Here is a 53,304-nt window from a genome sequence, read left to right as displayed (position 1 = left end):
CCGCACTACGCCGCGGGGGGGGGGCCCCCCCGGCGATCCGCCGCCCCGGCCCGCCGGGGCCGTCCCGGAAGCCGCCGGTGCTATTCCGGAAGTTCGAAGCCCAGACCCCGCGCCGCCCGCTCCGGGGTCGGCTGGCCCCAGAGTTCCGCCGCCGCCCAGTTGGAGGACAGGCTGCGCGGTTCGGCGCGGTCCAGGTAGAGCGTGCCGTTCAGGTGGTCCGTCTCGTGCTGGACGATGCGGGCCGGCCAGCCGGTGAACAGCTCGTCGACCGGGTGCCCCTCCTCGTCCCAGCCCGTCAGCCGCACCTCCGCGTGCCGGGCCACCACGGCCTGGTAGCCCGGGACGCTCAGGCAGCCCTCGAAGAACGCGGCCCGGGCGGCGCCGACCCCCTCGTACGACGGATTCACCAGCACCCGGAACGGCTGCGGAACCCGTGCGCGGGCGACGCGGACCTCCTCGGAGACCGGGGCCGGGTCCTCGATGACGGCGAGCCGGAGCGGTACGCCGACCTGGGGGGCCGCGAGGCCCACGCCGGGTGCCGCGTGCATCGTGGCGCGCAGCGCGGCCACGAAGCGGGCGAGCAGGCCCGGGTCCAACTGCCCGTCGAACGGCTCGGCCGTCATCCGCAGCACGGGGTCGCCCGCCCCGAAGATCGGCAACGGGCCTTCGTGGTCGAGGAGTTCCTCGACCAGGTCGCTCAGGGGACGGAAGGAGCCGGGGGCAGGGTCACGTCCGGATGCCATCGTGCCAGGATGCCAAGCCGGCTCGGTTCGATCGAGCCGGCGCCGGGCGAGTCCCCCGACTTCTCGGCACGCGTGACGTCCCGGGGCGCACGCCGGAGGGCCGGTCAGCGATGTGACCGGCCCTCCGGGTGTGTCCGCCGAGGCGCGGACCGGGCGGGATCAGGCCTGCTGGAAGTCGCCCGCGAGGGCCGACGCGATCCGCAGGTGCGAGGCCGCCTCGGCGTGCCGCCCCTGCCGTTCCAGCGTGCGCCCCAGCATCAGGCGCGCATAGTGCTCGACTGGGTCGATCTCCACCAGTGCGCGCAACTCGGTCTCGGCGCGGCTCAGTTGGGCCGAGTGGTAGTACGAGCGGGCCAGCAGCAGCCGGGGTCCGACCTGCTCCGGCGTCTCCTCGACCAGCCCGGCCAGCACCCGCGCCGCCGCGGCGTAGTCCTTGGCGTCGAAGAACAGTCGCGCCCGCTCCCAGCGCTCCGCGGCCGTTCCGTGGTCGTAGTACGTCATCTCCACTGCTGACCTCCTTCACCGGGCCACAACCGCACTCATTGGTTGAATATTCCACTACCCCGCTGACAGGGGCGGTGGCCGGCGCCGGTCACGTGCCGGCCAGCTCCGCCTCCGCCCGCTCGGTGACGAGGGTCAGGACGCGGCCGGCCGCCGCGAGATCCTCGGCCGGGATTCCCGCGTACAGCCGCGCCGCGATCGCGTTGCCCGCGGTGCGGACCGACTCGAAGAGGTCGCGCCCGGCGCCGGTGAGGGAGATCCGCCCGGCGCCCGCCGCCTCCAGGAGCTCGCGCGCCGTCAGCTCCTCGACGGTCGCGCGCGCCACCGGCTCCTCGACCTTCAGCGCGCCGGTCAGCCGGTCCACGAGCCACGCGCGCTCGACGGTCCCGCCGTTGTCGGAGACGGCCCGCAGGGCCACGGACTGGTGGAAGGTGGTGCCGCCGCGGGCCAGCACCCGCTCCAGTACGGCACGGCTCGCGTAGTGCGCGAGGCCGATGACCTGGCCGTTCACGGGGAGGGCGGGGGGAGTGGACGGTGGGGGAGTGGACGGTACGGAGGTGCTCATGACTGCTCCTTCGATGAGGTCGCGTCCGGCAGCGCCTCGGCGCCGGCGCGCGGATCGAGCGGTACGTCGAGCAGGGTGGCCAGCTCGCGGCTGAACGCCCGGGTGCGGTCGCCCGAGAGACCGCCCAGTGGTGCGAGAAGCTGCTCCAGCAGGCCCTGGACCACGGTGATCGCGCGGCGGGTGATCTCGCGCCCCTCCTCGGTGAGGGACAACCGCACCGCGCGGGGGTCCGCCGGGTCGCGTTCGCGGTCGAGGAGCCCGGCGGCCTCCAGGGACCGGGCCAGCTTCGAGACGTAGAGCGGTTCGAGTCCAGTGTGGTCGGCGAGCCGTCGCTGACTGGGGCGCACACCGTCCCGGTGCATGCCGTACAACGACGCGACCAGCGAGTACTGCGCGTGCGTCAGGCCGAGGGGGCCCACCGCCCGGTCGACGGCCACCCGCCACTTCATCGACAGGCGCCAGACGAGGAACCCGGGCGTCGCGTTCTCGGAGACCGGCTTCGCTGAACTCATAAAATAAACAGTACATGGCTACTGTGTACATGGCTACTGTTTTCGAACGGCGTACGGAGCGAGGCCGCGCTCTTGGCCCGGCGCGCCTGTTCTGAGCCAAGTGCCCCTGGATGGGCGGTTCGACCGCCTGACGCGGAGTCCCGGACGGGTCTAGGTTGGCGCCATGAGCAATCTTGATCAGGAGGCCGTTCCCGCCCTCTGCGGCGGCCGCGGCTTCGTGGTGGCCGAACCGGTGCGTGAACTCCTCAGCCCTCGCCGGGTCAGGCTCGGCGAGTCCACCGAAGTCCGCCGGCTGCTGCCCAACCTGGGCCGGCGCATGGTCGGCGCCTGGTGCTTCGTCGACCACTACGGCCCCGACGACATCGCCGACGAGCCCGGCATGCAGGTCCCGCCCCACCCGCACATGGGCCTGCAGACCGTGAGCTGGCTGCACGAGGGCGAGGTGCTGCACCGCGACTCCACCGGCAGCCTCCAGACCATCCGCCCCCGCGAGCTGGGCCTGATGACCTCCGGCCGCGCCATCAGCCACTCCGAGGAGAGCCCCCGCCCGCACGCCCGCCTGCTGCACGGCGCGCAGCTCTGGGTCGCCCTGCCGGACGGCCACCGCCACACCGACCCGCACTTCGAGCACCACGGCGAGCTGCCCGTCGTCACCGCCCCCGGCCTGCGCGCCACGCTGCTGCTGGGCACGGTCGACGGCACCACCTCGCCCGGCACCACGTACACGCCGATCGTCGGCGCCGACCTGGCCCTCGCGAGCGGCGCGGACCTCAGCCTGCCGCTGGAGCCCGACTTCGAGTACGCCGTGCTCGCCATGTCGGGCGAGACCCACGTCGACGGCGTCCCCATGCTCCCCGGCTCCATGCTGTACCTCGGCTGCGGCCGGACCGAACTCCCGCTGCGCGCCGCCTCGGACGCGGGTCTGATGCTCCTGGGCGGTGAACCGTTCGAGGAGGAGCTGATCATGTGGTGGAACTTCATCGGGCGCACCCAGGAGGAGATCGAACAGGCCCGCCGCGACTGGGCGGAGGGCACCCGCTTCGGCGAGGTCAAGGGCTACGACGGGGCCCCGCTGCGCGCCCCCGACCTGCCGCCGGTGCCGCTGAAACCCCGTGGCCGGGTGCGCTGACCCGCTCCTTGGACTCAGGCCGACGACAACGGACCCCGTCCGCGCGTCCCACCCCGTCAGGACGGGATACGCAACCGCCTACGGTGGTCCGTTTCGGCCGACTGTGATCACGACGGCATGGCGCGCGGCCGTCGACCGATGCTCCATGGCACCCTCCGGTCCGACAGGATGACGTGTGACAGGAGGTGCGCCGCGCGTGGTGGCGAAGAGCAACCCCACCATCAGAAGGCGACGGCTGGGTGCCGAGCTTCGCCGGCTCCGGGTGGCCAGCGGGCTGAAGAGCACGGAAGTGGCCGAGCGGCTCATGGTCTCCCAGCCCAAGATCAGCCACATGGAGAACGGCAACCGCGCCATCAGCCCCCGCGATGTGCGCGACCTCTGCGCGATCTACGGGGTGACGGACCAGCGGACCGTCGACTCGCTGATGGAGATGGCCAAGGAGTCCGGCCAGCGCGACTGGTGGCACCCCTACGGCGACCTGTCCAACAGCGTCTACCTGGGTCTGGAGACGGACGCCGACGTCATCCACGTCTACGGGCCCACGCTGATCCCCGACCTGCTCCAGACCCCCGCCTACGCGTCCGCCGTGATGAGCGAAACGATCCCTCGGCTCACCGACGCGCAGATCGCCACCCGCCTCAAGCTCCTCCTCCGCAGACAGCACCGGATCTACGACCCCGCCCACCCGCTGACCCTGTGGGCCGTCCTGGACGAATCGGTACTGCACCGCGTGGTCGACAGCCCCGACGTGATGCGTGAACAACTGGAGCACCTGAACGCGCTCGGCGCGGAGCCGCACATCACCGTGCAGATCCTCCCCTACGCCGGAGGCGTCACCCCCGGCCTGTCGGGCCAGTTCTCGATCCTGGAGGTCGCCGACGGCTCCCCGGCGGGCGTGGTCTACCTCGAACGGTTCGTCAGCGATCTCCACCTGGACAAGCCGTCCGACGTACGGGAGTTCGGCGCGCTGTACGACCACCTTCAGGCCCGCGCCCTCGACCCCCTCGACAGCCGCGCCCTCGTCACCGACGTGACCAAGGCGCTCATCGACGCTCCGGCGAGCTGGTCCTGAGGGCAGCCGTGTCGGAGCCGTCCGGTGGGGTGGACCCGCGCGGCCCCTCCTTCCGCGCCCCCTGCTGAGGGCGGGGCTCCCCGGGGCCGCCCTGGGCGGGTACCGATCCGGCGGCCTGCCCCGTGCGCGAGGCCACCCAGCGTCGCGGGCCGGTCCGCCGGGCCGCGCGCCGGCACAGCGCGGGCAGGGCGGCGTAGCAGCGGTCGGGCAGGAACGCGGCGTCCGCGACGATCATCGCGCCGGAGAAGAGGGGCAGCCCCATCAGCAGGGCGATGCCGGTGTGCATGCCCAACAGCATGACGAGGACCGGGTACTTGAGCCTGCCGAAGAGCACGAAGGGGAAGGCCACTTGCAGCAGCACGGTCAGATAGCCGGCGATCGCGATCAGGACCGTGTGCTGGTCCACCAGGTGGGAGAGGCCCGGCCAGGGCTGGAAGAGCCGCAGGTTGAGAACGTAGTGCAGCGCGGTGCCGGCGCCCCAGGAAGCGCCCTGGACCTTGTACAGGCCCGCTGATCCGTAGAGGAAGCAGACCTGGGCCGCGATGACGAACATGCCGCAGTTGTGGATCACCGTGGTCAACGTGGTCCGGGCGGCCCGGAGCTGACGTGTGGAGTTCCGCTCCTGCCGGGGCCAGGGGACCGGATGGGCCGCACGCCGGCGGCGGGCTCGGCGGGCGTCCAGGGACCAGCGCCTGCCGCTCGCGGTGAGGACGAGGTAGAGGGACATCAGCAGGATCAGGTTGTCGCCGCCGTCCGTCATGAAGATCGCCCGGGCGTGGAACGAGGCCACCACGACGGCGAACAGCAGCGACAGGAAGCGGGTTCGCCAGCCCAGCATGAACAGCGCCGACGTGACGACGGCCAGCGCGTAGCAGAGTTCGAAGTAGGCGTGGCTGTCGGACAGGGTCAGGACGCTGTTCCAGCCGGTCTGGGCGAACAGGTCGTGGGCGAGGGCGGGCGTCCAGGGGGAGTCGGGGCCCCAGATTTCCGCGCGGTGCGGGAACTCCCGTACCAGGAAGATCAGATAGAGCAGGCCGTAGCCGGCGCGCAGCACCGCGGCGGCGTAGAGCGACACCGGACGGCCGGTGACCAACTCGCCCAGGGCGGCGGCCCGTTCGTGGAGCCGCTGTACGGCGGACGGGCGCGGGCCGTGCGGGCCGTTGGTGTCGTGTGGGCTGCGCGGGCCGTAGGGGTCGTGCGGGCCGCCCGACGGTTGCGGTACCGGCGCGGGGGCGGGGGAGTTGCGCTCAGTTCCCATGAGGGGTCACCTTCCACCAGGGGAGCAGCCGGGTCTCGGCGGGTGCCGGAGGGGCGTTGCCCGCGGCGGGCCCGGAGGCGGCGATGGGCCGTGTGACGACGCGGAGCTGGATGAAGTCGAACGAGCCGTCTCGGTGGGCGGCGACCCGTCGGACGGCGATGTTGGCCAGGTAGCGCCGCATCATCCGGGCGCGTTCCGTGCGCGCGGTGTCGTCCCCGCCGTGGGTGTCGACGTAGGAGGTCCAGGCGCGGCGCAGCATGTTCTGGGCGGTGTGGCTCGGGAACGGGTCGTGCTCGACGGCGGCGGCGTCCACCGCGGTCAGATCGAACCAGCCGCTCACCCGGGACGATCCGTCCGATCCGGTGCGTGCGGTGCGCACCAGGATCTGCCGGTTGGCGGAGTCGGGGTCGGGTGCGAAAAGCCGCCAGTTCTGCTCGAAGAAGGGGTACACCCAGGCGTTGACCAGGGGGCTGTACCGCTTGGAGAGCGTATTGGTGGGCGCCACGTGCAGGAAGACCAGGGCGACATGGACGAGGGCCGTCGCCACACACAGGGCGACCACACCGGTCAGGCCCGCTCTGCCGGCCCGGGAGAGCAACGACCCGCGGACCGGTCCGGGCGGCTCGGCGGCGCTTTCTTGTGGTTCCGGTGCGGGAATTCCGGCCGTGCGATCCCGCGATTTCGGTCCAGGAATACCGGTGGTGCGATCCGGTGATACCGGGCCGGTGACTTCGGTGGTGCGATCCCGTGTTGCCGGGCCGGTGATCTCGTCGGGGGAATTATGTGGTGGTGCCGATTCGGAATCGGAAAATCTGATGTCCCGCATGTGCCCCGGCCCCATTCCCCTCGACACCGCCCGAGCTGTCTTCTCCATGGCGGCTACTCGCGTCCGACATTGCTGTGAACCGTCACCGGCGGCACGCGGCGGACCCGGTCGGGATTCCGCCACGCGCCTTCGTCCGGCGAGCCGGTCTTCTGTGACGTGCCGCCTAGGGCGTGTCGTTTGGATCAGGTGGCGCCGGAGTGCGGCGCCTTGTCGGCTGGGCCGAGCGGGGCAGGGTGCGTGCAGCTGCAAGGCGGAGGAGGGCGACGACGCGGAGCGTCGGCAACCGACGACAACGCCGCAGATGTGCGTGCCCTGCCCCGCGACCCGCCACATGATCCAAACGACACGCCCTAGCTCTCGCGGCTCATGGAGCGGTCCTTGGACGGGTGCTGTCCGTACGGCGCGTCGGCGTAGCCGTAGTTGTCGTCGTGGTCCTTGCCGTGGTCCTTGCCGTGCTCGGGCTTGCCGTGCGTGTCGTGGTGGCCCTGGTCCGGCTTTCCGTGGTGGCCCGACCCTCCGGGCTTGCCGCCGTGACCCGGACCGCCGGGCTTGTGGTGGTGGCCGTGGCCCTCGGGCTTGCCGCCGTGCCCGCCGTTGCCGTTTCCGCCCACGGTGTTCCCGCCCACGGTGTTGCCGGCGGTGGCGTTCCCGGCCGTGTTGCCCGCGGTGTTGCCGGCCGTGTTGCCGACGGTGTTGCCCGCGGTGCCGCCGCTCGTCACGCTGATGATCGGGCCGCCCAGGAGGCCGCCGCTGACCAGGCCGCCACCGAGCAGCCCGCCGCTGGTGCCCGTCCCGGCGGTCGTGCCCGTGGTCGTCCCGGCGGTCGTGCCCGTGGTGGTTCCGGTCGTGGTTCCTCCGGTGGTGCCGGTCGCGCAGCTGTTGAGGAAGATCCTGTTGTCGTCGAGGGTCACCGAGCCGTTGCGGGCCAGCGCCCTGCCCTCGATGTTCGTGCCCGTGTTCGCGCTGATCGAGGTCAGCGCCATGATCGTGCCCACGAAGGTGGAGTTGGTGCCGAGGGTGGCCGAACTGCCCACCTGCCAGTACACGTTGCACGCCGAGGCGCCGTTGGTGAGCAGGACGCGGCTGTTGGACGCGGTCGTCAGCGCTTCGGGGATCTGGAACACCCAGACCGCGTTCGGGTTGCCGCCGGCGTCCAGGATCAGGTCGCCGGTGAGTCCGACGCCGGCCGTCGCGGTGTAGACGCCGGGGATCAGCGTGGTGCCCGTGGTGATCCCCGCCGGGAGGGCGAAGTCGGTGGCCTGGCCCGCCGCGTTGTTGTAGGCCGTCACCAGGTCGGCCTTGCCCTGCTGTGCCACGGCGTCCGCGGCGTGCACGGCGCCGAGGACCTGTCCCGGCGGGAAGCCGGAGACCGCCGGGTTCGGGCTCGTCCCGAGGTCGTGACTGATCACCGAGGGGCCGGTGTTGGTGACTCCCTGGCCGGAGAGGACGGAGAAACTCGCGGCCGTGGCCAGCGGCACGGGCGTGGCGATGGCCACGGCCTGCGCCTGTGTCAGTGCGACCATCGCGGCGGCCACCGTCCCGGCGAAGGCCGAGGCCAGTACGCCGGACCAGGTGCGGCCGTGAGGCGCTTGACGGATTTTCAGCTTCATCGAGGAGCCATTTCCTGTGAGAGCCGTGGCATGCCGGGCCTGCCGATCGCCCGGGAAGCCTTTTCACTGCTGCGGAATATTACGCAGGAAGATTCCGGCGAATGCGCCAGGCGGGACAGGGGAGATGGGATTCCCCATTTTGGCGGCGGAAACGGCCTCGATGATTCTCCTTTACGATCATCGGACGTCGCGGCGAACGGAATTGAGCGAATTCCGGGCAGCCGGTTAATTCCGGGCCGAACACCTCATACGGAGTGGGGGAGTTGACCGGCGGAAGGCAGCGGCCCGGCCCCGGAACCGGTCAGGTCCCGACCGCCGGCGCCTCCACGGCCGGAGTACGCGGCGCCGCCCGTGCCGTCAGCAGCGCGTCTCCCGGCGTCACCGCCGCCGTGACCGCGTCGCCGCCGAGCCGGACGCCGGGACCCTGGTCCGCACCGGGCCGCGGTGCCGGCGCGGGTGCGGGTGCGGGTGCGGGTGCGGGCCAGCGTGCACGGGACGGTCCCGGCGAGCGCGGCCCCGGTGCCGTGCCGCAGAGCCCGGCCGTCACCGCGAGGATCACGCCCTTCACGGCGACCGTGCCGAGGACCAGCCCCGAGGCCGCGCCGGCCGGCCCCCGGCCGCCGAACTCATCGGCTCGGCAAGTCGTCGCCCGTCCCGGCCCACCCCGTACGGGTCACCACAACGCGCGGACCACCGCCCGTACCGGGTGAAATGGACGCGTGACCGCGCCCCCGGACGACTGCCTCGCGCGCAACGAGTGGATCTGCGGCGAATACCTGAGCACGCGCCGCCACATCCTCCTCGACGCGACGGTCCAGCATCTCCAGCTCACGGCGGTCGCCGTCGCCATCGCGCTCGTCATCGCCGTGCCGCTCGCGGTCCTCGCCCGCCGCTGGCGCTGGGCGGCCGGACCCGTCCTCGGCGTGACGACGATCCTCTACACGGTCCCCTCGCTCGCGATGTTCTCGCTGCTGCTGCCCGTGTACGGCCTGTCGGCGTCGCTGGTCGCCGCCGGTCTCGTCCTGTACTCGCTGACCCTGCTCGTGCGGAACATCCTCGCGGGGCTGCGCGCGGTCCCCGAGGAGACCCGGCGGGCAGCGCGCGGCATGGGATACGGGCCGATCCGGCTGCTGCTCACCGTGGAACTCCCGCTCGCCGTACCCGCCGCGATGGCGGGCCTGCGGATCGCCACCGTGTCCGCCGTCTCGCTGGTCACGGTCGGCGCGATCGTCGGCTTCGGCGGACTCGGCAACCTCATCTACGCGGGCATGAACACCTACTTCAAGGCGCAGGTGCTCACCGCGTCCGTGTTGTGCGTCGTCATCGCCGTCGCCGCCGACCTGCTGCTGCTCGGCGTGCAGTGGCTCATCACCCCCTGGACCCGGGCGGCCCGCCGATGAACACCCTGACCGGAGCCTGGGACTGGCTCACCGACCCGGCGCACTGGTCCGGCGACGACGGTGTCTGGCACCGGCTCGCCCAGCATCTCGTGCTGACGGTCGTCTGCCTCGTCATCAGCTGCCTGATCGCGCTGCCCGTCGCGCTCGTCCTCGGCCACCTCGGCAAGGGCGGCGCGCTCGCCGTGAACATCTCCAACGTGGGCCGCGCGGTCCCCACGTTCGCCGTGCTGGTGATCCTGCTGCTCACCCCGGTCGGCCGCTGGGGCGAGGGCCCCACCGTCGTCGCGCTGGTCCTGTTCGCAGTGCCGCCGCTGCTCACCAACGCCTACGTCGGGATGCGCGAGGTCGACCGGGACGTGGTGCGGGCCGCGCGCGGGATGGGCATGACCGGACGGCAGATGCTCTTCGGTGTCGAGGTGCCCCTCGCCCTGCCGATGATCATGAACGGGGTGCGGATCGCCGCCGTGCAGCTCGTCGCGACCGCCACCATCGCGGCCCTCGCCGGCGGCGGCGGGCTCGGCCGCATCATCACCGCCGGCTTCAACCTGGCGAGCACCCCGCAGGTCGTCGCCGGGGCCGTCCTGGTGGCCGTGTTCGCCCTGATCGTCGAGGGCGTCTTCGAGATCGCCGAGCGGCTGTCCCCTCGGTGGGCGCGGGGCACCCGGTGAGGCGGCCCGGCACCGCCCTCGCGGGTCTCACCCTGGCCGCCGCGCTGGCCACCGGCTGCGGCACGGGCCCGTCGCTGGAGACCAAGGGCGACGTCACCGCGCCACCCGGCGACAGCAAGCACCTGACCATCGGCTCGGCCGGTTTCACCGAGAGTGACCTGCTCGCCCAGATGTACTCCCTGCTGCTGAAGCGGGCCGGCTACAAGACCTCGATGCTCACCGTCGCCAACCGCGAACTGTACGAACCGGCCCTCGAATCGGGCCAGATCGACGTGGTCGCGGAGTACGCCGCCACCTTCGCCGACTGGCTGAACGCCAAGACCCACGGCGCCGACGCACCGCCGGTCGGCTCACCCGACCTCGACGCCACGATGGCCGCCCTGCGCAAGCTGGCGACACCGCGCGGCCTCACCGTCCTCGCCCCCGGCAGGGCGGTCGACCAGAACGCCTTCGCGGTGACGCAGGCGTATGCCCGCGCACACCACCTCAAGACCCTCAGCGATCTCGGCGGCTCCGGCCTCAAGGTGCGCCTCGCCGCGGGCGACGAATGCGTGAAGCGGCCGTACTGCGAACCGGGCCTGAAGAAGACGTACGGGATCGACATCACCGGCGTCGACCCCAAGGGCGTCGGCACCACCCAGGCCAAGAAGGCCGTGCAGAACGGCCAGGACCAGATGGTGCTGACCACCACCACCGACGCCACCCTGGACGAGTTCGGCCTCGTCCTGCTCGCCGACGACAAGCACCTCCAGAACGCCGACTACCTCGTCCCTGTCGTCAACCGCTCCCGCGCCGGCGGCGAGGGCGTCGCCAAGGCGCTCGGCCGCCTCAACCCGGTCCTCACCACCGCCGACCTCGCCTCGATGAACCAACAGGTCGACAGCTGGCGCCGCCTCCCCGAGGACGTGGCCCGCACCTACCTGAAGGACAAGGGCCTGCTGAAGTGAGCGGGCGCGGACTCCCGCGCCCGGAATCGTCGGTCGCGCGCCCCTCAGGCGTCCGACACCGAGTCGAAGTCGACCTGGTCGCGGGGGACTCCCCGGGCGTCGGCGTCGACCGAGCGGCGCAGGGCCTCGTGGAGTTTGGCCGGGGTGAGGACGCCGAGGAAGCGGGCGCCGTCCAGGACGGCGACCCAGCCCGCGTCGTGCTGGAGCATCACGCCGAACGCCTGCTTCAGCGGGGCGCCCACCGGCACCCAGGAGTTCATCCGGTGCGCGTACGCGCCGACCCGGCCGCCCGCGCCGAGTTCGGCCACACCGACCCAGCCGTGCAGGTCGCCGTCGGCGTCGAGGACGACCGCCCAGCGGGCGCCGTCCGCGCGCAGCCGGGCCGCCGCGTCGGCCGCGCCCTCGTCGAGCCGCGCGACCGGCGGCTGCTCCAGGTCGTCGGCCTCGATCTCGGTGACCGACAGCCGCTTCAGCCCCCGGTCGGCACCCACGAACGAGGCGACGTACGGCGTGGCCGGCGTCCCCAGCACCGCCCCCGGGGTGTCGAACTGCTCGATGCGCCCCTGCCCGTACACCGCGATGCGGTCGCCGAGCCGGACGGCCTCCTCGATGTCGTGGGTGACGAGCAGGACCGTCTTGCGGACCGAGCGCTGCATGCTCAGGAACTCGTCCTGCAACTGCTCCCGCACCACCGGGTCCACGGCGCCGAACGGCTCGTCCATCAGCAGCACCGGCGGGTCGGCGGCCAGCGCCCGCGCCACCCCGACCCGCTGCCGCTGACCGCCGGACAACTGCTCCGGGTAGCGCGACCCGTAGGTGGCCGGGTCGAGGCCGACCAGGTCGAGGAGTTCGGCGGCCCGCGCCCGCGCCTTCGCCTTCTTCCAGCCGACCAGGGTCGGCACGGTCGCCGTGTTGTCGAGGATCGTCCGGTGCGGGAAGAGGCCGACCTGCTGGATGACGTAGCCGATCCGGCGCCGCAGCCGCACCGGGTCGATCGTGGCGATGTCCTCCCCGTTCACGAGGATCCGGCCCGACGTCGGCTCGATCAGCCGGTTCACCATCATCATGGTGGTCGTCTTGCCGCAGCCCGACGGGCCGACGAGGGTGACGAGTTCGCCCTCCTCCACCTCGAAGGAGAGGTCGTCCACCGCCTTCGTACCGTCCGGGTAGACCTTGCTGACCTGCTCGAACCGGATCATTCCCTCACGCTAGCCGCGCCGCCACCTCCCCGCTCCCCGGCCGCGTCCCCCTGTGCGAGGGGGCGGCCGGGCCCATGGGACGCGCTACGGGGTGTCGTCCACGAGCACGACCTCCAGCGTGCGCGGACCGTGCACCCCCTCGACCCGGTCCAGTTCGATGTCGCTGGTGGCGGACGGCCCCGAGATCCAGGTCAGCGGACGCGCCGGGTCCAGCCGTTCCAGGGCCTGCGGTACGGAGGAGACGACCTGGCTCGGGACCCGGACGACGCAGATGTGGTGGTCGGGGATCAGGGTGATCCGACGGCGCCCCTGGTCGGGGGACGCGTCCAGGACGATCGTGCCGGTCTCGGCGACGGCCACGGCACACGCGGTGACCACACTGGAGACGGCGTCCAGCTCCTGCGCGGTGGCCGTGATCCGGTCCGCGACCCGCGTCACGTCACTCTCCGCGAGCCAGGACACGTCCAGGCCCTCCGGTACGACGACCGTGTCCGATCCGCGGGCGGCCAGCAGGCCGGCGAGGGTCGCGGGCAGCGCGTCGGCCCCACAGCGGTGCACGATCGCCCGGTAGTCCGCCAGGTTCTCCGCGAGCAGGTCGACGGTCCGCGCCGCGGTCCGCTCACCGTGCTCGCGCAGATAACCCCGGTCCACGGCCGCCTCGTAGGGCGGGTCGTCGCCGCGGACGTCGGCGGTCGCCCGCCGCACCCGGCCGAGGATCAGGTCCCTGCCGCTCATGTCGTCACGTCCTTTCCGCCCCGCGTCCGCCGCCACCAGTCGCGGAACGGCTCCGCCGGGACCTCGGGCAGCTCCCGGGTCCCGCTCCACGCCCGGCCCGGGCCCGGCAGGGTGCGCGGGTGGAAACGCCGGGTCCGGGACGCCAGCCGCTGGCCGGTGCGCAGCGCGCCGGGATGGCTGAAGGCCCACCGCGCCGCCCGCATCGCCGCCCGCTCGGCCGCGTGCCCCTTGGCGGGCTTGAGGACGACCCGGTTGCCGTCGCGCGTGGCGGGCCCGCCCTCGGCGATCCGCTCACGCAGATGCACCAGCACCTCCGGGATGTCGATGGCGACCGGGCAGACCTCGTAACAGGCCCCGCACAGCGAGGAGGCGTACGGCAGGGAGGCGTCGATCTCGCTGCCGGTGCCCCGCAGCTGCGGGCTGAGGATGGCGCCGATCGGCCCCGGATAGACCGAGCCGTAGGCGTGGCCGCCCGCCCGCTCGTACACCGGGCAGACGTTGAGACAGGCCGAGCAGCGGATGCAGCGCAGGGCCTGGCGGCCGACCTCGTCGGCGAGGGTGTCGGTGCGGCCGTTGTCCAGCAGCACCAGATGGAAGGTTCCCGGCCCGTCCCCCTGCCCGGCCCCGCCGTCCCGGGTGCCGGTCCACATCGAGGTGTACGGGTTCATCCGCTCGGCGGTCGAGGAGCGCGGCAGGGTCTGGAGGAACACCTCCAGGTCCTGCCAGCGCGGCACGATCTTCTCGATGCCGACGACCGAGATCAGCGTCTCGGGAAGGGTCAGGCACATCCGGCCGTTGCCCTCGGACTCCACGACGACGAGCGTGCCGGTCTCGGCGACCATGAAGTTGGCGCCGGAGATGCCGACCTTGGCCCGCAGGAACTTCTCGCGCAGGTGCAGCCGGGCGGCCTCGGCCAGCTCGGCGGGTGTGTCGGTGAGGCCCTCGGGGGCCGGGCGCCCCCACGCGCCCATCTCGCGGGCGAAGATGTCGCGGATCTCGCCGCGGTTGCGGTGGATCGCGGGAACGAGGATGTGCGAGGGCCGGTCCTTGCCCAACTGCACGATCAGCTCGGCGAGATCGGTCTCGTAGGCGCGGATGCCCGCTTCCTCCAGGGCCTCGTTGAGCCCGATCTCCTGCGTGGCCATCGACTTGACCTTGACGACCTCGCTCTCGCCGGTCGCCCGCACCAGCTCGGTGACGATCCGGTTGGCCTCGTCCGCGTCGGCCGCCCAGTGCACGACACCGCCCGCCGCCGTCACCGACTCCTCCAACTGCACGAGATAGCGGTCGAGATGACGGAGTGTGTGGTCCTTGATCTGCTTGCCGGCCTCGCGCAGCGCCGCCCAGTCGGACACCTCGGCGACCGCCTTGGCCCGCTTGGCGCGGATGGTGTGGGTGGCGTGCCGCAGATTGCCCCGCAGGGTGCGGTTGCCGACGGCCTCGTGCGCGGCGACGGGGAAGGCCGGCATTCCGACGAACGTTCCGCTCACGCGCTCGGCCCCTCTCCCGCGCCCGGCACTTCCTCCACACCTGGCATACCTGGCTCTCCCGTGACCGGCTCCTCCTCCGTGCTCGCCAGGATCTCCGCGATGTGCACGGGCCGCATGCCCGACCTCAGGCGGCCCATCGTGCCGCCGATGTGCATCAGACACGAGTTGTCGGCCGCGCACAGCACCTCGGCGCCGGTCGACTCGGCGTTGCGCACCTTGTCGGCGCCCATCGCCGCGGACACGTCCGGGTTCTTCACGGCGAAGGTCCCGCCGAAGCCGCAGCACTCGTCGGCGCCGGGCAGCTCGCGCAGTTCGAGACCCTTGACGGACTGGAGCAGCCGGCGCGGCCGGTCCCCGAGCCCCAGACTCCGCAGCCCGTGACAGGTCGGGTGGTAGGTCACCGTGTGCGGGTAGTACGCGCCGACGTCCGTGACCCCGAGGACGTCCACCAGGAACTCGGTCAGCTCGTACGTCTTCGGCACGACCGGCGCCAGCGTGCGGGCCAGGGTGTCGCCCCGCCCCTCGGCGCGCGCCCGCTCGCCCATCCTCGGGTACAGCTCCCGCACCATCGCCCCGCACGACCCGGAGGGCGTCACGATCGCCTCGTACCCCCCGAAGACATCGGAGAAGTGACGGGCCAGCGGCTCGGCCTCATGCCGGTAGCCGGTGTTGTAGTGGGCCTGCCCGCAGCAGGTCTGGCCCATCGGGAAATCGACGTCGACACCCAGTCTGGTCAGCAGTTTCACCACGGCCCGGCCGGTGTCCGGATACAGCGTGTCGTTGACACAGGTCAGGAACAGGGCGACTCGCATCGCAGCTCCTTGGTCTCGGTCATCGGATGGGTGCAGCGTACGCGGCGGGCATGCGGCGAGAGAGGCAGCGCGCGCCCCCGGCGGACGGTGAGGGGCACGGGCGTACCGCGCACCCCCCGACCGGACGGCGCGGGTCACGGTGTGCCGAGCCGGGCCTCGGCCGCGCGCCAGGCGGCCGTGCCGCCGCGTGGCTCGTGGCGGCGCAGCGACTGGGTACGGGCCACCAGGCGGCGCATCCCGGCTCGGTCGCCGACCTGCCCGTGCGCCCGGGCCTGGACGAGGACGTTGCCGAGCGCGGCCGCCTCCGCCGGGCCCGCCACGACCGGCAACCCGCAGGCGTCGGCGGTGAGTTGGCAGAGCAGTTCGTTGCGGGTGCCGCCGCCCACGATGTGCACGACGTCGACCGGATGACCGGCGAGTGACTGCGCCTGAAGCACCGCCCGCCGGTGGGCGAGCGCGAGGGAGTCGAGGATGCACCGGGTGATCTCGGCGCGCGACTCCGGCACAGGCTGCCCGGAGACCCGGCAGGCGTCAGCGATCCGCGCCGGCATCCGGCCCGGCGCGAGGAACGCCGGGTCGCCCGCGTCCACCACCGACCGCAGCGCCGGCACCTCGGCGGCGGCCGACAGGAGGTCGCCGAGAGGGGGCCCGCCCCACTCCCGTACACACTCCTGGAGCAGCCACAGGCCCATGATGTTGCGCAGATAGCGGACCGTGCCGTCCAGGCCCAGTTCGTTGGTGAAGTTGGCGGCCCGGCTCTCCTCGGTGAGCACCGGAGCGTCCAGCTCCAGACCCGCCAGCGACCAGGTGCCGGTGCAGATGTACGCGAACCGTTCCCCGGTGGCGGGGACGGCGGCCACCGCCGACGCGGTGTCGTGCGAACCCACCGTGGTCACCGGCACCGGACCCGTCAGCCCGGTCTCCTCCAGGACGCCCGGGAGCAGGGTCCCGGCCGGATCGCCGGGCCGGCGCAGCGGCGCGAACAGGGTGAGGTCGACGCCCAGGCGCTCCGCCGTGCCGTACGCCCAGTCGCCGGTGCGCGGATCGATCAACTGGGTGGTGGAGGCGTTGGTCAGTTCCGTGCCGGCCACGCCCGTGAGCCAGTACGCCAGCAGGTCCGGGATGAGCAACAGCCGTTTGGCGAAAGCCAGTTGCGCGGAGGAGCCGGCCGCCGTGAGCTGGTAGAGGGTGTTGAACGGCGCGAACTGCAGACCCGTGGCCGCGTACAGTTCGGCCGCGGGTACGGTCGCCCACACCTTCTCCGCGACGCCCTCCGTACGGGCGTCGCGGTAGTGCACCGGGTTGCCGAGCAGCGCCCCGTCCGCGTCCAGCAGGCCGTAGTCCACGGCCCAGCTGTCGATGCCGACGGAGTCGACCCGTCCGGCCGCGCGGAGCCCGTCGAGGACACCCCCGTACAGCGCGAGGATGTCCCAGCGCAGCCCCTCGGGGACCCGGACCGGACGGTTCGGGAAGCGGTGCGCCTCGGTCAGCTCCAGGGTGTCCGGACCGACGCGGCCGGCCATGACCCGTCCGCTGGACGCGCCGAGGTCGACCGCGGCGTGGTGCGAGGCGTTCACCTGCGTCATCGCAGGAACGCGGCGGCGACGCCGGCGTCGACCGGGACGTGCAGCCCCGTGGTGTGCGTCAGGTCCCCGCCGGTCAGCGCGAACACCGCGTTCGCCACGTGCTCCGGCAGCACCTCCCGCTTGAGGATGGTCCGCTGGGCGTAGAACTCCCCGAGCTTCTCCTCCTCGACGCCGTAGGTGGCCGCGCGCTGGGCGCCCCAGCCGCCCGCGAAGATCCCCGAGCCGCGCACGACCCCGTCCGGGTTGACGCCGTTGACCCGGATGCCGTGCGCCCCCAACTCGGCTGCCAGCAGGCGTACTTGGTGCGCCTGGTCGGCCTTGGTCGCGGAGTAGGCGATGTTGTTCGGGCCGGCGAAGACCGCGTTCTTGGAGGCGATGTAGACGATGTCGCCGCCCAGCTCCTGAGCGGTCATCACCCGGGCCGCCTCGCGCGAGACGAGGAAGGAGCCGCGCGCCATGATGTCGTGCTGGAGGTCCCAGTCCTTCGCGGTGGTCTCCAGGAGCGGCTTGGAGATGGAGATGCCCGCGTTGTTGACCACCAGGTCGACCCCGCCGAACGCCAGCACCGCCGCCTGGAACGCCTCGGCGATCTGCTCCTCGGAGGTGACGTCCACCCGGACGGCGACGGCCTTGTCCGGCCCGCCGAGATCCGCGGCCACTCGCTCCGCGCCCTCGGCGTTCAGGTCCGCGACCACCACACAGGCACCCTCGGCCACCAGCCGCTCCGCGATGGCCTTGCCGATCCCGCTGCCCGCGCCCGTCACCAGCGCCACCCGGGTGGCGAGCGGCCTGGGCTCCGGCATCCGGCGGAGCTTGGCCTCCTCCAGCGCCCAGTACTCGATACGGAACTTCTCCGACTCCTCGATCGGCGCGTACGTCGAGACGGCCTCGGCCCCGCGCATCACGTTGACGGCGTTCACATAGAACTCGCCCGCCACCCGCGCGGTCTGCTTGTCCTTGCCGAAGGAGAACATGCCGACGCCGGGGACCAGCACGATCGCCGGGTCGGCGCCGCGCATCGCGGGGGAGTCGGGCTGTGCGTGCCGCTCGTAGTAGGCGGCGTACTCCACCCGGTACTCGGCGTGCAGTTCCTTCAGGCGGGCGACCGCCTCGTCCAGCGGGGCGGCAGGGGGCAGGTCGAGGACGAGCGGCCGGACCTTGGTGCGCAGGAAGTGGTCCGGGCAGGAGGTGCCGAGCGCCGCGAGCCGGGGGTGCTCGGCCCGGGCGAGGAAGTCCAGCACCTCGTCGGAGTCGGTGAAGTGGCCGACCTGCGGCCGGTCCCGGGAGGCGAGGGCCCGGACGTACGGGGCGAGGGCGGCGGCGCGGGCCCGGCGCTCGGCGGGGGCGAGCGGCTCGAACCCCTCGACGACGGGCCCGAAGGGCTCCGCCTTGCCGCGCTCTTCGAGGAAGGCCTCGGCGGTACGGATGATGTGCAGCGAGTTGCGCTCGCACTCCTCGGCAGTGGCGCCCCAGGCGGTGATGCCGTGGCCGCCCAGTACACAGCCGACGGCCCGCGGGTTGGCCTCCTTGACCGCCGCGATGTCCAGGCCGAGCTGGAAACCGGGCCGGCGCCAGGGCACCCACACCACGCTGTCCCCGAAGCACTCGGCGGTGAGCTTCTCCCCGTCGGCCGCGCAGGCGAGCGCGATCCCGGAGTCGGGGTGCAGATGGTCGACGTGCGGCGCGTCGACCAGCCCGTGCATCGCGGTGTCGATGGAGGGCGCGGCACCGCCCTTGCCGTGCAGGCAGTAGTCGAACGCGGCGACCATCTCGTCCTCGCGCTCGACTCCCGGGTACACCTCGGTCAGCGCCCGCAGCCGGTCCAGGCGCAGCACCGCGAGCCCGGCCTCGGTGAGCGTCCCGAGGTCGCCGCCCGACCCCTTCACCCACATCAGCTCCACCTCGCCGCCGGTCACGGGGTCGGTGCCGCCGCCCTTCGCGGAGGTGTTGCCGCCCGCGTAGTTGGTGTTCCGAGGATCACCACCAAGCCGCCGCGACCGACCCAACAGAGCGACGACTTCAGGATGGGCTGCCATGTTCCAGGTCCTTAAGAAGAGTACGTACGTTCACTGAAAACAAACCGAGGGGAAGCCGGCCCAGGGACGCGGGGGGAGAGCGGGCCCTCCGAGAAGGCGGGCCCTCCGAGAAGGCGGGCCCTCAGAGAAGGCGGGCCCTCCGAAAGAGCGGGCCCTCCGAAAGAGCGGGCCCTCCGGGAAAGCGGGCGCTCCGGGAAAGCGGGCGCTCCGGGAAAGCGGGCGCCGATACGGAACGGCGCCCCCCTAGGCCCCCCACCCCGCCTGCATACCCCCCACCCGCTCGGAGGCGATCCGCTCCCCCCACCCGGACCGGTGATACGCGCCCACCGGATCGGGATCGAGCCCCAGCTCCGCCCGCACCTCGGCGAGCAGGGGCCGCACGTCCGTGTTGTAGGCGTCCATGACGACGGCGTTGGCCGCGAGGACATCCCCGGACTGCTGGGCCGCGGCAAGCGCCGCACGGTCGACGAGCAGCGCCTTGGCCGTCGCCTCCTGCACGTTCATCACGGAACGGATGATCGCCGGGATCTTCGCCTCGATGTTGTGGCACTGGTCGAGCATGAAGGCGACGTCGGGGGAGAGGCCGCCCCCGCGGATCACCTCGTACATGATCCGGAAGAGCTGGAAGGGGTCGGCGGCGCCCACCATGAGGTCGTCGTCGGCGTAGAAGCGGGAGTTGAAGTCGAAGGCGCCGAGCTTTCCCTCGCGCAGCAGGGTGGCGACGATGAACTCGATGTTGGTGCCGGGGGCGTGGTGCCCGGTGTCGACCACGACCTGCGCCTTGGGGCCGAGCTTGAGGCAGTGCGCGTAGGCCGTGCCCCAGTCGGGCACGTCGGTGGCGTAGAAGGCGGGCTCGAAGAACTTGTACTCCAGCAGCATGCGCTGGTTCTCGCCGAGCCGGTCGTAGACCTGGGAGAGGGCCTCGGCGAGCCGGTCCTGGCGTGCGTGGAGGTCGTCCTGCCCGGGGTAGTTGGTGCCGTCGGCGAACCACAGCTTGAGGTCCCGGGAGCCGGTCGCGTCCATGATGTCGACGCATTCGAGCAGGTGGTCCACGGCCTTGCGGCGCACCGCGGCCTCCGGGTGGCAGACGGAGCCGAGCCGGTAGTCGTCGTCCTGGAAGGTGTTGGAGTTGATCGCGCCGACGGTGAGGCCGCGCTCCTCGGCGTGCTTGGCGAGCGCCGCGTAGTCCTCGACCCGGTCCCAGGGGATGTGCAGGGCGACGGTCGGGGCGGCGCCGGTGAACTCGTGCACCTTCGCCGCGTCGTCGATCTTCTCCTGGGGGGTCCGGGGCACACCCGGTTGCGCGAAGACCTTGAACCGGGTTCCCGAGTTCCCGTACGCCCACGACGGCGTCTCGACGGCCTGGGTCTTGAGCGCGGCCTTCACCGCGGCGAACTCGGTCACTTCGGGGCTCCTACGACTTCGAGTGGGGAACGGCCGTCCGCACGGTCCGCCACGGCTTCCCGGCACAGGCCGGTCACGGGGGCTTCCCGACGGACGCCGGTCCCCGGCTTCCTGGAACACGGCGGCTGAAACGATTCAGGAGCCGAAGCTATGAGCACCCCGCAGGACTGTCAACCCCTCCCGCGCCGGGCTTTGTTCGTGACTCCGTCGTGACCTTTGGCCCCCGAAGAATTTCGCCACGCACCCATTGACGCGACCTGGGTGACATGCCTAACGTCCCGGCAATCCAATTGAAACCTTTCACGACGTCGTGGGGGCCGTCCCGCAGGCGTCGTCGAGGAGCCCCTCATGACCCACCCGTCCGACACGGGACCGACCCCGGTGCTGGCGCTGAAGGATCTGTCGAAGTCCTTCGGTGCCGTACGCGCCCTGCGGGACGTGTCCCTGGAACTGTTCCCCGGCGAGGTGCACGCGCTCGCCGGAGAGAACGGCGCGGGCAAGTCGACCCTCATCAAGGCGCTCGCCGGCGTGCACCGACCGGACGCCGGCCAGGTTCTCCTGGACGGCGAACCCACCGTCTTCCACGGCCCCGCCGACGCCCGTGACGCGGGTATCGCGGTGATCTACCAGGAGCCCACGCTCTTCCCCGACCTCTCGATCGCCGAGAACATCTTCATGGGCCGCCAGCCGCGCCGGGCGCTCGGCCGCATCGACCACAAGGCGACCCACGCGGCGACCGCCGCCCTGATGGAGCGCCTCGGCGTCGAACTCGACCCCGAGCGGCCGGCCCGCGGACTGTCCATCGCCGACCAGCAGATCGTGGAGATCGCCAAGGCGCTCTCCTTCGACGCCCGCGTCCTGATCATGGACGAGCCCACCGCCGCCCTCACCGGCAGCGAGGTGGCGCGGCTGTTCGGCGTGGTGCGCACCCTGCGCGAACAGGGCTCCGCGGTGCTGTTCATCTCGCACCGGCTGGAGGAGATCTTCCAGATCTGCCAGCGGGTCACGACCCTGCGGGACGGGGCGCTCATCTCCAGCGAGCCGCTGACGGGCATGACCGAGGACGACCTGGTCCGCCGCATGGTCGGCCGCGACCTGGACCAGCTCTACCCCAAGCAGGACGTCGAGGCCGGCGACATCGCCCTGAGCGTGCGCCGGCTGACCCGGGAGGGCGTCTTCACCGACGTCTCCTTCGACGTCCGGCGCGGTGAGATCGTCGGCCTCGCCGGACTGGTCGGGGCCGGCCGCACCGAGGTGGCCCGCTCCGTGTTCGGGGTGGACCGCTGGGACGCCGGGGAGGTGACGGTCGACGGGAAGGCGCTGACGAACGGCGCCCCGTCCACCGCCATGGCCGCCGGCCTCGCCCTCGTCCCCGAGGACCGCCGCGCCCAGGGCCTGGTGATGGACATGTCCATCGAGCGCAACATCGGCCTGACCGGGCTGCGTACGACGGTCCGGGCCGGCCTGATGGACCGCGGCGCCGAACGCAGCCGCTCCCTCGACTGGGCCGTCAAGCTCCAGGTCAAGTACGCCCGGATCGCCGACACCGTGGGCACCCTCTCCGGCGGCAACCAGCAGAAGGTCGTCCTCGCCAAGTGGCTCGCCACCGGCCCCAAGGTGCTCATCGTCGACGAGCCGACCCGGGGCATCGACGTCGGCACCAAGGCCGAGGTGCACCGGCTGCTCAGCGAACTGGCCGCCGACGGGGTGGCCGTCCTGATGATCTCCTCCGATCTGCCCGAGATCCTCGGCATGGCCGACCGCGTGCTCGTGATGCACGAGGGCCGGCTCACCGCCGAGATCCCACGCTCCGAAGCCACCGAGGAAACCGTGATGGCCGCAGCCACCGGGAGGGCCGCCGCATGACGGTCACCGCGCCCACCCCCGCCCCCGCCACCGAAGTGCCCAAGTCCAGCGGCACCCGGCTGGTGGACCGCGTCTTCAAGATGCGCGAACTCGCCATCCTGGCCGTCTTCCTGGTGATGATCGCCGTCACCCAGGCGGGCAACAGCGAGTTCCTGTCCGAGCAGGGCATCAAGGACCTGCTGCTGAACGCCACGATCCTGGTGCTGGTCGCCACCGGCCAGTCCCTCGTCGTCATCACCCGCAACGTCGACCTGTCGGTCGGCTCGACCCTCGGGATCAGCGCCTTCGCGGCCGGCACCTACCTCCAGGGCGGCGGCAACGGCGTCGTCGCCGTCGTCCTCGCCGTACTCCTCGGCATCGGCTGCGGGCTGGTCAACGGACTCCTCGTCAGCCTCGGCCAGGTGCCCGCCCTCGTCGTCACCCTCGGCACGCTCTACATCATCCGCGGCATCGACTCCATCTGGGTCGGCTCCCGCCAGATCACCGCGGCCGACCTGCCCGGCGGCTTCGTCGACTTCGGCTCCGGCGGCATCCTCGCCGTCCCCTACCTCGCGCTGATCGCCCTCGCCGTCCTCGTCGTCACCGCCTACTACCTCAGGCACTTCGGCAGCGGGCGCGAGCTGTACGCGCTCGGCTCCAACCCCGAGGCCGCGCGGCTCGCCGGCATCCCCGTCCGCAAGCGCATCCTCACCGCGTACATCGTCTGCGGGGCGCTCGCCGGGCTCGCCGGCGCCCTCTACCTCGCCCGGTTCGGCAACGTCGACTCCGGCACCGGGAACGGCTACGAACTCACCGTCGTCAGCGCGGTCGTGGTCGGCGGCGTCGTCTTCACCGGCGGCTCCGGCAGCGTCTACGGCGCCGCCCTCGGCGCGCTCCTGCTGACCTCCGTGAACAGCGTGCTGCCCGCCCTCGGCGTCAGCTCCGTGTGGGTGCTCGCCATCAACGGCATCCTGCTCATCCTCGCCATCGCCGTCGACCGGGTCGTCGCGCTGCGCGTGGCCTCCGCCCTGAAGAAGAGGAACGCCCGCCATGGCTGACTCCGCTCTCGCGCGCGCCGTCCGCTGGGACACGGTCGTCGGCGCGCTCCTCATCGTCCTGCTGCTGTTCTCCTTCTCCTTCGTGGACGGCTTCGGCAACGCCCTCAACCTGTCGTTCCTGATCGGCAACACCCTGCCGATCGCGCTGATCGCCCTGCCGATGACCCTGCTCGTGGTGGCCGGCGAGATCGACCTGTCGGTGGCCTCCACGGCCGGGCTGTCCGGCTCGGTGATGGGCGCCCTGTGGAACCAGGGCATGGCCATCGAGACGATCATCCCGCTGTGTTTGCTGCTCGGCGTGGTGTGCGGACTGGTCAACGGCCTGCTGGTGACCCGGCTCGGCCTGCCGTCCCTCGCCGTCACCATCGGCACGCTCGCCGCCTACCGGGGCATCGCGCAGATCGTGCTCGGCTCCGACGCGGTCACCGACTTCCCCACCCGGTACCTGGACTTCGCCGCCGGACGGATCGGCGACTCGTTCGTCCCGCAGGCCTTCCCGCCCTTCCTGGTCCTGCTCGCCGTCGCCGTCGTCGTGCTGCACGCCACCCCCTTCGGACGGTCGGCGTTCGCCATCGGCGCCAACGAGGAGGCCGCCCGGTTCGCCGGCATCCGCGTCAAGCGGCAGAAACTGCTCCTGTTCGTCGCGACCGGCCTGATGGCCTCCCTGACCGGCGTCTTCTGGGCCCTGCACTACGCCAGCGCCCGCTATGACAACGCCACCGGGCTCGAACTGTCCGTCGTGGCGGCCGTCCTGCTCGGCGGCATCGACTTCGACGGCGGCAAGGGCACCCTCGGCGGCGCCGTCGCCGGTGTCTTCCTGCTCGGCGCCCTCCAGAACGCGATGAGCCTCCTCAACGTCTCCGCGCAGTCGCAGATCGTCGTGACCGGCGTTCTGCTCGTCGTCTCCGTGCTCGGCCCCCGGGTCACACGGCAGATCTCCGTAGCGAGGGCGGGCCGCAGAGCCGCCTCGACTCCGATCTCGTAACCGCTCCGCTCACCCCGTAAAGGACCGTCAGCCATGCGCAAGACCTCGATCCGCCGTACCTGCGCGGCGCTCGCCGCCGTCACCTCCCTCGCCCTGGCCGTCACCGCGTGCGGCGGCACCACCAAGAACGACGTGCAGGACTCCGGCGGCTCGGCCGCCTCCGGCGGCGCCAAGGCCGACCCGAACGCGGCCACCAAGAAGGGGCTGACCGTCGGCTTCCTGCCCAAGCAGGTCAACAACCCCTACTTCACCTCCGCCGACAAGGGCGGCGAGAAGGCGCTCAAGGAGCTGGGCTCCACCTACAAGGAGGTCGGCCCCAGCAGCGCCACCGACACCAGCGGCCAGGTCAGCTACGTCAACACGCTCACCCAGCAGCAGGTGAACGCGATGGCCGTCTCCGCGCAGGACCCGGGCGCCCTGTGCACCGCGCTCAAGCAGGCGATGAAGAACAAGATCAAGGTCGTCACCTACGACTCCGACACCAAGACCGACTGCCGTAACGCCTTCGTCTCGCAGGCCAGCGCCGAGGACCTCGGCCGCACCGAGGTACAGCTCCTCGCCAAGCAGATCGGCTACAAGGGCGAGATCGCGATCCTGTCCGCCGCGCAGACCGCGACGAACCAGAACACCTGGATCGACTTCATGAAGGACGAGCTGAAGGACCCCAAGTACAAGAACGTCAAGCTGGTCAAGGTCGCCTACGGCAACGACGACGCCCAGCAGTCCTTCCAGCAGACGCAGGGCCTGCTCCAGGAGCACCCCAAGCTCGCCGGGATCATCTCCCCGACCACCGTCGGCATCAAGGCGGCGGCCCAGTACCTGTCCGGCTCCAAGTACAAGGGCAAGGTCAAGCTGACCGGCCTCGGCACCCCCAACGACATGCGCAAGTACGTCAAGAACGGGACGGTCGAGGGCTTCGAGCTGTGGGACCCGTCGAAGCTCGGCGAGCTGGCCGCCCACACCGCCGTGGCGCTCGCCTCGGGGCAGATCACCGGCCGGGAGGGCGAGACCTTCAAGGCCGGCGACATGGGCTCCTTCACCATCGGCAAGGACGGCGTGATCAACCTCGGCAAGCCGACCGTCTTCGACGCGAAGAACATCGACCAGTTCGACTTCTGATCGGCCGGCCCCCGCAACCGCCGTACCCGGGAGGGTCGTTGACACGCCGTGTGTGCTTCCTGCTGAAGGTCCGGGCGGACCGCCTCGACGCCTACCGCGAGCGGCACGCCACCGTGTGGCCCGAGATGCGCGACGCGCTCTCGGCCGCCGGCTGGCACAACTACTCGCTGTTCCTGCGCGAGGACGGCCTGCTGGTCGGCTACCTGGAGACCGAGGACTTCGCCGCGGCCCGCGCCGCCATGGAGGCCACCGACGTCAACGCCCGCTGGCAGGCGGAGATGGCGCCGTTCTTCACCGCGCTGGACGGCGCCCGCCCCGACGAGGCCATGAAACCCCTCGCCGAGGTGTTCCACCTCGACTGAACCGGCGGGGCCGCGAGCGCGCCCCGCCGGCCGCGACCCGCCCCGTGACCTGCCGTGACCTGCGGGGCGACGCCCGACGGGACCGGGCCCGTCGCCCCGTATGTCGTCCATTTCCGGGCTTCCCTCACGACCACCGGTTCCGGCCCGCTCGCGGGTAATGTGAGGGCCTGCCCGCCGCTTCGAGTTCTGCTGGAGGTTCCCGCCCGATGGCCCAGTCGGTGGGTATCAAGGACGTCGCCCGTGCCGCCGGAGTCTCCGTCGGCACGGTGTCGAACGTGATCAACCGCCCCGACTCGGTGGCCTCCGAGACGCGGGCCCGTGTGCTGTCCGCCATCGACCGGCTCGGCTATGTGCGCAGCGAGTCGGCCCGCCAACTGCGCGCCGGAAGCAGCCGGATCATGGGGCTGCTCGTCCTCGACATGGGCAACCCCTTCTTCGTGGACGTGGCCCGGGGCGCCGAACGCGCGGCCCGCGACGCCGGACTCGGCGTGATGGTCTGCAACAGCGCGCAGAGCCCGAGCGAAGAGGCCGACTACCTGTCGCTCTTCGCCGAGCAGCGCGTGCGCGGCGTGCTGCTGACCCCCAGCGACGCGAGCGGCCGCAACATCGAGGCCTTCCGCCGCAACGGCATCCCCTTCGTCCTGGTCGACCGGGTCGCCGAGGGCACCACCGAGTGCTCCGTCTCCGTCGACGACGTGGCGGGGGGCGCCCTCGCCGTCCGCCATCTCGTGGACGCCGGGCACCGCTCCATCGCCTACGTCAGCGGGCCGCCCGGCCTCAACCAGGTCAGGGACCGCCGCACCGGCGCCCTGAACGCGCTGGCCGAGGCGGGCCTTGGCCCCGGCAGCCTGCGCGAGCTGCCCACCGAGCGGCTCGACGTGGCCGCGGGACGGGACGCCGGTGCCCGGCTCCTCGGCCTCGCCGAGCGCCCCACCGCCGTGTTCTGCGCCAACGACCTGCTCGCGCTCGGCGTCCTCCAGGCCATGTACGCGGCCGGTGTCGGCGTCCCCGACGACCTCGCCATCGTCGGCTACGACGACATCGAGTTCGCCGCCGCCGCGGCCGTCCCGCTCACCTCCGTACGGCAGCCCGCCACGACGCTCGGCGCGCTCGCCGCGGGACTGCTCCTGGAGGAGATCGAGGCGCGGACCGCGCCCGCGCCGCACGAACACCGCCGTGTCGTCCTCCAGCCCGAGCTGGTCGTACGCCACTCCAGCCTGGCCGCGCGCTGAGCGGCCGTTCAGTTGCCCCTCGCCGGGCCGTTGACCCACTGTTCAGTCCGCCTTCTTGATCCCCGGGCTGCCCGGTCCGGGGCACATGTGCTCAACTGGGACAGCCTGGAATCCGTACGTCTCGGGAGCCCTGTTGACCGTCAGCTACCGCCAGCCCGGTGTCGTCCTCACCGACCACCGCTTCACCGTGCCCCTCGATCACGCCCGTCCGGACGGGGAGACCATCGAGCTGTTCGCCCGCGAGGTCGTCGCGAGCGACAAGGCGCGGCAGGACCTGCCCTGGCTGGTGTATCTCCAGGGCGGCCCCGGCTTCGGAGCGAATCGTTTCGTCGGACGGCAGGCCTGGCTCGGCCGGGCCCTGAAGGAGTTCCGCGTCCTGCTGCTGGACCAGCGCGGCACCGGCCACTCCACGCCCGCGAACCGGCAGACCCTCCCGCTGCGCGGCGGCCCCCGCGAACAGGCCGACCACCTCACGCTCTTCCGCGCCGACTCGATCGTCCTCGACTGCGAGGCCATCCGGCCCCGGCTCACCGGCGGCGCCCCCTGGACGGTGCTCGGCCAGAGCTTCGGCGGCTTCTGCACCGTGCGCTATCTGTCCAGCGCCCCCGAGGGGCTGAGCGCGGCCCTCGTCACCGGCGGCCTGCCCACCCTCGACGGCCACGCCGACGACGTCTACCGCGCCGCCTACCCGCGCATCGAGCGCAAGGTCGCCGCGCACTACGCCCGCTACCCGCAGGACGTCGAGCGCGCCCGCCGCATCGCCGACCACCTGCTCCAGCACGAGCCCGTCCTCGGCGGCGGCTACCGCCTCACCGTCGAGGCCTTCCAGTCGCTGGGCATCCTGCTCGGCGGCAGCGAGGGCAGCCACCGCCTGCACTACCTGCTGGAGGACGCCTTCGTGCGCACCCCGCGGGGCATGGCCCTCTCCGACGCCTTCCAGGAAGAGGTCCAGGCCCTCCTGTCGTACGCGGCCCACCCGCTGTACGCGCTGGTCCACGAGGCCATCTACGCCCAGGACGAGCGGCCCACCAACTGGTCCGCCGAGCGGGTACGCGCCGAGTTCCCGCAGTTCGACGCGGCCAAGACCCTCGCCGACGACGGACCGCTGCTGTTCACAGGCGAGTCCGTGCACCCCTGGATGTTCGAGAACGACCCGGCGCTGCGCCCGCTGCGGGAGACCGCCGAGGTACTGGCCGCCCGCACCGACTGGGCCCCGCTCTACGACCCGGCCCGCCTCGCCGCCAACGAGGTGCCGGTGGCGGCTGCCGTCTACCACGACGACATGTACGTGGACACCGGGCACGCGCTCCGGACCGCGCGGGCCGTGCGCGGGCTGCGCACGTGGGTGACCGACGAGTTCGAGCACGACGGCCTGCGGGCCGGCGGCCCGCGCGTCCTCGACCGGCTGCTGGCGCTCACCCGCGACGACGCCTGACGGGCCGGGCTCCTCCCCGGTCGGCGCGGCCCTTCGACGGTCCGGCCACGTGCCGGTCCGCGCCGCCCTGCGACGGTCCGGCTCCGCTCCGGCACCTTGGGGCGCGGGCGCGTACCCCTCTAAGCTTCTGACGGCCTGTCAGAAATCTGAGGGGGTACGGATGATCGACACCACGCGTACGGACATCCCGGAGGGTGAGGAGCGGCTGCGGCTGGAGGTCGAGGACGGCGTCGGGGTCCTCACCCTCTGCCGGCCGGCCAAACTCAACGCGTGGAGCTGGGAGTCCACGCGCCAACTCGGCCTGTTCGCCGACCGGATCCGCTTCGACCCGGCGATCAGGGTCGTGCTGCTGCGGGCCGAGGGGCGGGCCTTCTGCGCGGGCATCGACGTGACGGCACCGGGCGGCGCGATCACCGGCCGCTCGGGCGCCGAACGCACCCACGCCTACGCCGAGGGCATCCGCTGGGCGCATGGACGCTTCGCCGCCTTCGCGTCCCTGCCCCAGCCCGTCGTCGCAGCGGTCCAGGGCTACTGCCTCGGCTTCGGCTTCGAACTCGCCCTCATGGCCGACATCCGGATCGCCTCCGCCGACGCCGTCTTCGCCCTGCCCGAGGCCCAGTTGGGTCTAGCACTCGACGCGGGCGGCGATCTGCGGATCGCGCGCGAGGCGGGCGCCGGCTGGGCCAAGTTCCTCGCGCTGACCGGCCGCCGGCTCGACGCGACGACGGCCGAACGCCTGCACCTCGTCCAATTCGTCGCACCGGAAGGCGAGTTGGAGTCGGCGTCACACGCGGTCGCCGGCGAGATCGAGGCGAACGGGCCGCTCGCCGTGCAGGCCGTCAAGCGGGACATCGACACCTTCGCCGACGCCGGCCTCGCCACCGCCCTCGACCGGGCGGCCCTCTCGGCCGCGCTCACCCTGACCTCCGAGGACGCGGACGAGGGATACGCCGCGAAGCGGGCCCGCCGCGCGCCCCGCTTCGAGGGAAAGTGACCAGCGTGTTTTGATCGGTCACCTGCGCCTACGAAGACACAGACGACACAGGGGGACCGATGGCCGACAGCGAACATCTCGCGGACCGGTTCGAGGAACAGCGCGGGCACCTCAGAGCGGTCGCCTACCGGATGCTCGGCTCGCTCAGCGAGGCCGACGACGCCGTCCAGGAAGCCTGGCTGAAGCTCGGCCGCACCGACGCGGACGAGATCAGGAACCTGGGCGGCTGGCTGACCACCGTCGTCGGCCGGATCTGCCTGGACATGCTGCGCTCGCGCACCGCCCGCCGCGAGGACCCGCTGGAGCACGCCGGCACCTTCGTCCCCGACCCCGTGGTCGGCCCGCTGGACCAGAGCGACCCCGAACAGGAGGTGCTCCTCGCCGACTCCGTCGGACTCGCCCTCCTCGTGGTCCTGGAGACGCTGGAGCCCGCCGAACGGCTCGCCTTCGTGCTGCACGACCTGTTCGCGGTCCCCTTCGACGACATCGCCCCGATCGTCGGCCGCTCGACGGTGGCCACCCGCCAGCTCGCGAGCCGGGCCCGCCGCCGCGTCAAGGCGGACGCCCCCGAGCCCGAGCGCGACGTGACCCGGCAGAAGCAGGTCCTCGACGCCTTCCTCGCCGCCTCGCGCGCCGGGGACTTCGAGGCGCTGCTCGCCGTCCTCGACCCCGACGTCGTGCTGCGCGCCGACTCCGGCCCGCACATCGGCGGAGCCGCCGCCTCCAAACTGGTGCGCGGGGCGGCGGCGGTGGCCCGGCAGGCCCTCACCTTCTCCCGGTTCGCGGCGAGTTCACGGCCGGTCCTGGTCAACGGAGAGATCGGCGTCGTCGCCCACGTCGACGGCCGTCCGCTGTCGGTCATGGGGATCACCGTCGCCGACGGCCGGATCGTCGCGATGTACATCCTCGCCGACCCCGAACGGCTCGCCCGCCTCGCTCTCGCCGGGCCCGGTCCCGCGGACCCCGGCGCGTGACGGTCAGCCGGTGAAGGGGCCGCGCCCCAACTGCTCCCGCACCGGCGTCACCGGCGGGCTGACCAGCCCCCTGCGCTGCCAGTTCGCGCCGTCCACCACGAGGGTGTGGCCGGTGATGAACCGGGCGTAGGGGGAGGCCAGGAAGGTCGCCGCCCAGCCCAGTTCACGCGGCGCGCCGACCCGCAGCGCGGGCTGCCGCCGGTCATGCCCCGCCGGCGCCCGCGGGTCCTCCGGCCTCTCCGGGCCTCCGCTCGCGTCCTTGGCAGCGGGTTCGGCCGCATGGTCGGCCGCATGTTCGGACGCGTGCTCGACCGGGTGCGCGGCCGGGTCCCGCGCCCGGGCGAGGTTGCCTCGGATGTCGTCCGTCATGTCGGGGTGCGGCATCAGGCCCGGCACCAGCCCGTTGACCTGGATGCCGTACGGGCCCCACTCCACGGCGAGGGTCCGCACCAGGCTCTCCACACCCGCCTTCGCCGCCGCGCTGTGCGCGAACCCGGGGCCGCCCGTCCAGGCGTAGGAGGCCCCGACGTCGATGACCGACCCCGGCGTACCCGCCGCGAGATGCCTGCGCCCGAACTCACGGGTCATCAGGAACGTACCGGTGAGGGTGATGTCGACCACCGACTGCCAGGCGTTCGGCGACATCTCCTCGGCGGGGACGGGGAAGTTGGCCGCCGCGTTGTTGACCAGCACGTCCGGCAGCGGGTGGCGGTCGAACACCTCGGCGATGCGCCGCGGGTCCCGGATGTCGCAGACGGCCGACGACACCCGGGTGCCCAGCTTCGCCAACTCCCGCCGCGCGGGCGCGAGATGGCGCTCGCGCCGGCTGACGATCAGCAGGTCGGCGCCGAGCCGCGCGAACTCCGCGGCGACGGCCCGCCCGAGTCCGGTGCCGCCTCCGGTGACGAGCACCAGCGAGCCGTCGAACGTGCCGGCCGGCAGGGCGCTCGCGCCCAGCGGGGGAGGGGCGGGGAGGCCGGGCAGTCCGGCGGCGGTGTCCATGGCCCCCTCGATACCCGGTGTGCCGTCAAACATCCAGACAGTGACCGTGGGCATCCCTGCCCGCACGGCGCGGCCAGCGGCATCGGTCCAGTTCAGAGGCGGCCCCCGGGCTCAGTAGTCTTGGCCCCATGAGCGACGACGGCGCCACGGCCCAGGACTCCCGCCCGGCACTGCGCGCCGACTGCGGCCGGTGCTTCGGGCTGTGCTGTGTCGCCCTCACCTTCTCCCGGTCGGCGGACTTCGCGATCGACAAGGACGCGGGCAAGCCCTGCCCCAACCTCGCGGACGACTTCCGCTGCGGCGTCCACACCCGCCTCCGGGAGACCGGCTTCACCGGCTGCACGGTGTACGACTGCTTCGGCGCCGGACAGCGGGTCTCCCAGGAGACCTACGGCGGTGTGGACTGGCGGTCGGGCTCACCCGAGCGGGCCCGCGAGATGTTCGACGTGTTCCCCGTCGTACGCCAACTCCACGAACTGCTCTGGTACTTGACCGAGGCGCTGACGCTCCCCGCCGCCCGGCCCGTGCACACCGACGCCCGGAGCCTGCTCGGCCGGACGGAGGAGCTGGCCCGGCTGAGCCCCGACGGGCTGGGCGCCCTGGACGTGGGCGCGCACCGGCAGCGGGTCAACGAGGTGCTGCTGCGCACGAGCGAGCTGGTCCGGGCCGGCGCCGGGGGCGGCCGCAAGAAGGACCGCAGGGGCGCCGACCTGATGGGCGCCCGCCTCAAGGGCGCCGACCTGCGGGGCGCCAGTCTGCGCGGCGCCTACCTCATCGCCGCCGATCTGACGGGGGCGGACCTGCGCGACGCCGACCTGATCGGCGCCGACCTGCGGGACGCCGACCTCACCGACGCGGATCTGACCGGCGCCTTCTTCGTCACCCAGCCCCAGCTGAACGCGGCCCGCGGCAACGCGGCCACCCGCCTGCCGGACTCCCTCGCCCGTCCCGGCCACTGGACCGGCGCAGAGAGTCCCTGAAGTCCGGCCGCCGGCGTTCAGGCGGTGGACCGGCCCGCCGGGGTCCGGGGTGTCCCCGTGACCGGGGTACGCCGTTCGAGGCGCAGTCGCAGCCCCTCCGGCATCAGGGTGAGCCGCTCGGACACCCGCAGCCGGTAGTCCGGCTCGGGCAGCAGCTCGTAGCGGCGCAGCAGCAGTCCGAGGACCAGGGTCGCCTCGTGCAGGGCGAACTGGCGGCCGATGCAGGCGCGCGCCCCGGTGCCGAACGGCTTGAAGGTGTGCGGGGGCCGGGCCCGTACCGCCTTCGCGTCGAACCGGTCCGGGTCGAACGCCTCGGTGTCGGCGCCCCACACCTGCGGGTCCCGGTGCAGCATCGCCGTGAGGACCAGCGCCCACGCGCCCTGGCGCATCGGATGGACCCCGCCCAGCACGGTGTCCTCCCGGGCCTCTCGGGCGAAGGCGGGTGCCGTCGGCCACAGCCGCAGCGACTCGTCGAGCACACGGCGCACATACCGCAGCCGGGCGACCTGGTCGTAGGCGGGCCGTTCGGTGCCGCCCCACACGCGGTCGACCTCGGCGCGGGCGCGGGCGGCGGCCTCCGGATGCCGGGCGAGGTAGTGCAGCGCGAAGGACAGGGCGCCCGAGGTGGTCTCGTGGCCGGCGATCAGGAAGGTGATGACCTGGCGGCGGATGTTCTCCGGCGCGAGCCGCTCCCCGGTCACCGGGTGCGCCGTCTCCAGCATCCGGTCGAGCAGGTCGCCCCGGCCGCCGCCGTCGGCCCGGCGCGTGGCCACCACGGCGTCGACCGTGCGGTTCAGATACGCCATGTCGGCCGCGTTGCGCCGGGACGCGCCGCGCAGCAGCAGCGGGGCCAGCGGCACGGGGACGACGTTGCGGCGCTGGGCATAGGTCAGCGTGCCCACCATCGCGGTCACGAAGGGGTGCGGCCGGGAGCGTTCGAACGAGGCGAAGTCGTGGCCGAAGCCGGTCCGCGCGATCGTCTCCAGCGTCAGCTTGGTCATGTCCCCGGGCACGTCCACCGCGCGCCCGGCCGCCTGCTCGGCGTCCCAGCGGTCCGTGAGCCGCTCGGTGACGTCCAGCATCATCGGGTGGTAGCCCTCCATGGCCTCCCGGCTGAACCCGGGGGCGAGGACGTCGTGCGCCAGTTGCCAGTTGGGCTCGTGGTTGTACGCGGTGAACAGTCCGTCCCCGGCCACCGGGCGCAGGTTGGCGACCCCGAGGCCCACGTGTTTCGCGAACCGCGACTCGTCGGCCAGCTCGGCGGCCAGGCCGGCGCCCCAGACGAAGACGATCTCGTTGCCGAAGGCCTTGCGCCGGAAGATCGGCCCGAGCCGCCGGCCGAACTTGAGGGAATCCTGCATCGGCGAACGGACGCTGGCCCCGAGCACATCGCCGACGAACGGGACGCGGCGCGGCGGGTGCGGGATGCGGCGCAGCTCGGGCCAGCCCAGCTCCGCGCTGCGAAATCCCTTCGGCAGTGCGGCCGGTGCGCCGTGCCTCGTCTCCGCCATGCCGCCATCTCCCTTGTTCCTGCCGCCGGTTGAGGTCTGTTGTACGCGGGTTCAATAACGGGTCTCAGTGTCGTCCCGTTGTTGAACCGGCGTCAAGTACAGTGCGGGCATGACCGGGAAGCAGGGGGAGCGGGCGCGCAGGCGGCTCAGTACCGAGGAGCGCCGTGAGCAGCTTCTGTCGGTCGGCGCCCGCCTCTTCTCGGAGAGTCCGTACGACGACGTGTGGATCGAGCAGGTCGCCGAGATCGCCGGGGTCTCCCGGGGGCTGCTCTACCACTACTTCCCGACGAAGCGGGACTTCTTCGCGGCCGTGGTCGAGCGGGAGAGCGGACGCATGCTGCGGATGACCGCGGCCGTGCCCGGCGTCCCGGTGCGCGAGCAGCTCACCGCCGGCCTCGACACCTTCCTCGGCTACGTCGAGGAGCACGCGCACGGCTTCCGCGCCTTCCACCGCGCGGACGCGGCGGGGGACCAGGCCGTGCGCAAGGTCTACCAGCGGGCGCTGGCCGCGCAGGAGCGGCAGATCCTCGCCGCGCTCGCCGCGGACCCCGAGCCGGCCTGGGCGCCCGGGGACCTGCCCGAACTGCGGATCGCGGTCCGGGGCTGGCTGGCCTTCACCACCGCCGTCTGCCTGGAGTGGCTCCGGGGCGCGGAACTGACCCGGGCGCAGGTACGGGACCTGTGCGCGCGGGCGCTGCTCGGCGTCATCGTGCCCTGAGCGGCGGCAACGCCCGCTGGATGACGGCTCGTTCGGCCGCGCCCGGTCCGCCGGTGCCGTCTCTGGCCGCCGTGACGGACGGCGGGAATCCGGCCAATCGATCTTGTACCGGCCTACTTCGGGGTTCCCCGAGCAGGTGGACACCGTGACCAGCCGTGCGGCCGAGGTGCCCGCCGGAGCCGACGACCAGGGGACGACGTATGGAGAACCGGCGACTGCACGGGTGTCTCGGGCTGGTGGTCGCGGTGCTGCTCGCGATGCTGACCACCATGGTCCTTGGCCGGGCGCTCAACGCCTGTGACGCCGGAGTGAACAACGCGGCCAACAGTACCTTCCTGCTCTACTTCTTCATCCCCGCCCTCTCCGCCGTCCTGCTCATGGCCTGGGTGCTGCTGGGCGCCCTCCTGGGAGGCCGCCCCTTCCTTCACGCCGTCGTCCTCGGGGCGGCGCTCCTCGCCCTGTGCTGGTGCGCCCTCGCGTTCTTCTGGAGCGGCGTCACCCCCAACTGCCCAGGCGGCACCCCCGGCTGGTGGCCGCACCTCCTGCCGGCGCCCGCCTTCCCCTGAGGCGCGAGCGGGGCTGTCCGGAACTCGCGGTGCGGCGTGGTTGGCGTACGCCCGGAACTTCGATAAGTTAGGCAAGCCTTACCTTAGGAGGAAGCTGATGGGTGACCGTCACACCTGGACGGCCGCGCCCGCCGCGGCGGAGCACGCCCGCTCGGTGCTCGCCGCGGCCTGGTCCTGCGCGGTCAGCGCGGAGGGCGGCCGGGAGGAGTTCGTCGGCGCGCACTCCGTCGCCGCCGACGGCCGGGTGCTCCTGCACGTGCCCGACGACAGCGCGCTGCTCGCCGCCGCCATCTGCTCGCCGCGCGGGGAGCCGTCCGCCGTCCTGGAGTTCGCCGACGTCGCGCCGGTTCCCGTACGCAACCGGATCCGCGCCCGGCTCTGGCTCGCCGGCTGGTTCGTCCCCGAGGACGGGCACCTGGCGTTCCGGCCGACCCGCGCGGTCCTGCGCCGCCCCTGTGGAACCGTGGTGGTCGACCTGGACGAACTCGCCGCCGCCGAGCCCGACCCGCTCGCCCTCGCCGAGGCCGAGCTGCTCACCCACCTCGCCGACGCGCACGGGGACGCCGTCGAGCGGCTCACCCGCCTGGTCGAACCGGACAGCCTGCACGGCGCGGTGCGCGTCCAGCCGCTCGCCGTCGACCGGCACGGACTGACCCTGCGCATCGAGCGGGTCCGCGGCAACGGCGACGTCCGGCTGCCCTTCCACGCCCCCGCCGACGACGTGTCCCAGCTCACCGAGCGCATGCACGTCCTGCTCACCCAGGCGAGCGCCGTCTCCTGCCCCCGCGCCCTACAGCGGCAGCGCACAGACCGCGACGGGTGAGGCGAACGGATCGCCCACCCGCCGCAGTTCACCGCTCGCGCCGTCGACCTCGAAGACCGTGACCGTGCCGGACCGCTGGTTCGCCGCGAACAGCAGCCGGCCGTCGGGGGAGAAGGCGATATGGCGCGGGAAGTCGCCGCCGACCGGCACCGTGTCCAGCAGCCGCAGCCGGGCCCCGTCCGCCTCGATCGCGTACCGCGTCAGGCTGTTGTGGCCCCGGTTGGCGAGGAAGGCGTACGCGCCATCCGCCGTGACCAGGAACTGCGCCGGATAGCTCGTACCGCTCCCGGTGCCGGTGGACTGCGGCTCGCCGATCGTGAGGCGGCCGTCCGCCGGGTCGTAGCCGCAGACCGCGGCCGTGTTGTCGACCTCGTTGGCGAGATAGGCGTACCGCCCGCCGGGGTGGAACGTCAGATGGCGCGGGCCGGCCCCCGGCCTCGCCGCCGCCCGGGACACCTCGGTGAGCGTGCCCGCGCTGTCGTCCAGCCGGTAGGTGTAGACCGTGTCGGTGCCCAGGTCGACGGCGAGCAGATGGCGGCCGTCCGGCGCGGTGACGAACTGGTGCGCGTGCGGGCCCTGTTGGCCGGGCCCGGGCGGCGGACCGGAATGCGTGACGAGGTCCGTGCGCTCACCGATCGCGCCCGAGGCGTCGAGGGGATGCACCGCCACACTGCCCGAGCCGTAGTTCGCGCTCAGCAGCCAGCGCCCGCCCGGATGCACGGACAGATGACAGGGACCCGCGCCGCCGGTGGCCCGCGAGCCGAGCACCTCGTGATCCGGCAGGCGTACGGCCGTCACCGCGCCCGCGTCCTGCTCGTCCACCGCGTACAGCGTGCGCCCGTCCGGATGCACCGTAAGGAACGACGGGTTCGCGACGCCCGTCACGACACCGCCGCCGGTCACCGCCCCCGTCCGCGCGTCGTACGTGGCGAGCCCGATGCCCTTCCCGGCGCCCTCGCCCGAGGTGTATGTGCCGAGATACAGCGGGCGGGGTCCGTCCCGCCGCGCCGGGGCCGAGGACGGGGCCGCCGCCGGGGTCTTCGCCGCCGCCGGTTCCCCGGCCGGGCCGGACTGCGGGCGGGCCGGTGCCGGGACCGTCGTGATCGCGGCGGCCCCCGCCAGGGCACCGACGAAACGGCGCCTGCTCCAGCCGCCGCCCGGACCGCGTGACGGCTCTGCCCCACTGCTCATGCCTGCACCTCGGGAAGTCGGTTGCCTCGGCTGTGACCACCACCTTGGCGCGCGACGCCCCGGGAGTGCAAGAAGGGCAACCCGCGTTGCGCGGTGCGCAACGCGGGCGGGGTGGTTACCAGTCGCCGTCCCCGACCGGCTTGCCGGGCGCGTCCCCGAGCGGCTTCACCTGATGGGGTGATGGCTGCTGCCAGGGCTCGTGGTCGTCTCCCAGCCAGTCGCCCACCGGCTTGACCGAGCCCAGCTCCTGCGTGGGGGCGAGGTCGGTGGCGTCCTCGTCGTAGTAGTCGAACCAGGGGAGTCCCGCGTTCGTGTACGCGGCACGGTCCACCGGGGACGGCGGCGGCGCCTCACCGGTGATCCGGCGCCACTCCGGCGGTGTCACGAGATGCACGAACACCCGCCCGGCGGGCTCCTCGGCCCAGGCCTTCAGCGGCCGGTCGTCCGCGTAGACCTCCTGGCGCATCGAACCGCCGACCCCGAGACCCATCGCCGGCGCGCTGCGCGCCGCGGCGGGGGCGGCCCCCGCGGTGAGAGCGGCTCCCGGGGCGGGCGCGGCCATCGGCATGGCCGGTCCGCCGTACGCCCCCGCCGCCATCGGCATCCGAGGGAACCGCCGCGCCCTGCGCCGCTCCGCCTCGCGCCAGACGGTCAGCTCCCGCTCGTTCAGCGGGAACGACTGGAGCTGCACGCCGCCCCAGACCTCCTCGCCGGTGACCTGGCCCTCGACCGTGGCCCCAAGGCCCAGCGGGACGGCCACGAACTGGCGGACCGTGCCCTTCCCGGAGTTGATCCCGTCGAGCCAGGGCTGGCGGGGCAGCACGACGTAGTTCTGCGGGTCGCGGTGGAGCCTCGGACTCCACGGCTTGCCCGAGACGGCGCACACCTTGCCCACGCCGACCTGCAACGCGGCCGGCTCCGCCGTCCCCGCGAAGCTGAGCCACATCGCCTCGCGCAGATACACCGGCAGCATCACCCCGCCCCGGGCCCGCCACGCCTCCGGCACCCGGTCGCCGTAGTCCTCGATCCGCCGGACCGGGAACTCCCCGAGCCCCGGCGGCAGCGCGTGGGTGCCCGACTCGGGCAGGCGCAGGGTCCTGATGAACCGCACCTGCACCCCGCCCGGCAGCCTGAGCGCGTTCCCGTCGATCCGTACGGTGTCCTCGGTCATCCGCCCGCCCCCTCGTCTTCTCGCCTCGCCCCCGCGCGGACCAACGGCGGCGCACCGCGACCCGGCGCCACCACTCGCCCCCACACGGGGAACCTCACCGGCCCCACGGGACCACGTCCCCGCATGGGACCACATCCCCGCACGGGACCGCTCGTCCCCACGGGACCGCCCGTCTCCACGGACAGCTCATCCTCACGGGACCGTCCTCCCCGCACGGACCTCTCACATAGAACGTCCGGAGGCGCCGGATCGGTTCCGGTTCCGGCGCAGCCGTGACGGCAGCCGCAGCCGGCGCCGCAGCCGGGCGAGTTGCGGCCGGTTCTCGCGCTCCTCACGGCCGCTGCGGTCCAGCTCCTCCAGGAGCCGGCGGGTGCGGTGCTCGGTGTCCAGCTCGTCGATGATGCGGGTGACCTCGGTGAGCACCGATCCGTGCAGTTGCCACTGGCGCGGGTCCCGCTGGACCTCGTCGAGGAACAACTGGGCCAGCTTGTCCCGCGTACCGGCCGCCGTGGCCAGCTCCGCGCTGAGCCGTTCCTCCGCGTTCTCGGCGCTGCGGCTGACGTCGGTGGTCACCAGCACGGCGAAGCTGACGATCGCGTCGGCCATCTGGGACAGCAGCTCCTCCAGGACCGCACCCGCCTGCGGATCGAACAGCGGCTCCGGTTCCCGCTCCTTCGCCAGGTCGGTCAGGCTGCGCGCGAGGACCCGCAGGACCACCGTGCAGATCTCCAGCGTGTCCAGCCCGGTGCGCAGCACGACCCGGTGCAGCAGTCCCTCGCGCACGCGCGGGTTCAGTTTCAAGCTGTCCTCGGCCTGCCGCAGGGCCCCGTCCACCGAGGCGATGTCGTGGTCCAGGCGGCGCGCCTCGTGCAGCCGCTCGGCCGCCAGCAGGAAGGGGGTGTGCCCGGCGGCCTGCTCGCCGATCCGCAGCATCAACTGCCGCATCCGGCGGGCCAGATCCTCGATGGACTCCCCGGCCACGCCCACCCACACCGGGGGTGCCAGCACGAGGTTGCAGGCGAGGCCGACGACCGCGCCGATCAGCGTCTCCAGCACGCGGGCCCACGCCGTGTCGCCCACCCGGGTGACGCCGAGGACCAGCATGGCGCTGATCGCCACCTCGGGCACGAACTCGCTGACCCGGACCAGATGCCCCACGGCGAGTGAGGCCAGGATGATCAGCCCGAGACTCCACCAGGTCAGGCCCACCAGACTGCTGAACCCGATGGCGATGACCACACCCACCACCACGGAGTTCACCCGTCGGATGGCGGTGGTGATCGTCGAGTACAGGGTGACCTGCACGACCAGGAGCGCGGTCAGCGGGGCGGTCAGCGGCGCGGCCTCGGGACTGAGATGCACGGCCACCACGTACGCGAGGGTCGCGGCGAACGTCGAGCGGAGCGTCTGGACGACCACGGGCTCCCGACGCCGCTCGACGATCTTCGCGACGGACGCCGCCCACTCACCACGTGCCTCTTGCATCTCTTGGGCCTTCCCCTTTCGCACCTGCACCGAACGTGCCCCCGGTCGAACCAGAGTGCCCAAGATCCACGACAGCGAACTGCTGACACGGGCGCGCATCCGGTGGAGGACCCGCACCGACCCGGCAAACGAGTTGCGGAACCCCGCCCCGACGCGGGATCCATGGAGATCCGCCGAAGGGGAGCGAGGCCCTTCGGGAGAGGACACACGACGGGGCCGGGACGCGTGCCGCCCGTCCCACGAGGGGGACCGATGGACGTGACAGACGCCAGCGACAGCCGTACGGGACCGGGCCGGGGCTCTCCCCAGGAGCGGGCCCTGCGGTACGTCACCGCCCGCTCCTGCGGCCCTCCGCTGCCCCCCGCCCTGCGCCTGACCCTGAACTTCCACCCCGACCGGCAGGCCCACGGCGTCGCGATCCTGGAGTCCATGGCCCGTGACGGCGTCTACCGCTCACAGTTCACCACCGGCACCAGCAACGGCGGCCTGACCGCGCACCCCGGCGGCGACCGCCGGCGCTGGGAGAGCCGGATGTTCGGCGCCGCCTACGACACCGCCCCCGCCGCCGAACGCCCCGTCTACGGAGGGCTCGACTTCCGCCGGCAGGCGGTCGGCGCCGCGCCCCGGTTCGGCTCGTCCCATTTCCGCCTCACCGGCGCGACGCTGCGCCGGGCCACCTTCTGCTACCCGGACAGCGCAGCCGAACCGGCCGCGTTCGGCGTCGCGGCCCGGATGTCCCTGGTCGAGCGGGCGCGGGCGGACGACCGCGACGCGCTCGACGACTACATCGAGGCGCAGATCCACGGACCGGTCGTCCTGGCCCGGGACGTGGAGGCGCTGGTCCTCGACGCCTCCTACCGGGGCACCCCCGTCGAGGCCGCCGCCCGCCGGCTGCCGTGCCCGGTCGCGTGGCATCCCGGTTACCGGCTCGACGTCGGGGAACTGCGCCGGCACCCCGGCTTCCGGGGCCCCGAGTACGTCGTCCTCGGCGCGCGTGTCGCCGAGGACGGCCGGCTCGACCCCCGGATCATCGGCGACGCGGCTCGCACCGGCCGGCACGACCTCCAGGACCTGAAGAAGGTCTGGCACTGCCTCGCCCGCTTCGGCGCCCCACGGGGAGCGGGGACCGCCGAGAGGGATGTCAGGCCGGGGGTGGCCGGAGGGTAGGCGGGGTCCTTGGGCAGGCGCCCGAAAACCGGCGGTGGCGCGGCTCGTGGTTCGTGAGCCGCGCCACCGGGGGCGTTCGTGTCGTCGGGCCGCGTCGTGCCCGCGGCCGGGCGCTGGTGGCCGTCAGGCCGCGTTGCGGCTCCGGCTCAGGTGCTCGCGGACGATCTCCGCGTAGCGGTGACCGCTGCCCTTGATCGTGCGCTTCTGCGTCTTGTAGTCGACGTGCACCAGACCGAACCGCTTGTCGTAGCCGTACGCCCACTCGAAGTTGTCCAGCAGCGACCAGGCGAAGTAGCCGGCCAGCGGGACACCCTTGCGGACCGCGGAGGCGCAGGCCGCCAGGTGCTGCTCCAGGTAGGCGGTGCGCTCCGGGTCGTCGACGACACCGTCGGGCCGTACGACGTCCGGGTAGGCGGAGCCGTTCTCCGTGATGTACAGCTTGCGGGCGCCGTACTCGTGGGTCAGACGGAGCAGCAGCCGCTCGATGCCCGCGGCCTCGACCTCCCAGTCCATGGCGGTGCGGGGCACGCCCGGCCGCTGGATCGCGCGGACGTGCGGGGCCGGCTCCGACGGGTCGTCGACGACCGTGGACGGGAAGTAGTAGTTCAGGCCCAGCCAGTCCAGCGGCGCGGCGATCGTCTCCAGGTCGCCCGCCACCTCGGGGAGTTCGACCCCGTACAGCTCGACCATGTCGGCCGGGAAGCCGCGGCCGTGCACCGGGTCGAGCCACCAGCGGTTGGCGTGCCCGTCGAGCCGCTTCGCCGCGGCGACGTCCTCGGGACGGTCGGTGGCCGGCTGGATGTCGGACAGGTTGTTGACGATGCCGACCTGGGCACCGGGCACCGCGGCGCGGATCGCCTGGGTGGCGAGACCGTGGCCGAGGAGCAGGTGGTACGAGGTGCGGACCGCGGCCGTCAGGTCGGTGAAGCCCGGGGCCATCCGGCCCTCCAGGTGCCCGATCCACGCCGAGCACAGCGGCTCGTTGAGCGTGGTCCAGTGCTTCACCCGGTCGCCGAGCCGCTCCGCCACCACGGCCGCGTACGCGGCGAAGTGCTCCGCGGTGTCACGGGCCGGCCAGCCGCCCCGGTCCTGGAGCACCTGGGGCAGGTCCCAGTGGTAGAGGGTGACGGAGGGGGTGATGCCCGCCTCCAGCAGCCCGTCGATCAACTCGTCGTAGAAGGCCAGCCCCTTGGCGTTGACCGGGCCGTCACCGCCGGGCACCACACGCGGCCAGGCCACCGACAACCGGTAGGCGTTGGTGCCCAGTTCGCGCATGAGGCCGATGTCCTCGCGCCAGCGGTGGTAGTGGTCGCAGGCCGCGTCCCCGTCGTCACCGTTGTCGATCTTGCCCGGGGTGTGCGAGAACGTGTCCCAGATGGAGGGGGAGCGGCCGTCCTCGCTGACGGCACCCTCGATCTGGTAGGCCGACGTGGCCGTACCCCACAGGAAGTCCTCGGGGAGGGCGGCAAGGTCGATGGTCACTGAAGTCCCTTCGTCGTCAATGGAATCGGTCACTTCACGGCTCCCGCGGTCAGTCCGGCGACGAGATAGCGCTGGAGCAGCAGGAAGCCGGCGACCACGGGAACGCTGACGACGAGCGAGGCGGCCATGATCTGGTTCCAGTACACGTCGTTGAGCGTGGAGTAGCCCTGGAGCCCGACGGCGAGCGTGCGGGTGGCGTCGTTGGTCATCACGGACGCGAACAGCACTTCGCCCCAGGCGGTCATGAAGGCGTAGACGGCGACCGCCACGATCCCCGGGATCGCGGCCGGCACGACCACCCGGAACAGCGCCCCGAGCGGCCCACAACCATCCACCAGCGCCGCCTCGTCGAGATCGCGCGGCACCGAGTCGAAGTACCCGATCAGCATCCAGATCGAGAACGGCAGCGAGAAGGTCAGATACGTGAGGATCAGACCGCCGCGCGAGCCGAACAGCGCGATGCCGGTCGCGTTCCCGATGTTGACGTAGATCAGGAACAGCGGCAGCAGGAAGAGGATGCCGGGGAACATCTGCGTGGACAGCACGGTCACCGTGAAGACGCGCTTGCCGCGGAAGTTGTAGCGGCTGACCGCGTACGCCGAGAAGACCGCGATCACGACCGAGCAGGCCGTGGCCGTCCCCGCGACGATCAGCGAGTTCACGAAGTAGCGCGCCAGCGGCACCGTCGACCAGATGTCGATGTACGGCCGGAACGTCAGACCGCTCGGCAGCCAGCGGAACTGGCCCGTGACGTCGGCGAGCGGCTTCAGTGAGCTGGAGATCATGACGTACACCGGCACCAGGACGAACCCGGTGAGCAGCGTGAGGAAGATCCCCCGGCTCCACTGGAAGGACCGCGGAGGCGCCATCGGGGAGCGCCGGGCGGTGGTCGGCTTGGCGGCCGTGGGCGTGGGCGTGGCCGTGGCGGCGGTGGAGGTGCTAGACATCGGACGTCTTCCTTCCCCGGGAGGTCAGCAGCAGGTAGACGCCCGTGACGACGAGCAGGAAGAGCAGCAGCAGCACGGACATCGCCGAGCCGGTGCCGAAGTTCCAGGTCACGAAGGACGCCTGGTAGATGTGGACCGAGATGAGGTCCGCCGCTTCCGGGGCCGTCTTGCCGAACAGCACGAACGGCGTGTTGAAGTCGTTGAACGTCCACAGGAACAGCACCAGGACGAGCACCTGGTTGACCGGCCGCAGCGACGGCAGGGTGATGCGGCGCAGTTGCTGCCACAGCCCGGCGCCGTCCAGTGCCGCCGCCTCGTACAGCTCGCCCGGGATGTTCTGCAGGCCCGCCATGACGATCAGGAAGGCGAACGGCCAGCCCTTCCAGACCGAGACGGTGAGCAGGGCGTAGAAGCTGTTGTCGCCGATCAGCCAGAAGGACGGCTGATCGGTGAGGTGCAGTTGGTCGTGCAGGACGTGGTTCACCAGGCCGTTGTCGTGCTGGAACATGAAGACCCAGGTGATGACGGCCGCGTACACGGGCAGCGCGTACGGCACGAGGAACAGCGCCCTGAGGATGCCGCGCCCGCGGAAGGTGTCCTGCATGTAGATCGCGGCGGCGGTGCCGATGAGCCAGCACAGCCCGACCGAGAGCACGGTGAAGACCACGGTGACGAAGAACGAGTGCAGCAGCGCCTTGCCGACGGGCGCGTCGAAGTCCACCGACACCGAGTAGTTGTCGAGGCCCGACCAGGGCGCGGTGCCCCAGTCGCGGATGTAGAACTGGGTGAGTTCCTTGAAGCTCATCACGATGCCGATGACCATCGGCACCAGGTGGACGAGGAGTTCGAGGAGCAGGGCGGGCAGAAGCAGAAGGTAGGGCAGTCCGATGCGCTTGATCCGCCCGGTGCGGCGCGGGCCTCGCGCCGCACCGGGGGAGTTCTTGCGCACCGTCGTCTCGCCGGGGTCGGCGGAGGCGGCGGTCGTGGTGGTCATGGCGGTTTCCGCACTCACTTCTTCGGCATCTGCTGCTGGGCCTTCTCGAGCTTGGCCTTCACCGACGCGGTGGTCACCGCGCGGCCGGCGGCGGCGTCGGCGAACAGGTCCTTGACGGCGGTGCCGACCGCGGTCTCGAACTGGGACTCGTCGGCGACCTGCGGCAGCGCCGCCGCGCTCTTGGCCAGGGTGTCCTTGAGGACCGCGTTCGACTCGTCGGTGAAGGGCGCGACCTCCTGGGCCGACTTGACCGGCGGGATCGAGGTGTACGCCGTGTTGAGGATCTTCTGCTCGGCGTCACTGGTCAGGAACTTCACGAACTTGGTCGCGCCGTCGAGGTTCTTGGAGTTCTTGAAGACCGCGAGGTTGATGCCGGCAACCATGGAGTTGGTGTTCGTGCCGGTGCCCGGGGTGCCGGACTGCACGGGCACCGGGGCGATGCCGTACTTGTCGGGGCTCATGCCCTGCGACTTGAGGTTGGCCGCCGCCGACTGCCACAGCAGCATGGCGTTCTTGCCCTTGGCGAAGTCGCTGATGGACTGGTTCTGGGCGTACTCGGCGTTGCCCGGGGCGATGATCTTGTCCTTCGCCATCAGGTCGACGTACTGCTTGACCGCGGCCACCACACCGTCGTTGGTGAAGTCGGGGGTGCCGTCGGCCTTGAAGAACTCCGCCCCGTGCTGCTTGGCGAAGACGAACGCGTGGTGGATGTTCTCCGAGACGTTGGCGCCCTCGGCGCCGATCGCCCAGTGGCCGTCCTTGGTGAGCTTCTTGCCGTCGGCGACCAGCTCGTCCCAGGTGGCCGGCGGCTTGGAGATCCCCGCGTCGGCGAACATCTGCTTGTTGTAGTACAGCGCGTACGCCATCGAGTACAGCGGGACCGCGGCGGGGTCCTTGCCCTCGACGCCGGTCGAGCCGAGCGCGGAGTCGACGAAGCGGTCCTTGCCGCCGATCTTGGCGAAGTTCTTCGCGTCCCACGGCAGCAGCGCGCCGGTGGCCTGGAGCGAGGCGCTCCAGGTGTTGCCGATGTTGAGCACGTCGGGGCCCTGACCCGAGGTGGTGGCCGTGAGGATCCGGTTCAGCAGGTCGGACCAGGGAACGACCTCCAGCTTGACCTTGATGCCGGTCTGCTTCTCGAACTTGGCGAGTTCGGGGGTGAGGACCTTCTTGTCGATGGCGATGCTGGCGCCCTGGTTGGACGCCCAGTACGTGAGCGTCTTCGGCGAGTCGTTGGACCCGCCGCCGTTCGACGAGCCGCCGCCACAGGCGGTCGCGGCGGTCAGCAGAGAGATGGTGACCGCACCGGCGGCCGCGGCTCGGATTCTGCGCATAGCTGCGTATGTCCCTTTCCCGGAGGGAGCCAGGAGGAGCGCCCGCGTTCACTTCCCGAACGATCCTCATGGCTTAATTTAGGACGTGAGTTAAGACCCGGAAGAAAGTCGCGTCAAGGGATCGCGCAGGGGTATCTTGCAGGTCGGGCAGGCCGGAAGGGAATCACATGGCGGCGCGGAACGGTCGGACAGTGCGTGACCTGCGACGGGGCAACCGCACCGCCGTACTGCAACGGTTGTATTTCGAAGGGCCGATGAGCCGCTACGAGCTGGGCCCCGCGACCGGACTCAGCTCCGGCTCGGTCAGCAACGTGGTCGCCGAGCTGGTCGCGGACGGACTCGTGGAGGAGGCCGGAAGCGTCGACTCCGACGGCGGCCGTCCCCGCACCCTGCTGCGCGTGGTCCCCGGCAGCGGCCACATGATCGGCGTGGACGTCGGCGAAACCCGCGTCCGCGTCGAGCTGTTCGACCTGACCCTCACCGAACTCGCCCGGGTGGAAAGCCCGTTGGCCCGGCACGGCTACGACCGCCCGCTGCGCAGCCAGGGTTACGACGTCGACGTCATCGTCGGCCACATCCGCGACGGCATCGCCGAGGTCCTCGCCGAGGCGGGCGTCGCCCCTCACCAGCTCCTCGGCGTCGGCATCGGTGTGCCCGGCATCGTCGCCCGCACCCCCGAGCGCGGCGCGGTCGTGCACGGCCAGACCATCGGCTGGGACGCCGTCCCGCTGGAGTCCCTGCTCCGCTCCGCCTGTGAACTCCCCGACACCGTCCCGTACTTCGCGGACAACGGCGCCCGCACCCTCGGCCAGGCCGAGATGTGGTTCGGCGCCGGACGCGGCGCGCGCAACGCGGTCGTCGTCCTCTTCGGCTCCGGCGTCGGCGCCTGCCTGGTCACCGACGACGTGGAGAACGGCCGGTCCGTCGAGTGGGGCCATCTGACCGTACGGGTCAGGGGGCGCCGCTGCCGCTGCGGCTCCCTCGGCTGCCTGGAGGCCTACGCGGGAGCCGAGGCCCTGCTGGACCGCTGGCGCGAGGAGGGCGGACACCCCCCGGAGGGCACCGACGAGGAGACGGCGCTGACCGCGATGCTGGCCGCCGCCTACCCGCCCGAGGGCACCGCCTTCGACCCCATCGCCCTCGCCGTCCTGGAGGAGACCGCCGAGTACCTGGGCGCCGGACTCTCCGACCTCATCAACCTCTTCCAGCCCGAGCGGATCCTCATCGGCGGCTGGGCCGGCCTCCAGCTCGGCTCCCGCTTCCTGCCCGCCGTCCGCCGCTACGCGCTCTCGTACTCGCTGCGCTACCCCGCTCAGCGGGTCACCGTCGACCTCGGCCGGCTCGGCCCCGACGCGGTCACGGTCGGCGCCGCGATCCTGCCGCTCGCCGACTTCTTCGCCCGCGGCGGCCGGCGCGCCGAACCGGCGCCCGCGGGCCCGCCGCCCGCCTGGCGCACCGCTCTGGAGGAGCGGGCACCCCACTGACCCGCCGGTCCGCGAGACCGCGAGGTCAGCGGCGTGCGAGGGGTTTCACCGGTGGTCCCCGTGGTACTTGGGCCGGGTCGGGAAGCGGTCCGTCCGACGGTGTGCGGGCCGCGCCGACACCCCCCGATCCGCCCCACGAACGGAGTGCGCCGTGAGCGACGAGCTTCCGACGGGCCCCGGTGAGAGCCCTCACCCGGTTCCCCGGGACATGCCCGACCAGCAGGCCCGCGAGGGCGACGACCCCTGGGACGTCGTCTCGGGGGAGGACGGACCCGAGGCCGACGGGAACGGGTCCGCCACGGACGTCCCCGACACCGACGAGGCGGGCACCGCCCGCCAGGGCGCCCCGCGCTCCGACACCGTGCACCCTGAGCACCCCGGCCCGCAGGAGTCCACCGACTGAGAGCCGACGGCGCGCGGCGCCGGTCGCAACGCGCGCGGGGGCCGCGGGAGTTGAATCCCGCGGCCCCCGCGCACTGTGCGCTGCTTGCCGTGTGCCGTGTGCCGTGTGCCGTGTGCCGTGTGCCGAGCGCCGGTCAGGCGAAGGCGTTCACCCCGGTCAGCTCCGCCGACAGCGTCCACAGCCGGGTGGCCTGCTCCGGGTCGATGGCGTACGGCTTCACACCGGTGGCCGTGCCGTCCTCGGGAGTGGGCTCGGCGATGTCGCAGTCCTCGCAGTAGACCCCGCCGAGGCCCGCCAGCCGCGGCGACGTGGCGGCCCACACCTGGGTGGCCGCGCCCTGCTCGGGCGTCTTGAACACGTCGGGGTGCAGCAGCTCGCCGTTCTCGTCGATCCAGCCGCGTTCCATCATCTCCTCCTTGGCCAGGTGCCGCTGGAGGGGGGTGAGGATGCCGCCCGGGTGCAGCGCGAAGGCCCGCACCCCGGAGTCCCGGCCGAGCCGGTCGAGTTCGACGGCGAACAGCACGTTCGCCGTCTTCGCCTGCCCGTAGGCCTGCCACTTGTCGTAGCCGGTGCGCCAGTGCACGTCGTCCCAGCGGATGCCGGAGGTGTGGTGCCCGGTGGAGGAGACGGACACGATCCGCGCGCCGCCCGGCTCGATCGCCGGCCACAGCCGGTTGACCAGGGCGAAGTGGCCGAGGTGGTTGGTCGCGAACTGGGCCTCCCAGCCGGGGCCGACCCGCGTCTCCGGGCAGGCCATGATGCCCGCGCTGTCGATGACGATGTCGATGGTGCGTCCGGAGGCGAGGAAGCGCTCGGCGAAGGCCCGCACGCTCTCCAGATCGCCGAGGTCCAGCTCGTCCGTCTCGACTCCGTCGATGCCCTCCAGCGCCTCGCGCGCGGCCTCCGGGCGCCGGGCCGGAACCACCACGTGCGCGCCCGCCCGGGTCAGCGCCCGGGTGGTCTCCAGGCCGATGCCCGAGTAGCCGCCGGTGACGATCGCGAGCTTGCCGGAGAGGTCGATGCCCACCAGGACCTCGGCGGCGGTGCTCTTGGCGCCGAAACCCGAACCGATCTTGTGCTGTGCGGTGTGTGCTGTGCTCATGACCTGAACGCTACGAATTGGAGCGGGCTCCAAGTCAAGCGGACACGGCCGGCGCGCGGCCGGGCATGTGGCCCGGATGCCGGGGGCGTCGCGGCCCGGGTGGGACGGGGTGGGGCGGGGCAAGGGAAAGGCCCCGACCGGACGGGGGAATCGCGGTCGGGGCCGTCTGTGGGTGGGCACGGATGGCGGTCGCCTCTCGGCGAAACGCTCCACAGGGCTTCAGCCGAACGATCGTCCCTGTGGGCAAAAGGTGAGGCCCGGGGACACTGTCCCATCCGCACCCACGAGTCGTTCAACGGGAAACTACCGACGGGTGTTCCCCTGTACGGCCGCTCCGCCGGTGACGTACGTCACGCCCCCACGGGCGTCCGGCGCGTCCCGGCCCAGGCGAGCAGATCGTCCACGCCCCAGGTGGTGATCACCCGCTCCGCGGGCACCCCGCACTCCTCGGCCCGCGCACAGCCGTAGATCTGCCAGTCGAGCTGGCCGGGGGCGTGCGCGTCGGTGTCCAGCGAGAACAGGACGCCCGCCGCGACCGCCTCGCGCAGCAGCCGGCGGGGCGGGTCGAGCCGCTCGGGACGGCTGTTGATCTCGACGGCCGTGCCCGTCTCCGCACAGGCCGCGAAGACGGCGTCCGCGTCGAAGGCGGACTCGGGCCGGCCCCGCCCGCCGATCAGCCGGCCGGTGCAGTGCCCGAGCACGTCCGAGTGCGGGTTGCGCACGGCGGCCACCATCCGCCGGGTCATCGCGTCCGCGTCCATGCGCAGTTTGGAGTGCACCGACACGACCACCACGTCGAGCCGCTCCAGCAGTTCGGGCTCCTGGTCCAGCGAGCCGTCGTCGAGGATGTCGCACTCGATGCCGGTGAGCAGCCGGAAGGGGGCCCAGCGCTCATTCAGCTCCGCCACGACCGCGAGCTGTTCGCGGAGCCGGTCGGGGGACAGGCCGCGCGCCACGGTCAGCCTGGGGGAGTGGTCGGTGAGGACCGCCCAGCAGTGCCCGAGCCGGGCCGCGGTCCGCCCCATGTCCTCGATCGGGCTGCCGCCGTCCGACCAGTCGGAGTGCAGATGGCAGTCCCCGCGGATCAGCTTCCGCAGGGCCGTGCCGCCCTCGGTGAGCGGCCCCGCGGCCTCCCGCTCCACCTTCGCCAGATAGCCGGGCACCTCACCGGCCAGCGCCTCGCGCACCACCTGCGCGGTCTTCGGGCCGACCCCCTTGAGCTTCTCCAGGGAGCCGTTCGCCGCACGGACGCGCACCTCGTCGGCGGGGAGGCCCGCGATGACCGTCTCCGCCGTGCGGAACGCCCGTACGCGATAGGTGGGGGCGAGGGCGCGCTCCAGCAGGAACGCGATACGGTCCAGCGCCTCCACGGGCTCCATCGGCACCTCCTCGCCGCGCGCACACGGGGCCGCCGCCCGCTCCTCCCAGGGTTCCCCACCCTCCGTACGACCGCACACCGGAACCCGCACGCCGGGTTCCCCGGCCTCCGTGGGACCGCACCTCGGAACCTCGCGCCGGGACCACCGGGCACCTCGCACCAGGTCCCCCGCCTCCTCGCACCAGGACCCCCGGGCACCCGCCGGCCGCGCCCCGGACGGCGGCTCACCCGAGCGGGTGAACGCGGATTCCCGCCGCTCCGCGGCCTTCCGGCCGTGCCGGGCGCCCGGCCCCCGGCGCCGCGCTGACCCGCGACAACCGCTTTACGATCTAGCCATGACCGAAAGCTCCAGCCCTCACATCTCCCGCCCGAGGATCATGGTGCTCGGGGTACAGCCGGGCACACCGCCGTTCCGGATCATGGAGATCGACGGCGAGATGGTCGGCGAGGCGAGGGCGATCACGGACGTCCTGGAGTACGCCGCCGCGTACGGCATCACCGTGCACGATCTCGACGACCCCGACGTGGTCCGCTGGGTGGGCGGCGACAAACTCACCTGGGTACCGCGCTGACACCGGCCCCCACTGCTGTCGGCCCCCACTGCTGTCGGCCCCCACTTTTGACGGCCCCCACTTTTGACGGACACCGGCCTCACCCTTGAGGGGGAAGGCATTCCAGAGGTCGTCCGGCCTCGGGGGCGAACGCCGCGTCTGCACGGGGTCATGGGGCCGTTCGGCCCCCATCGGGGACCTGCGGCCCCTGCACGGCACCGCCGTTCCGCACGACGCTGGAACCAGGCACCCCGACCGTGCGATCAGGCACCCCGACCCTGGAGGTGGACGCCATGCCCGGCACCGTCACCGTAGGCCTCGACGGCTCCCCCGAGAGCCTCGCCGCCACTGAATGGGCCGCGCGGGAGGCACAGCTCCGCGGACTGCCGCTGCGGCTGGTGAACGTCTGGGAGCCGGTCCCGGAACCCATGGCGCAGGCCCCCCTGCTCGGCGCGGAGACCCACCAGCACTGGAGCGAGCGGATTCCGCGCGAGGCGGCCGAAGGCGTCCGCGCACGCCACCCCGGGATCGAGATCAGCACGGAGCAGCACCACGGACGCCCCGACGAGGTACTGCTCAAGGCCGCGGCGGACGCCGAGCTTCTCGTGCTCGGCACCCGAGGACTGAGCGGCGTGAGCGGCTTCATGGTCGGCTCGGTCGGGCTGGCCGTCGTCGCCCGCGCCGAGCACCCCGTCGTCTTCGTACGCGCCGGTGAACAGGCCGCGGACGAGCACCTGATGGACCCCTCGGGCATCCCGTCCGCGGCAGCGCCCTTCCGGCCCGTCGTCCTCGGGCTCGACACCCGCGGCCCCCACGACGTGCTGACCGAATTCGCCTTCGCCGCGGCACAGCGGCGGGCCACGGCCCTGCGGGTCGTCCACGCCTGGAACGAACCGCCCTACATCGCCTACGGCATGCCGCCGGACCTGGAGATGAACGCCCGGCTGGCCGAGCAGGACGCCGCCGCGCTCGCGGACGCCCTCCGGCCCTGGCACGACAAGTACCCGGACGTGGAGATCATCCAGGACTCCCTGTCCGGCAAGGCCGCCAACCATCTCGTGGACGCCTCCCGCGAGGCATCCCTCGTCGTCGTGGGCCGGCGCGTCCGGCACGCCACGCTCGGCGCCCACATCGGCCCCGTCACCCACGCCGTACTGCACCACTGCGCGGCGCCCGTCGCGGTCGTCCCGCACGAGTGACCGTCCCGAATCCCCGGAGGAGACAGATCCATGAAGGCAGTGACTCAGATGCCGGCCGCGTGATCGGGAACGAACCTCTGAAGGTCGCGCGGCGGGCGCACATAGCCCGTCGACGGCGGCCTCGGGGGCAGATCCAGGACCGGCGGCGGCACGTCGTGGTAGGGAACGGAGGCGAGCAGATGGGCGATCATGTTCAGCCGGGCGCGGCGCTTGTCGTCGCTCTCGACCACGAACCACGGCGCCTCCGTGATGTCCGTGTGCACCAGCATCTCGTCCTTGGCCCGGGAGTACGCCTCCCAGCGGGTGATCGACTCCAGGTCCATGGGGGAGAGCTTCCAGCGCTTCGTCGGGTCCTTCAGCCGGCGCCGGAACCGCTTCTGCTGCTCCGCGTCGCTCACCGAGAACCAGTACTTGCGCAGCAGCACGCCTTCCTCCACCAGCATCCGTTCGAAGATCGGGCACTGCCGCAGGAACAACTGGTACTCCTCCTTGGTGCAGAAGCCCATGACGTGCTCGACCCCGGCCCGGTTGTACCAGCTCCGGTCGAACAGCACGATCTCCCCGGCGGCCGGCAGATGTTCCACGTACCGCTGGAAGTACCACTGGGTGCGTTCCCGCTCGGTCGGCTTGGGCAGCGCCACCGTCCGCGCGACACGCGGGTTCAGATGTTCCGCCACCCGCTTGATCGTGCCGCCCTTGCCCGCCGCGTCCCGGCCCTCGAAGACCACCACCACCCGTGCGCCCTCGGTGCGCACCCACTCCTGGAGCTTCACCAGCTCCGTCTGGAGTCGCAGCAGCTCCCGCTCGTACGCCGCGAGCGGCACCTTCGCCGTCGTCTTGTCGGCCATGCCGCCTCCTTCGCACGAGGACGCCTCCGTTGAGACGCCCCGATGACCGGCTTCGTCGCAGTACCCCGATGACTTACGGAGTGATCATGCCCAAGGCCGAATACCAGGACAGCACCGTACTGACCGACGATGAACTGCGCATGCTGGATGCTCATTGGCGGGCGGCCAACTACCTTGCGGTGGGTCAGATCTATTTGCTGGCGAATCCGTTGCTGGCGGAGCCGTTGACTCCGGATCACATCAAGCCGCGTCTGCTGGGTCACTGGGGTACTTCGCCGGGGCTGAATCTGGTTTATACGCATGTGAACCGGGTGGTGAGGTCGCGGGGGATCGACGCGTTGTGCGTGTGGGGTCCGGGGCATGGGGGTCCGGCGGTTTTGGCGAATTCGTGGCTGGAGGGCACTTACAGCCAGACCTATCCGTCGGTTTCGCGGGATGCGGAGGGGATGGGGAAGCTGTTCCGGCAGTTTTCGT

Annotated in this window: 49 protein-coding genes and 1 pseudogene; 24 read left to right on the top strand and 26 right to left on the bottom strand. The window is 72.2% G+C overall.

The features are described 5' to 3' along the window. Nucleotides 1–80: 80 nt before the first annotated feature. The 4 genes from AB0912_RS26715 to AB0912_RS26700 form a co-directional block, all read right to left on the bottom strand. Nucleotides 81–743, bottom strand: coding sequence for a peptide deformylase (locus AB0912_RS26715; protein ID WP_366704039.1), 663 nt, complete (start codon nucleotides 741–743; stop codon nucleotides 81–83). A gap of 159 nt (nucleotides 744–902) precedes the next feature. Further along, nucleotides 903–1,250 (bottom strand): tetratricopeptide repeat protein, encoded by a 348-nt coding sequence (locus AB0912_RS26710; RefSeq protein WP_366704037.1) that lies wholly within the window; start codon nucleotides 1,248–1,250, stop codon nucleotides 903–905. Nucleotides 1,251–1,335: 85 nt separating this feature from the next. Further along, nucleotides 1,336–1,809: a MarR family transcriptional regulator gene (locus AB0912_RS26705; protein ID WP_366704035.1), complete on the bottom strand. Its 474-nt coding sequence runs from the start codon at nucleotides 1,807–1,809 to the stop codon at nucleotides 1,336–1,338. Further along, nucleotides 1,806–2,321, bottom strand: a complete 516-nt coding sequence (locus tag AB0912_RS26700; RefSeq protein ID WP_366704033.1) for a MarR family transcriptional regulator — start codon at nucleotides 2,319–2,321, stop codon at nucleotides 1,806–1,808. The genes AB0912_RS26705 and AB0912_RS26700 overlap by 4 nt, the downstream gene beginning before the upstream one ends. 163 nt (nucleotides 2,322–2,484) lie before the next feature. On the opposite strand from AB0912_RS26700, the gene AB0912_RS26695 reads away from it, so the two are divergent. Further along, entirely contained in the window at nucleotides 2,485–3,450 is a 966-nt protein-coding gene (locus AB0912_RS26695) for a pirin family protein (RefSeq protein WP_366704031.1), read from the top strand. 196 nt (nucleotides 3,451–3,646) lie between these two features. After that, nucleotides 3,647–4,522 (top strand): helix-turn-helix transcriptional regulator, encoded by an 876-nt coding sequence (locus AB0912_RS26690; protein WP_366704049.1) that lies wholly within the window; start codon nucleotides 3,647–3,649, stop codon nucleotides 4,520–4,522. Here the strand turns inward: AB0912_RS26690 and AB0912_RS26685 are convergent. The 3 genes from AB0912_RS26685 to AB0912_RS26675 all read right to left on the bottom strand — a co-directional run bounded on the left by AB0912_RS26685 (nucleotide 4,494) and on the right by AB0912_RS26675 (nucleotide 8,216). Further along, entirely contained in the window at nucleotides 4,494–5,780 is a 1,287-nt protein-coding gene (locus AB0912_RS26685) for an HTTM domain-containing protein (protein ID WP_366704029.1), read from the bottom strand. The genes AB0912_RS26690 and AB0912_RS26685 overlap by 29 nt on opposite strands. Then, the gene (locus AB0912_RS26680) at nucleotides 5,770–6,327 is read right to left on the bottom strand and encodes a DUF5819 family protein (protein WP_366704027.1); all 558 of its coding nucleotides are present in this window, start codon (nucleotides 6,325–6,327) and stop codon (nucleotides 5,770–5,772) included. The genes AB0912_RS26685 and AB0912_RS26680 overlap by 11 nt, the downstream gene beginning before the upstream one ends. 629 nt (nucleotides 6,328–6,956) lie before the next feature. Next, nucleotides 6,957–8,216: an ice-binding family protein gene (locus AB0912_RS26675; protein WP_366704025.1), complete on the bottom strand. Its 1,260-nt coding sequence runs from the start codon at nucleotides 8,214–8,216 to the stop codon at nucleotides 6,957–6,959. A gap of 719 nt (nucleotides 8,217–8,935) precedes the next feature. On the opposite strand from AB0912_RS26675, the gene AB0912_RS26670 reads away from it, so the two are divergent. The 3 genes from AB0912_RS26670 to AB0912_RS26660 are packed head-to-tail and all read left to right on the top strand — an operon-like array spanning nucleotide 8,936 to nucleotide 11,231. Next, a complete protein-coding gene (locus tag AB0912_RS26670; protein ID WP_366704023.1) occupies nucleotides 8,936–9,616 on the top strand; it encodes an ABC transporter permease in 681 nt (226 codons plus the stop codon). Next, nucleotides 9,613–10,284, top strand: a complete 672-nt coding sequence (locus AB0912_RS26665) for an ABC transporter permease (RefSeq protein WP_366704021.1) — start codon at nucleotides 9,613–9,615, stop codon at nucleotides 10,282–10,284. The genes AB0912_RS26670 and AB0912_RS26665 overlap by 4 nt, the downstream gene beginning before the upstream one ends. Beyond that, nucleotides 10,281–11,231, top strand: a complete 951-nt coding sequence (locus AB0912_RS26660) for an ABC transporter substrate-binding protein (RefSeq protein ID WP_366704019.1) — start codon at nucleotides 10,281–10,283, stop codon at nucleotides 11,229–11,231. The genes AB0912_RS26665 and AB0912_RS26660 overlap by 4 nt, the downstream gene beginning before the upstream one ends. A gap of 44 nt (nucleotides 11,232–11,275) precedes the next feature. On the opposite strand, the gene AB0912_RS26655 is transcribed toward AB0912_RS26660, so the two are convergent. The 7 genes from AB0912_RS26655 to rhaI form a co-directional block, all read right to left on the bottom strand. Next, entirely contained in the window at nucleotides 11,276–12,430 is a 1,155-nt protein-coding gene (locus tag AB0912_RS26655) for a betaine/proline/choline family ABC transporter ATP-binding protein (RefSeq protein ID WP_366704016.1), read from the bottom strand. 84 nt (nucleotides 12,431–12,514) lie between these two features. Beyond that, complete coding sequence (locus AB0912_RS26650; RefSeq protein WP_366704014.1) at nucleotides 12,515–13,165, bottom strand: LUD domain-containing protein; 651 nt, start codon at nucleotides 13,163–13,165, stop codon at nucleotides 12,515–12,517. Then, nucleotides 13,162–14,655, bottom strand: a complete 1,494-nt coding sequence (locus AB0912_RS26645) for a LutB/LldF family L-lactate oxidation iron-sulfur protein (protein WP_366704012.1) — start codon at nucleotides 14,653–14,655, stop codon at nucleotides 13,162–13,164. The genes AB0912_RS26650 and AB0912_RS26645 overlap by 4 nt, the downstream gene beginning before the upstream one ends. Further along, nucleotides 14,652–15,467 (bottom strand): (Fe-S)-binding protein, encoded by an 816-nt coding sequence (locus AB0912_RS26640; RefSeq protein WP_366704010.1) that lies wholly within the window; start codon nucleotides 15,465–15,467, stop codon nucleotides 14,652–14,654. Before AB0912_RS26640 ends, AB0912_RS26645 begins: the two co-directional genes overlap by 4 nt. Nucleotides 15,468–15,601: 134 nt before the next feature. Continuing rightward, nucleotides 15,602–17,053: a rhamnulokinase family protein gene (locus AB0912_RS26635; protein WP_366704008.1), complete on the bottom strand. Its 1,452-nt coding sequence runs from the start codon at nucleotides 17,051–17,053 to the stop codon at nucleotides 15,602–15,604. Next, nucleotides 17,050–19,089: a bifunctional aldolase/short-chain dehydrogenase gene (locus AB0912_RS26630; RefSeq protein ID WP_366704006.1), complete on the bottom strand. Its 2,040-nt coding sequence runs from the start codon at nucleotides 19,087–19,089 to the stop codon at nucleotides 17,050–17,052. Before AB0912_RS26630 ends, AB0912_RS26635 begins: the two co-directional genes overlap by 4 nt. 243 nt (nucleotides 19,090–19,332) lie before the next feature. After that, a complete protein-coding gene (rhaI, locus tag AB0912_RS26625) occupies nucleotides 19,333–20,493 on the bottom strand; it encodes an L-rhamnose isomerase (RefSeq protein ID WP_366704004.1) in 1,161 nt (386 codons plus the stop codon). Between the two features lie 348 nt (nucleotides 20,494–20,841). On the opposite strand from rhaI, the gene AB0912_RS26620 reads away from it, so the two are divergent. The 9 genes from AB0912_RS26620 (at nucleotide 20,842) to sigJ (ending at nucleotide 30,497) form a co-directional block, all read left to right on the top strand. Further along, nucleotides 20,842–22,359: a sugar ABC transporter ATP-binding protein gene (locus AB0912_RS26620; RefSeq protein WP_366704002.1), complete on the top strand. Its 1,518-nt coding sequence runs from the start codon at nucleotides 20,842–20,844 to the stop codon at nucleotides 22,357–22,359. Next, nucleotides 22,356–23,396 carry an ABC transporter permease gene (locus tag AB0912_RS26615; RefSeq protein WP_366704000.1) on the top strand — a complete coding sequence of 347 codons (1,041 nt, stop codon included), beginning with the start codon at nucleotides 22,356–22,358 and terminating at the stop codon, nucleotides 23,394–23,396. Before AB0912_RS26620 ends, AB0912_RS26615 begins: the two co-directional genes overlap by 4 nt. After that, nucleotides 23,389–24,381 carry an ABC transporter permease gene (locus AB0912_RS26610; protein ID WP_366703998.1) on the top strand — a complete coding sequence of 331 codons (993 nt, stop codon included), beginning with the start codon at nucleotides 23,389–23,391 and terminating at the stop codon, nucleotides 24,379–24,381. Before AB0912_RS26615 ends, AB0912_RS26610 begins: the two co-directional genes overlap by 8 nt. Before the next feature lie 33 nt (nucleotides 24,382–24,414). Next, nucleotides 24,415–25,500: a rhamnose ABC transporter substrate-binding protein gene (gene rhaS / locus AB0912_RS26605; RefSeq protein WP_366703996.1), complete on the top strand. Its 1,086-nt coding sequence runs from the start codon at nucleotides 24,415–24,417 to the stop codon at nucleotides 25,498–25,500. A 38-nt stretch (nucleotides 25,501–25,538) separates the two neighbouring features. Then, a complete protein-coding gene (locus tag AB0912_RS26600; RefSeq protein WP_366703994.1) occupies nucleotides 25,539–25,862 on the top strand; it encodes an L-rhamnose mutarotase in 324 nt (107 codons plus the stop codon). Between the two features lie 206 nt (nucleotides 25,863–26,068). Beyond that, a complete protein-coding gene (locus tag AB0912_RS26595; RefSeq protein WP_366703992.1) occupies nucleotides 26,069–27,094 on the top strand; it encodes a LacI family DNA-binding transcriptional regulator in 1,026 nt (341 codons plus the stop codon). 133 nt (nucleotides 27,095–27,227) lie between these two features. After that, nucleotides 27,228–28,529 carry an alpha/beta fold hydrolase gene (locus tag AB0912_RS26590; RefSeq protein ID WP_366703990.1) on the top strand — a complete coding sequence of 434 codons (1,302 nt, stop codon included), beginning with the start codon at nucleotides 27,228–27,230 and terminating at the stop codon, nucleotides 28,527–28,529. Nucleotides 28,530–28,689: 160 nt separating this feature from the next. Beyond that, the gene (locus AB0912_RS26585; RefSeq protein ID WP_366703988.1) at nucleotides 28,690–29,523 is read left to right on the top strand and encodes an enoyl-CoA hydratase/isomerase family protein; all 834 of its coding nucleotides are present in this window, start codon (nucleotides 28,690–28,692) and stop codon (nucleotides 29,521–29,523) included. A gap of 59 nt (nucleotides 29,524–29,582) precedes the next feature. Continuing rightward, the gene (gene sigJ / locus AB0912_RS26580; protein ID WP_366703986.1) at nucleotides 29,583–30,497 is read left to right on the top strand and encodes an RNA polymerase sigma factor SigJ; all 915 of its coding nucleotides are present in this window, start codon (nucleotides 29,583–29,585) and stop codon (nucleotides 30,495–30,497) included. Nucleotides 30,498–30,500: 3 nt separating this feature from the next. Here sigJ and AB0912_RS26575 read toward each other — a convergent pair whose 3' ends face one another. After that, the gene (locus tag AB0912_RS26575) at nucleotides 30,501–31,532 is read right to left on the bottom strand and encodes an SDR family oxidoreductase (RefSeq protein WP_366703984.1); all 1,032 of its coding nucleotides are present in this window, start codon (nucleotides 31,530–31,532) and stop codon (nucleotides 30,501–30,503) included. A gap of 95 nt (nucleotides 31,533–31,627) precedes the next feature. Between AB0912_RS26575 and AB0912_RS26570 the strand changes: the two genes are divergently transcribed. After that, nucleotides 31,628–32,479: a pentapeptide repeat-containing protein gene (locus tag AB0912_RS26570; protein ID WP_366703982.1), complete on the top strand. Its 852-nt coding sequence runs from the start codon at nucleotides 31,628–31,630 to the stop codon at nucleotides 32,477–32,479. A gap of 17 nt (nucleotides 32,480–32,496) precedes the next feature. Here AB0912_RS26570 and AB0912_RS26565 read toward each other — a convergent pair whose 3' ends face one another. Further along, nucleotides 32,497–33,990, bottom strand: coding sequence for a cytochrome P450 (locus AB0912_RS26565; RefSeq protein ID WP_366703980.1), 1,494 nt, complete (start codon nucleotides 33,988–33,990; stop codon nucleotides 32,497–32,499). Nucleotides 33,991–34,099: 109 nt separating this feature from the next. Here AB0912_RS26565 and AB0912_RS26560 point away from each other — a divergent pair, with 109 nt between their 5' ends. The 3 genes from AB0912_RS26560 (at nucleotide 34,100) to AB0912_RS26550 (ending at nucleotide 36,097) form a co-directional block, all read left to right on the top strand. Continuing rightward, nucleotides 34,100–34,708, top strand: a complete 609-nt coding sequence (locus AB0912_RS26560) for a TetR/AcrR family transcriptional regulator (RefSeq protein WP_366703978.1) — start codon at nucleotides 34,100–34,102, stop codon at nucleotides 34,706–34,708. Nucleotides 34,709–34,908: 200 nt separating this feature from the next. Further along, nucleotides 34,909–35,274, top strand: a complete 366-nt coding sequence (locus AB0912_RS26555; RefSeq protein WP_366703976.1) for a hypothetical protein — start codon at nucleotides 34,909–34,911, stop codon at nucleotides 35,272–35,274. Nucleotides 35,275–35,371: 97 nt separating this feature from the next. Continuing rightward, the gene (locus AB0912_RS26550) at nucleotides 35,372–36,097 is read left to right on the top strand and encodes a DUF2470 domain-containing protein (protein WP_366703974.1); all 726 of its coding nucleotides are present in this window, start codon (nucleotides 35,372–35,374) and stop codon (nucleotides 36,095–36,097) included. On the opposite strand, the gene AB0912_RS26545 is transcribed toward AB0912_RS26550, so the two are convergent. The 3 genes from AB0912_RS26545 to AB0912_RS26535 form a co-directional block, all read right to left on the bottom strand. After that, nucleotides 36,065–37,288 carry a lactonase family protein gene (locus tag AB0912_RS26545; RefSeq protein WP_366703972.1) on the bottom strand — a complete coding sequence of 408 codons (1,224 nt, stop codon included), beginning with the start codon at nucleotides 37,286–37,288 and terminating at the stop codon, nucleotides 36,065–36,067. The genes AB0912_RS26550 and AB0912_RS26545 overlap by 33 nt on opposite strands. Before the next feature lie 115 nt (nucleotides 37,289–37,403). Continuing rightward, entirely contained in the window at nucleotides 37,404–38,459 is a 1,056-nt protein-coding gene (locus AB0912_RS26540) for a hypothetical protein (RefSeq protein WP_366703970.1), read from the bottom strand. 222 nt (nucleotides 38,460–38,681) lie between these two features. Then, nucleotides 38,682–39,944 carry an aromatic acid exporter family protein gene (locus tag AB0912_RS26535; RefSeq protein WP_366703968.1) on the bottom strand — a complete coding sequence of 421 codons (1,263 nt, stop codon included), beginning with the start codon at nucleotides 39,942–39,944 and terminating at the stop codon, nucleotides 38,682–38,684. Between the two features lie 252 nt (nucleotides 39,945–40,196). Here AB0912_RS26535 and AB0912_RS26530 point away from each other — a divergent pair, with 252 nt between their 5' ends. Then, nucleotides 40,197–41,111: a DUF3626 domain-containing protein gene (locus tag AB0912_RS26530; protein ID WP_366703966.1), complete on the top strand. Its 915-nt coding sequence runs from the start codon at nucleotides 40,197–40,199 to the stop codon at nucleotides 41,109–41,111. A 123-nt stretch (nucleotides 41,112–41,234) separates the two neighbouring features. Here the strand turns inward: AB0912_RS26530 and AB0912_RS26525 are convergent, their stop codons facing one another. The 4 genes from AB0912_RS26525 to AB0912_RS26510 all read right to left on the bottom strand — a co-directional run bounded on the left by AB0912_RS26525 (nucleotide 41,235) and on the right by AB0912_RS26510 (nucleotide 45,865). Next, the gene (locus AB0912_RS26525; RefSeq protein WP_366704047.1) at nucleotides 41,235–42,593 is read right to left on the bottom strand and encodes a GH1 family beta-glucosidase; all 1,359 of its coding nucleotides are present in this window, start codon (nucleotides 42,591–42,593) and stop codon (nucleotides 41,235–41,237) included. Nucleotides 42,594–42,622: 29 nt separating this feature from the next. Continuing rightward, nucleotides 42,623–43,462 (bottom strand): carbohydrate ABC transporter permease, encoded by an 840-nt coding sequence (locus tag AB0912_RS26520; RefSeq protein ID WP_366704045.1) that lies wholly within the window; start codon nucleotides 43,460–43,462, stop codon nucleotides 42,623–42,625. Nucleotides 43,463–43,532: 70 nt separating this feature from the next. Continuing rightward, a complete protein-coding gene (locus tag AB0912_RS26515; protein WP_366703964.1) occupies nucleotides 43,533–44,534 on the bottom strand; it encodes a sugar ABC transporter permease in 1,002 nt (333 codons plus the stop codon). 14 nt (nucleotides 44,535–44,548) lie between these two features. Then, complete coding sequence (locus tag AB0912_RS26510; RefSeq protein WP_366703962.1) at nucleotides 44,549–45,865, bottom strand: sugar ABC transporter substrate-binding protein; 1,317 nt, start codon at nucleotides 45,863–45,865, stop codon at nucleotides 44,549–44,551. A gap of 167 nt (nucleotides 45,866–46,032) precedes the next feature. On the opposite strand from AB0912_RS26510, the gene AB0912_RS26505 reads away from it, so the two are divergent. Together AB0912_RS26505 and AB0912_RS26500 are read left to right on the top strand one after the other, a co-directional pair. Then, complete coding sequence (locus AB0912_RS26505; protein WP_366703960.1) at nucleotides 46,033–47,349, top strand: ROK family transcriptional regulator; 1,317 nt, start codon at nucleotides 46,033–46,035, stop codon at nucleotides 47,347–47,349. A 208-nt stretch (nucleotides 47,350–47,557) separates the two neighbouring features. Further along, the gene (locus tag AB0912_RS26500; protein ID WP_366704043.1) at nucleotides 47,558–47,752 is read left to right on the top strand and encodes a hypothetical protein; all 195 of its coding nucleotides are present in this window, start codon (nucleotides 47,558–47,560) and stop codon (nucleotides 47,750–47,752) included. Nucleotides 47,753–47,885: 133 nt separating this feature from the next. Here AB0912_RS26500 and AB0912_RS26495 read toward each other — a convergent pair whose 3' ends face one another. Beyond that, nucleotides 47,886–48,854 carry an SDR family NAD(P)-dependent oxidoreductase gene (locus AB0912_RS26495; RefSeq protein WP_366703958.1) on the bottom strand — a complete coding sequence of 323 codons (969 nt, stop codon included), beginning with the start codon at nucleotides 48,852–48,854 and terminating at the stop codon, nucleotides 47,886–47,888. Nucleotides 48,855–49,204: 350 nt separating this feature from the next. After that, nucleotides 49,205–50,233 carry a PHP domain-containing protein gene (locus AB0912_RS26490; protein ID WP_366703956.1) on the bottom strand — a complete coding sequence of 343 codons (1,029 nt, stop codon included), beginning with the start codon at nucleotides 50,231–50,233 and terminating at the stop codon, nucleotides 49,205–49,207. Nucleotides 50,234–50,567: 334 nt separating this feature from the next. On the opposite strand from AB0912_RS26490, the gene AB0912_RS26485 reads away from it, so the two are divergent. Both AB0912_RS26485 and AB0912_RS26480 read left to right on the top strand, forming a co-directional pair. Continuing rightward, complete coding sequence (locus AB0912_RS26485; protein WP_366703954.1) at nucleotides 50,568–50,804, top strand: hypothetical protein; 237 nt, start codon at nucleotides 50,568–50,570, stop codon at nucleotides 50,802–50,804. Nucleotides 50,805–51,076: 272 nt separating this feature from the next. After that, the gene (locus AB0912_RS26480) at nucleotides 51,077–51,982 is read left to right on the top strand and encodes a universal stress protein (protein ID WP_366704041.1); all 906 of its coding nucleotides are present in this window, start codon (nucleotides 51,077–51,079) and stop codon (nucleotides 51,980–51,982) included. A 44-nt stretch (nucleotides 51,983–52,026) separates the two neighbouring features. Here AB0912_RS26480 and ppk2 read toward each other — a convergent pair whose 3' ends face one another. Beyond that, nucleotides 52,027–52,830 carry a polyphosphate kinase 2 gene (gene ppk2, locus AB0912_RS26475; protein WP_366703952.1) on the bottom strand — a complete coding sequence of 268 codons (804 nt, stop codon included), beginning with the start codon at nucleotides 52,828–52,830 and terminating at the stop codon, nucleotides 52,027–52,029. Nucleotides 52,831–52,916: 86 nt separating this feature from the next. Here ppk2 and AB0912_RS26470 point away from each other — a divergent pair. Continuing rightward, a pseudogene (locus AB0912_RS26470) lies at nucleotides 52,917–53,304 on the top strand (phosphoketolase); the annotation flags it as partial.

It is taken from the genome of Streptomyces sp. NPDC007084 (assembly GCF_040703595.1).
Classification (GTDB): Bacteria; Actinomycetota; Actinomycetes; order Streptomycetales; family Streptomycetaceae; genus Streptomyces.
This window is presented reverse-complemented; position numbering and strand designations above follow the sequence as displayed.

Excerpts from the sequence above, each read along its gene's own strand:
- AB0912_RS26715 (WP_366704039.1), bottom strand. The coding sequence starts at position 743 with ATGGCATCCGGACGTGACCCTGCCCCCGGCTCCTTCCGTCCCCTGAGC.
- AB0912_RS26705 (WP_366704035.1), bottom strand. The coding sequence starts at position 1,809 with ATGAGCACCTCCGTACCGTCCACTCCCCCACCGTCCACTCCCCCCGCC.
- AB0912_RS26700 (WP_366704033.1), bottom strand. The coding sequence starts at position 2,321 with ATGAGTTCAGCGAAGCCGGTCTCCGAGAACGCGACGCCCGGGTTCCTC.
- AB0912_RS26695 (WP_366704031.1), top strand. The coding sequence starts at position 2,485 with ATGAGCAATCTTGATCAGGAGGCCGTTCCCGCCCTCTGCGGCGGCCGC.
- AB0912_RS26685 (WP_366704029.1), bottom strand. The coding sequence starts at position 5,780 with ATGGGAACTGAGCGCAACTCCCCCGCCCCCGCGCCGGTACCGCAACCG.
- AB0912_RS26675 (WP_366704025.1), bottom strand. The coding sequence starts at position 8,216 with ATGAAGCTGAAAATCCGTCAAGCGCCTCACGGCCGCACCTGGTCCGGC.
- AB0912_RS26665 (WP_366704021.1), top strand. The coding sequence starts at position 9,613 with ATGAACACCCTGACCGGAGCCTGGGACTGGCTCACCGACCCGGCGCAC.
- AB0912_RS26655 (WP_366704016.1), bottom strand. The coding sequence starts at position 12,430 with ATGATCCGGTTCGAGCAGGTCAGCAAGGTCTACCCGGACGGTACGAAG.
- AB0912_RS26650 (WP_366704014.1), bottom strand. The coding sequence starts at position 13,165 with ATGAGCGGCAGGGACCTGATCCTCGGCCGGGTGCGGCGGGCGACCGCC.
- AB0912_RS26640 (WP_366704010.1), bottom strand. The coding sequence starts at position 15,467 with ATGCGAGTCGCCCTGTTCCTGACCTGTGTCAACGACACGCTGTATCCG.
- AB0912_RS26635 (WP_366704008.1), bottom strand. The coding sequence starts at position 17,053 with ATGACGCAGGTGAACGCCTCGCACCACGCCGCGGTCGACCTCGGCGCG.
- AB0912_RS26630 (WP_366704006.1), bottom strand. The coding sequence starts at position 19,089 with ATGGCAGCCCATCCTGAAGTCGTCGCTCTGTTGGGTCGGTCGCGGCGG.
- AB0912_RS26620 (WP_366704002.1), top strand. The coding sequence starts at position 20,842 with ATGACCCACCCGTCCGACACGGGACCGACCCCGGTGCTGGCGCTGAAG.
- AB0912_RS26615 (WP_366704000.1), top strand. The coding sequence starts at position 22,356 with ATGACGGTCACCGCGCCCACCCCCGCCCCCGCCACCGAAGTGCCCAAG.
- AB0912_RS26610 (WP_366703998.1), top strand. The coding sequence starts at position 23,389 with ATGGCTGACTCCGCTCTCGCGCGCGCCGTCCGCTGGGACACGGTCGTC.
- rhaS (WP_366703996.1), top strand. The coding sequence starts at position 24,415 with ATGCGCAAGACCTCGATCCGCCGTACCTGCGCGGCGCTCGCCGCCGTC.
- AB0912_RS26595 (WP_366703992.1), top strand. The coding sequence starts at position 26,069 with ATGGCCCAGTCGGTGGGTATCAAGGACGTCGCCCGTGCCGCCGGAGTC.
- AB0912_RS26585 (WP_366703988.1), top strand. The coding sequence starts at position 28,690 with ATGATCGACACCACGCGTACGGACATCCCGGAGGGTGAGGAGCGGCTG.
- sigJ (WP_366703986.1), top strand. The coding sequence starts at position 29,583 with ATGGCCGACAGCGAACATCTCGCGGACCGGTTCGAGGAACAGCGCGGG.
- AB0912_RS26575 (WP_366703984.1), bottom strand. The coding sequence starts at position 31,532 with ATGTTTGACGGCACACCGGGTATCGAGGGGGCCATGGACACCGCCGCC.
- AB0912_RS26570 (WP_366703982.1), top strand. The coding sequence starts at position 31,628 with ATGAGCGACGACGGCGCCACGGCCCAGGACTCCCGCCCGGCACTGCGC.
- AB0912_RS26565 (WP_366703980.1), bottom strand. The coding sequence starts at position 33,990 with ATGGCGGAGACGAGGCACGGCGCACCGGCCGCACTGCCGAAGGGATTT.
- AB0912_RS26560 (WP_366703978.1), top strand. The coding sequence starts at position 34,100 with ATGACCGGGAAGCAGGGGGAGCGGGCGCGCAGGCGGCTCAGTACCGAG.
- AB0912_RS26555 (WP_366703976.1), top strand. The coding sequence starts at position 34,909 with ATGGAGAACCGGCGACTGCACGGGTGTCTCGGGCTGGTGGTCGCGGTG.
- AB0912_RS26550 (WP_366703974.1), top strand. The coding sequence starts at position 35,372 with ATGGGTGACCGTCACACCTGGACGGCCGCGCCCGCCGCGGCGGAGCAC.
- AB0912_RS26545 (WP_366703972.1), bottom strand. The coding sequence starts at position 37,288 with ATGAGCAGTGGGGCAGAGCCGTCACGCGGTCCGGGCGGCGGCTGGAGC.
- AB0912_RS26540 (WP_366703970.1), bottom strand. The coding sequence starts at position 38,459 with ATGACCGAGGACACCGTACGGATCGACGGGAACGCGCTCAGGCTGCCG.
- AB0912_RS26535 (WP_366703968.1), bottom strand. The coding sequence starts at position 39,944 with ATGCAAGAGGCACGTGGTGAGTGGGCGGCGTCCGTCGCGAAGATCGTC.
- AB0912_RS26530 (WP_366703966.1), top strand. The coding sequence starts at position 40,197 with ATGGACGTGACAGACGCCAGCGACAGCCGTACGGGACCGGGCCGGGGC.
- AB0912_RS26520 (WP_366704045.1), bottom strand. The coding sequence starts at position 43,462 with ATGGCGCCTCCGCGGTCCTTCCAGTGGAGCCGGGGGATCTTCCTCACG.
- AB0912_RS26515 (WP_366703964.1), bottom strand. The coding sequence starts at position 44,534 with ATGACCACCACGACCGCCGCCTCCGCCGACCCCGGCGAGACGACGGTG.
- AB0912_RS26510 (WP_366703962.1), bottom strand. The coding sequence starts at position 45,865 with ATGCGCAGAATCCGAGCCGCGGCCGCCGGTGCGGTCACCATCTCTCTG.
- AB0912_RS26505 (WP_366703960.1), top strand. The coding sequence starts at position 46,033 with ATGGCGGCGCGGAACGGTCGGACAGTGCGTGACCTGCGACGGGGCAAC.
- AB0912_RS26500 (WP_366704043.1), top strand. The coding sequence starts at position 47,558 with ATGCCCGACCAGCAGGCCCGCGAGGGCGACGACCCCTGGGACGTCGTC.
- AB0912_RS26495 (WP_366703958.1), bottom strand. The coding sequence starts at position 48,854 with ATGAGCACAGCACACACCGCACAGCACAAGATCGGTTCGGGTTTCGGC.
- AB0912_RS26490 (WP_366703956.1), bottom strand. The coding sequence starts at position 50,233 with ATGGAGCCCGTGGAGGCGCTGGACCGTATCGCGTTCCTGCTGGAGCGC.
- AB0912_RS26485 (WP_366703954.1), top strand. The coding sequence starts at position 50,568 with ATGACCGAAAGCTCCAGCCCTCACATCTCCCGCCCGAGGATCATGGTG.
- AB0912_RS26480 (WP_366704041.1), top strand. The coding sequence starts at position 51,077 with ATGCCCGGCACCGTCACCGTAGGCCTCGACGGCTCCCCCGAGAGCCTC.
- ppk2 (WP_366703952.1), bottom strand. The coding sequence starts at position 52,830 with ATGGCCGACAAGACGACGGCGAAGGTGCCGCTCGCGGCGTACGAGCGG.